Here is a 54,959-nt window from a genome sequence, read left to right as displayed (position 1 = left end):
CGAGGTGGCGAGCGTTTCAGCTCCCGCGCGAGCGAGCCAGGCTGGCATAGCGGGCGCCGTGCTGATCGACGATTGAGTGAATCAGCTCAATCTGATGATAGGCCCATTCCAGGCGAATGTCCGGCAGCCGCTTGCTGTCGAATCGCCTGGCGCGCCGCAGCAGGGTGACGTGGGGAACGAAGTGCGCGGGCCGCCCCTGCTGCCCGAGAGCTTCCAGATCATCCCACAGCCGCCGGTGCAGGGCCTGCAGCGGCGGATCCTTTGCCTCGCTCCCGACCCAGACGATTCCCGGTCGGCGGAAATGGCCCCAGGCATCGAGCCGCCAGCGCCCCGGGGGAGCGGCGAGGCCGCTAACCCAGTCGATCAGCTCGCCGGTCTTGGCCTCCTCCACCTCGCCGAGAAAGGCCAGGGTCAGGTGCAGGCTCTCGTCGGGCATGCGCCGCCCGCCGCAGCGGGCCTGGGCGACATCGGCCAGCTCCCCCAGCCGCTCGCGTAGCGCCGGCGGCGGCACCAGCGCCAGAAAGAGCCTCATCGTGACACCCCAGAATCCGCCTTCCTAGTCGCCGATGACCATGACAGCTTCCGCCTCGAACTGCGCCCCCTTGGGCAGCGCCTTCACGCCCACCGCGGCGCGGGCCGGGTAGGGCTTGGCGAAGAACTCCTCCATGACCTTGTTGACCACCGCGAAGTTGTCCAGGTCCACCAGGTAGAGGTTGAGCTTGACGATTTCGCCCAGCGAGCCGGCGGCCTCCTCGCAGACGGCCTGGAGGTTGGTGAACACCTGGCGGGCCTGGGCCTCGATGTCCTCGGAGACGAGCTCCATGGTGGTCGGATCCAGGGGGATCTGGCCCGAAAGGTAGACGGTGTTGCCGGCCTTGATGGCCTGGGAGTAGGGGCCGATGGCGGCGGGCGCCTTCTCGGTGTTGATCACGGCCTTGTTGCTCATGATGGCTCCTTGCGGCGTTAGCGCTACAGGGTCAATGAATACGCCCGCCCGCTGCCGGCGACAGCGGGCGGGCTCGAGGGGAATCAATTGCCGACGCGACTGATCTTGCCGACGTGGGACAGGTTGCGAATACGCTTGATGATGCGCGCCAGGTGCACGCGGTTGCGCACCGCTAGGGTCAGGTGGACGATAGCCAGGCGGGCGTCGCGCTCTTCGATGCCGATGCGCTCGATATTGGCATCGGCATCGGTGACCAGGCCGGCCAGCTCGGCCACCAGGCCGCGGCGACTCTCGATCTCGAGACGCAGCGCCACCGGGAAGTCCTCGCTATTGTCCTCGGACCACTCCAGCGGGAACAGCTTGTCCGGGTCGCTCTTCAGCTCGTCGAGGTTACGGCACTCGTCGCGGTGCACCACGATGCCTTTGCCCACCGAGAGGTGGCCGATGACCGGGTCGCCGGGCAGCGGATGGCAGCAGCGGGCGAACTTGATCACCATGCCCTCCGCGCCGCTGATCACGATGGGGCCCTGGGACCGGGCGGCCTGGCGAGTGGCCTCGTCTCCGCTGCCGTGCAGCAGGTCGATCAGGCGGCGGGCCACCACGTAGGCCACCCGGGTGCCGAGTCCGATGGACTCCAGCAGGGCATCCTCGTTCTTCAGCGACAGCTCCTTGAGCAGCCGTGGCAGCAGGCCGTCGGGCAGTTCCTCCAGGCTGGTCTCGAACTCGGCCAGTGCCTTGTTGAGCAGGCGGTGGCCTAGCTGCACCGCCTCGGTGTGCTGCTGGTGCTTCAGCGCATGACGAATCGCCGAACGCGCCTTGGCGGTCACCACGAAGTTGAGCCAGGCCAGGTTGGGGCGGGCTCCCGGGGCGGTGATGATCTCCAGGGTTTGACCGCTCTCCAGGCGGGTGGAGAGCGGGGCCAGGTGGCGGTCGATGCGACAGGCGATGCAGCTGTTGCCGATATCGGTGTGCACGCTGTAGGCGAAGTCGATCACCGTGGCGCCCTGGGGCAGTTCCATGATGTCGCCGCGGGGCGTGAAGACGTAGATATCGTCGGGGAAGAGATCGTTCTTGACGTGCTCGATGAACTCCAGCGAGTCCCCGGCATGGCGCTGCATCTCCAGCAGCCCCTTGACCCAGGCCCGGGCCCGGGCGTGGCTGCCCTCGGCGATGGGGTGATCGGTCTGGCCCGCCTTGTAGAGCCAGTGGGCGGCGATGCCGTTGTTGGCCATGGCCTCCATCTCGCGGGTACGGATCTGCACCTCGATGGGCATGCCGCCGGCGCCGAACAGGGTGGTGTGCAGGCTCTGGTAGCCGTTGGCCTTGGGAATGGCGATATAGTCCTTGAAGCGTCCCGGCACCGGCTTGTAGAGGTTATGCACCACGCCGAGGATCCGGTAGCAGCTGTCGACGTCCTCGGTGACGATACGAAAGCCGAACACGTCCATGATCTCGGCGAACGGCTTGCGCTGGTCGCGCATCTTCTTGTAGATCGACAGCAGGTGCTTCTGGCGCCCCACCACGGTGCCGGCGAGTCCCTCGTCGTCGAGGCTCTGCTGCAGGGTGCTCTGCACCTGCCGGATCGCCGAGCGGCGATGGCCACGGGCGCTGGAGACCGCGCGCTTGATGCGTTCGGCGCGCATCGGATGCAGGGCTTGGAAGGAGAGATCTTCGAGTTCGACACGAATGGTGTTGATGCCCAGCCGGCTGGCGATACGGGCGTAGATCTCCAGAGTCTCGCGGGCGATGCGGCGCTTCTTCTCCGGGCGCAGCGCGCCCAGGGTGCGCATGTTGTGCAGCCGGTCGGCGAGCTTGACGATAATCACCCGGATGTCCCGGGACATCGCCAGCACCATCTTCTGGAAGTTTTCGGCCTGGGCGACCGCCTTGTCCTCGAAGGTGATCTGGGTCAGCTTGGAGACCCCGTCGACCAGTTCCGCCACCGGCTTGCCGAACTGCTCGCCGAGCGCCTCCTTGGAGACGCCGGTATCCTCGATCACGTCGTGCAGCATGGCGGCCATCAGGCTCTGATGGTCCATGTGCATGTTGGCCAGGATATTGGCCACGGCAAGGGGGTGGGTGACGTAGGGCTCGCCGGAGCGTCGCCGCTGGCCATCGTGGGCCTGCTCGGCGTAGTAGAAGGCGCGCTTGACCTGCTGGATCTCGTCCGGGGGAAGATAGCCGCCGAGTCGGTCGGCCAGGTCGTCGATGGTGAACATTAGCGCGCCTCGAATGCTGACTTACTCCTCGAGGGCGATACCCGGCTCGCCTTCGTGGCGAATCCTGACCGGCGCTTCGATGGGCTCATCCAGTACGCTGTCGTCGACCAGGCCGGCGGCGATCTCGCGCAGGGCCATCACGGTGGGCTTGTCGTTCTCCCACGGCAGCTGGGCATCGCGGGAGCCGCGCGCCAGCTGGCGGGCGCGCTGGGTGGAGATCATCACCAGCTGGAAACGATTTTCGACGTTTTCGAGACAATCTTCGACGGTGACTCGCGCCATGTGGGTCTTCCTGAAAGCTGAGGGCGTCGCCAGCTGCGGCCGACGACGCCGAGAATAGTGCGGGATAGTCTAGGTTACTCGACGCCCGGCGGCTGTGACAAGCACGGGTAGGCCCTTGCGTCGCTCGCCGCAGAGCTGTCGGCCTGCTTGCGCTCGGGTCAGGATAGCAGCGCCGCCAGCAGCGGGGCGTGGCCCTCTTTGACGCGGGCCAGCGTCAGGCGGCGGCTGATGACCAGCGACTGCAGCTCGCGCAGGGCGGTGGTGAAGTCGTCGTTGATCACCAGGTAGTCGTATTCGTCGTGATGCGACATCTCGCTGACCGCATCGCGCATGCGCCGGGCAATGGTGGCGTGTTCGTCGGTGCCGCGGCTGGCCAGGCGGCGTTCCAGCTCCTCGCGGGAGGGCGGCAGGATGAAAATCGAGACGGCATCGGGCATCTGCTGACGCACCTGGCGTGCCCCCTGCCAGTCGATCTCCAGGATCACGTCCTGGCCGGCGGCCAGCATCTTCTCCACCGCCGGTCGCGAGGTACCGTAGTAGTTGTCGAACACCCGGGCATGCTCGAAGAACTCGCCGCGTTCGATCATCGCCTCGAAGGTTGCCACGTCGACGAAGTGGTAGTTGACGCCATCTACCTCGCCTTGGCGGCGAGCGCGGGTAGTGTGCGACACCGAGACCTGAATCCCGTCGAGGCTTTCGACCAGCTCACGCACCAGGGAGGTCTTGCCGGCGCCGGAGGGAGCGGAAATGATGAAAAGCGTACCTTCAGACATGAGCATGCGTCCCTGATGTGGCGACGAGTGTTGGAGCGACTGCAGGAAAAGGCGGAGTATCGCACGAATTCACCGCCCGCTGCAGGGTGTTTGCGCCCTTCGTCGGGCCCCTGCCGTCATCCGTCGCGGCTCATCCGCTCGCCCGGGCCACTTTCTGTCCATGCCAGGCCGCGGCAAGCCACAGCGGCAGGCTGAGCCCGCCATACAGCAGCGCCAGCCATGGCCGTTCGATGGTGATCAGATACAGAATCTCGAGGCTGAACAGCGAGAAGGTGGTGAAACCGCCGCAGAAGCCGGCCACGAGAAAGGGCTGCCAGCGCGCCACGCGGCCCTGGGTATGGCGGCTCCCGAGGGTGGCCAGCCAGGCGATCAGCCAGGAGCCGACGACGTTGACGATCAGCGTGCCCCAGGGGAACAGCGGGCCGAAGGCCGACAGCGAGCCCACCGACACCAGGTAGCGCAATACGCTGCCAAGGGCGCTGCCCAGGCCGATGGCCAGATAGGGGTACCAGCGGGTCATAGGCTGCTTCCTCCCAGCCACCAGCCCAGGCTCGCCATCGCCAGGCCCGCCAGGCAGGTCGCCAGGACGTTGCCCAGGGAGCGGCGTGGATGGCCGCCCTGCCACAGGCCGAGGGTCTGCAGGCTGAAAGAGGAGACGGTGGTGTAGCCGCCGAGCAGGCCCACCACCAGCGCCAGCCAGGCGGAGGAGAACTCGATGGTGGTGGGGATGCCCAGTCGCGCGGCGAGCCAGCCCGCCAGCAGGGCCCCGGTCAGGTTGACCGCCAGGGTGCCCCAGGGAAAGCGCACGCCGAGCCAGTGGGCGAACAGTTGGGTCACGGCCAATCGCCCCATCCCGCCCAGCGCCCCTCCCACGGCCACCAGCAGCAGGCTGGATGCTTCGACTCCCATGGCGTGCTCCCCTTTTCTTGTTTGTCGGCCGGCTACACGATGCGCTGGAGGTTAAACCAGGGGGGCGTCACGCTCAATGCAGCATCAGGGGGAGTTGATGTTGCCTATAGAAGATAGAAGAACCTGTGGGCAGGGCTCAGGTTGCGGGTCTCCCGGGGAGCGTGAAATACTCGTTTCCACTGCCCCGACAAGACCGCTCCCCCCATGCGTCGACTCTCCTGTCACTGCCTGATCTACCTGTTGATGGCCCTGGTGCTGGCCTTGGCGCCGCCCGTGGTCGCGGGTGGAAACCATGGGGATAGCGGCTGCCTCGAGACCCGAGCGGCCTTCGCGGAGGCGGCTCCCTGGGGCATGACCGATGCAGGGGATGTGGAGGAGCCGGATGCTTCGCTGGCCTCTCCCTGCTGCCTACCCTGTGCCCAGTGCGGCACCACCGCGGCATTGCCGGCCGGCGATGCGGTGGCGGCGTCTCTTCCCTTGAGCGGGCCCGACCTGGGTGACCCCGCGGGCCCTCCCGATCCCTTCGAGCGACCTCCTCGCCGCTGAACCTCTGCTTCCCCTGATGACGTCGCGGGTGACCGATCCGCGGCGAGAGTGTTCATGTCACGAGGACAATGCAATGAAACGTCGCGAATTCCTGGGCTACTCGGCGCTGGGTGCCCTGGTGCTGTCAACGGCGGGCACCATGGGCTATGCCCTGTCGCGTCAACATCCCAGTTCCTCTCCGCCCGCGGCGCTGGCAGCCCGGCCGCCGGGGGGGCTGCCGCTTCAGCCGCTGCCGCGTATCGCCAACCTGAGCGAAGCGGCGGGTCGCTTTCGCAGTGCCTTGACTCCCGCCCCTCATGGGGTGCCGCTTAGCGATGAGCTCGAGGCCAGGCTGTGGCTCTACAACGGCAAGGTGGCGCCGCTGATCGAGGTGCGCGAGGGCGACGAGCTGGACATCACCCTGATCAACGAGTTGGAGCAGGAGACCACCCTGCACTGGCACGGCGTGCCGGTGCCCCAGGCCCAGGATGGTGCCCCCTGGGACGCCGTGGCGCCGGGCGAGTCGCGCCAGTACCGCTACACCTTCCCCGATGGCAGCGCCGGCCTGCACTGGTTCCATCCGCATCCCCACGAGGGCACCGCCCGACAGGTGGCTCACGGCCTGGCCGGAGCCCTGCTGGTGCGCCCGCCCCAGGATGTGCTGCCCGTCGAGGTGGAGGTGCACCTGCTGGTGGTCAGCGACCTGCGCCTGAGGGCGAACGGTGAGGTGGCGCCGCATACCGCCGAGGACTGGATGAATGGCCGGGAGGGCGAGCTGCTGCTGGTCAACGGCCAGCGTGAGCCGCGTCTGGACGTGGCGCCGGGGGCCACGCTGCGCCTGCGCCTGATCAATGCCTGTGCCGGGCGCTACCTGCGTCTTCGCCTGGACGAGCACGAACTGACCCTGATCGGTACCGACGGCGGCCTGATCGAGCGTCCGCAGCCCTTGGAGGAGCTGCTGCTCACCCCGGGGGAGCGTGCCGACCTGCTGGTGCGCGTCAGCGAGCAGGCCGAAGGGCGCTTCCTGCTGGCCAGCCACCCCTACGAGCGGGGCTGGATGGGCGCCAGGCCGCCCCATCTGGACCAGGTCGCCCCTCTGCTGGCGATCCATACCCGCAACGCCGGTCGGCAGCCCGCCGTCAGCCTGCCGGAGCGTCTGGGTCGCATCGAGCCCCTGGGCGAACCGGATGTGCGACGTCGGGTGGAGTTCACCGAGGTGATGGATCATGACGATCACGAGGCCGAGCACGGTGATCCCCATGCCGCTCACGGCGGCGGCAACGGCAGTCATCACGGTACCCATGGGCAGGGTGCCGGCCATGCGGGCCATGGGGCCGATCATCACGGGGACGCCGAGGCGGCCCGCCCGGAGGTGGATTTCCTGATCAACGGCCGCGCCTTCGCCATGGACGAGATCCTCTTCGAGGGCAGGACCGGCGAGGTGGAGGAGTGGGAGGTCTTCAACAACTCTCATATGGATCACCCCTTCCATGTCCACGGCACCCACTTCCAGGTGATCGCCATCCGGGACGCCGACGATGCGTGGCGCGATGCCCCATGGCTGGCCTGGAAGGACACCATCAATCTGGCGCCCTACCAGCGCCTGAGACTCCGCATGGTGTTCCGCGAGCCCGGCGACTGGCTGTTCCACTGCCACATCATCGAGCATGAGGAGTTGGGCATGATGGCAACCATCCGCGTGAGTTGAGGTCGCCCGCGACCCCTCCGATGCCGGGGCCGCCGGATGGCCCTGGCCTTGTTCAATATCAAGAGAGAGTGATGTGATGCGCTATTTCCCAAGCATCCTACTGCCGCTCACCGCGGTGGCGACCCTGCTGCTGGCGGGCTGCTCCGGCGAGCCGGAGGGTGTCAGCCCGGAGCAGCTGCGCCAGCAGACCCATATTCACGGACTGGCCTTCGACCGTGCCGACAGCGAGCGGATATTGCTGGCCACCCACCACGGCTTCTACGCCCTTGGTGCCGATGGGCTGGCGCGCCGAATCTCGGAGGAGCGCCATGACTTCATGGGGTTCACGCCGCACCCTGCCGATGCCGAAATCTTCTTCGCCAGCGGTCATCCGGCACGGGGCGGCAATCTCGGCGTGAAGGTCTCCACCGATGGCGGCAAGCGCTGGGAGCAGCGGTCGCCCGGCGTCGATGGCCCGGTGGATTTCCATCAGTTGACCGTCAGCGAAGCCGACCCCGACGTGCTCTACGGCGCCTTCGCCGGCCAGCTTCAGGCGAGTTGGGACGGGGGCCATCGCTGGGAGATCCAGGGGCGGGCCCCGGACGGCCTGATCGCCCTGGCGGCCTCGAGCCGAGATGCCGAGTATCTCTATGCCGCCACCCAGGACGGACTGTTGCTGAGCCCGGATGGGGGACAGCGCTGGCGGCCGGTTCACTCCGAGCGCCGGCCCGTCAGCCTGGTGGTGGCCCAGGATGGACGGCTTCACGCCTTCATGCTGGGAGTGGGATTGATGACGGCCGAGGAGGCCAGTCGCGACTGGGAGGCCGTGAGTCGGGACTGGGGCGAGCGCTATCTGCTGCACCTGGCGGTGGATCCCGCCGATCCCGAACGCCTGGTGGCGGCGGACGACGAGGGTCGGCTGCTACTCAGCGACAACGGCGGGCGCGACTGGTCGACGCTGTAAGACGGCTCGCGCGGGGAGGGGGGGATACCCCTCGCCCTGCGCCGCCTACGCATGCCCTCTACGGCGAAGGAAACGAGATGATGCAGTACCCCAATATCGATCCGGTGGCCATCAGCCTCGGGCCGTTCGCGATTCACTGGTACGGCCTGATGTACGTGGTCGATCGTCGCCGCCTGGTGGCTGGGGCGTCTGCGCGCGCATCGCCTGGGTCTGAGCCACGACGACATCGGCGACCTGATCTTCTACGGCGCCGTCGGCGTGGTGCTCGGCGGCCGACTGGGCTATGCGCTCTTCTATGGCAGCGAGCAGTGGCTCGCCGACCCGCTCTGGCTGCTGCGGCTCTGGGAAGGGGGCATGAGCTTCCATGGCGGCCTGGTCGGGGTGCTGGTCGCGGCCCTGCTGTTCGCGCGCAGGAAGCGGCTCGGCTTCTTCCAACTGACCGATTTCATCGCCCCGCTGGTGCCGATCGGCATCGGCGCCGGACGCATCGGCAACTTCATCAATCACGAGCTGCCGGGTCGGGTCAGCGAGCTGCCCTGGGCGATGCCCTTCCCGCACATGGGGCCGGAGCCGCGCCACCCCACGGCGCTCTACGAGTTCGCCCTGGAGGGGGTGGTGCTCTTCGCGGTGCTCTGGTGGCTGTCGCGTGGGCCGCGCCGCACCGGGTTGATCTCGGGGCTCTTCCTGCTGCTCTACGGGGTCTTCCGCTTCGCCGTGGAGTTCGTGCGCCTGCCCGACCCCCATATCGGCTTCATCGCCTTCGGCTGGGTGACCATGGGCATGGCGCTGACCCTGCCGATGCTGCTGGCGGGCGTGGCGCTGGCCTCCAGTCTTTTGCCGCCATCCCCTCCTGCTGTTTACCTCGCGACGGCGCGACTGCGTATCTGACACCGTCCGCTCCAGGACGATCTTCCCAGGTGACGAGCAATCCGCTAGTACGCCCCGCTCTCGGGAAGAGTTATCAATCGGCTGATGCCGAACCTATCAGCATTTTCCTTACAGCCGGCATGAAAGGGTGGATGCATTATGAGTAACAGTGAACACCGTCTCGGCGTATCCGAGACCAATCTGGTCAACCGTAAGCTGAAGCTGGAGCCCACTGAGCAGGAGACGATTCAGACTGCCATAGCAGAGATTGATCAACTCTATGGGCTGGACAGCGTAGCGTTTGATGAAAAAAGTCGAAGGTTGGGATTTTCTTATGATGCATCACGAATTTGTATCGATTGCATCGAGGAGATTCTGGAGAAGCATGGCATCGAAGTCAGTCATGGCTGGTGGACACGCTTCAAGGAGAGTCATTACCGCTTTGTCGACCAGAACGTGAAGGACAATGCCAAGCAGGAGCCATGGAGCTGTCATCAGTCGCCGAAAGGAGGAGGAAGGAAGAAGTAGACGTGGTGCTTCACCCTTTGAATGGAGAGACGATCATGAGTCATCTGAAAAAATCATTGCTGTTGGTGGCCCTGCTGGTGTCATGGGCCGTCGGGCCGCTGCTTGCCGAGGAGGAGGGTCACTCCCGCTCGGTGGATGGCATGAACATCTATATCGGAATCCTGCCGGCGGAGATGATCCAGGAGCAACGGATCATTCATCAGGGACGCGAGGGTGTCATGACCCGTGAGCAGCATCTTGTCGTCACCGTGGTCGATCAGGAGACCGGCCAGCGGATCGAGGATGCCGAGGTGGCTGCGCGAATACGGCATGAGGGGCATGCCGGGGCCTACCGGTCTCTCGAGCCGATGCAGATCGCCGATACGATCACCTACGGCAACTTCTTCAGCTTCCCGGAGGAGGGTGGCTACCGCATTCAACTGCGGATCAACCGCGCCGGTGAATCCGCCAGCGAGCTCGAGTTTCATCACCGCCATGCGATGGAGTGATTAGCGCTGCCAAGATCCCGGCGCCCAGCCCTGTCGCCTGCCATGGCAGGCGATAGTTGGTACCCCTCACCGATCGCGCTCGATCCCCTCGGACATGGGCGGGGGCGCCAGGATGCGCGCTATCCAGCAGGTTTCGTGGAAATGGCCACAGATGGTGATCAGGGCGATCGTCAGGGGGACGCCGATAAAGGCGCCAGGGATGCCCCAGACGATGCCCCAGAAGAAGATGGAAAAGATAACGGCGAAGGGCGATATGGCCAGGGCCCGTCCCTCGAGCCTTGGGTCGAGAAAATTGCCGATGGAGAACTGGATCAGCGCCATACCGGCGAGCACCACTAGCGGCGATTGCCATGACTGGAACTGAACAATGGCAAAGAGCGCCGGCGGAAACACGGCCAGGATGGAGCCGACGAAGGGGATGTAGTTCAGCGCGAATGCCAGCAAGCCCCAGACAACGGCGAGGTCCAGCCCGACGAAGAGGGCAAACAGCCATGTCAGCAAGCCCGTGAGCACGCTCACGACCGACCTGACGAGCATATAGCGACGGAACTTCCCCCCGAGTTCCGAAAATGCCGTCAATAGCCGCTCGGCGGCCTCCTCCCCCAGCGCATGGGGAAGTCGCCGCTGGAAAACGCTGGCTTCCAACAGGCCCATGATCAGAAAGATCAGGGTCAGCGCCAGGAAACCGATAATGGCATTGAGGCGGGTAGCGGTCTCATGGAAGAGGTGAAGTAGCCTACCGGGGCTGAGCTGTTCCGCCATGGCGGGCTCAAGGGCAATGTTTCTCGCCTCGAACCACAGGCCGATGGAGCGGTAGGTCTCCTGCATTCGTACACCGTAGAGCGATAGGCCATCCGCCACGACGCGGGCCCCGTAGCCGATCAGGGCGAGCAGGACGGCTGTAGCCAACAGCACCAGCAGCACGGAAGCGGCAAGCGCCAAGCCGCGCAGGGCCCTTCCCTTGAACACCCGGTGTCGGTACAGGGGCCACACCAGCGCCATCAAAAACAGCGCAAAGGCCAAGGGCACGGCGAGAATCCGCAACCAGTACAGCGCGGCGACGGTGAGGATGATCGCGATCACCCAGAGCGGGGTGAGGCGAGGCGTTAGATGGTGATCGTGCATGGGGCTCACCCTGGGCTTGGTCGGTTGCGGCTGCAAGGTGGCGCTGAATGCCGCTCGGCGATGCGCGAGTCGCCGCCGCTGTCGAGAGGGTGGGAGTAGCGTCCATTTAGAGATCCCGGGCGCGGTTGGTCTGATGGGTCAGGCGCATCGCCTCATGCTGCTCCAGCTTCAGCAGCTCGCCGATCAGCGCGCGCGTCTCGGGAATCTCGGTGCGCCCCTCGAGATAGCGATAGAAATCGATGACCTGAGTGTGGAGGTCGAAGATTTCCTGGCAGATCTCGTCGAAGCTCATCTTCGCATAGGGTGCGCTGCACGACTGGTGCGGCTTGATCGGCTTGTAGGCAATGTAGTCGTAGAGCCAGGTATTCAGCGCCTTGGGGTCGGCCTGCTTCTCGAATCCGGACACGACCTTTTCCAGTGCCGCCTCGTGATCCGCCAGATACGCCAGCAGCCACTTGGCGCGCGCTTCTTCCTGCTGCGTTGAGCAGTGCTTCAGGCACCGTGCCAGGTGTTCATGGAGGGCGCGCGTCCACTCAATCACGTCATGAAAGGTTGCAACGTACATGAGTCATTCTCGCTCTATTGAATAATCTCGGAATCTGGCCTTCCACAACGGCCAGGCTAAGTTCGAGAAGCAGGCGAATTGGCCTCGCGTCAGATGTCAGCTCACGGGTAGTACATCCGCTGACACCTGAACGGGACGCAATGCCGCTCTCGCGTGGCGCTCAGAGGCGCAGGCGCTGGGTGAGCAGATAGACGGGAAGGTCGGGCAGGGCCGGCCGATGTCGCGGTGTCCAGGCGATGGGCACCAGGAGGGGGGTAGTCACCGGCTCGGCGGTGAGCGTCAGGAAGTCGTCGCACTCGGCTTCCTGGCGATCGACACGCGGCACTCCCTGCGGCAGCGCGAATTCGCCATGCCCATGGCGGCAAGACGGTCCTGGTTCGTGCCACGCCTCGGCGGCCACAGCGGCGGAAGCGGCCTCCAGCGCCACGAAGCGTCCGGGATCAGCGGCCCAGGCGCCAGGCTCATCGGCATGGGCCAGCGCCAACCGGCCGATCAGCAAGGTCGCCAGTGCCAGCAGCACGACCAGCCGAGTCCCTGCCCGCCTCGTGGGGGTACGGGATGCATCGCGATTGAACACGCTGTATGGGTGCATGGCGTATGGTTGCCTGACGCCGAGGGGGTCTACTCACCATAGCTCACTGACACCGGATGTCGCTTGATCAGCATCAAGAGATTCCTGCTGCCCAACTTGGGTGCAGGGCACCGGTTGCCTGGCTGCGCGCGGCGTGGAACACTGGCGCCTGTCGTTGCCCAGTGCATCGACTCCCTCTCTGTTCTGGAGCTTTCACCATGGCGGGAGCGCGAGCCGGATGCGGCAAGTCGAACCGGCTGCTGGCCACCCCGGAGTTCAACGTGGCGCTCTTTGCGTTTCTGCTGAACTATCCGTGGGAGTTCCTCCAAGTACCGTTCTTCGCCGAGATGCCGGAAATGGGGCACTGGGACGCTGTTCTCTTCTGCACCCGGGCGACCCTGGGGGATGTCCTTATCGCGCTAGTGGCCTACTGGGCCGTGGCGGCGCTGCGTCGACGGCGCGATTGGCTGCTCCGTCCCGATATCAAGGCGATAGCCGGCTTTGTCGTCGTCGGCGTGGTGATCACGATCGGACTGGAGTGGCACGCCACCGTGCTGCAGGATCGCTGGCAATACGCTGAGTGGATGCCCACCCTGCCGCTGCTGGGGACGGGGCTGGCGCCGCTGCTGCAGTGGCTCGTCTTGCCACCGCTGATCGTGTGGCTGGCGCGTCGCCAACTGCTCGGCGAAGCCTGTCTACGCAGGCGTGACGACGGTGCTTCTGGCTCTGGTGGCTCGGCAACGAGAGCCAAAGAGGAAAGCCGTGAGCACTCCCCTTGATGGGCCGCACTGGCAATGCCGAGCGAAGTGAGGAACTAGACGTGTCACCGTCACCGAACGCGCCTGCCAGGCGTCGCTGGCCCTGGCGCCGGCTCTTGCTGGTGATGGGCGTCGCCCATCTGGTGGGCCTGGCTTCTTCGCTGGACGCCATGATGTCGAGTCGCACCTCCCAGGGGGCCGTGGCCTGGATCGTCTCCCTGAATACGGTGCCCTATGTCGCGGTGCCCACCTACTGGGTGTTCGGGCGTGCGAGGTTCCAGGGCTATGTCTCGGCCCGGCGCGACGAGGACTCGGCACTGGGCCGGGCGCTGGCCGACAAGCTGGCCGAGCTGCGCGCCCACGGGGTGTCGGGCGCATACCGAGACAAGCACCTGGTGGGCGTCGAACAGCTGGCCAAGCTGCCGTTTCTCGGTGGCAACCGGGTGGAGCTGCTGATCGACGGCGAGCAGACCTTCGAGAGCCTGTTCGCCGGCATCGAGGCCGCCGAGCGCTATCTGCTGGTGCAGTTCTATATCGTACGCGCCGATGAGGTGGGCCTGGCGCTGCAGGCTCGCTTGATCGAGAAGGCCCGGCAGGGCGTCGAGGTCTACTTCCTGTATGACGAGATCGGCAGCTACGCCCTGCCGGGGAGCTATCTCCGGGCGCTGGAGGAGGCCGGGGTCAGGGTGCACCGCTTCCACTCCACCCGGGGCCCGGGCAATCGCTTCCAGCTCAACTTTCGCAACCATCGCAAGATCGTGGTGGCCGACGGTGCCCGAGCCTGGGTCGGTGGCTTCAACGTCGGCGAGGAGTACCTGCACGGTCGTCCACGCATCGGCCCCTGGCGGGACACCCACCTGAAGATCGAGGGGCCGGCGGCCCTGGCGCTGCAGCTGGTGTTTCTCGAGGACTGGCACTGGGCCACCGAGACGTTGCCCGAGCTGCCCTGGGAGCCGGTGGTGCCCACCCACCATGCGTCGCCGGTGCTGATCCTGCCCACCGGACCCGCGGATCGTTTCGAGACCGCCAGCCTGATGATCCAGCAGGCGATCCATGCCGCCCATGAGCGGATCTGGATCTCCAGCCCCTATTTCGTCCCCGACGAGGGGGTGCTCGCGATGCTCAAGCTGGCCGCCCTGAGCGGCGTGGACGTACGGGTGCTGATTCCGGAGCGGCCGGACAATCCGCTGACCTATTTCGCCGCCTATGCCTTTCTCGACTCGCTGCTCGAGGCGGGGGTCGAAATCTATCGCTACGAGGAGGGCTTCCTGCACGGCAAGGCCTTCCTGGTGGACGACGTCGGCGCCGCGGTGGGTACCGTGAACCTGGACAACCGCTCCTTCCGCCTGAACTTCGAGGTGACGGCGCTGGTGATGGACCCGGCATTCGCCGCCGAGGTCGAGGCGATGTTCGAGGCGGATTTTTCCCGCGCGCGGCGGATGCGCCCCGGCGAGGTGGAGGCACAGCCGCTCTGGCATCGGGTGGCGGCGCGCGCCTCCTACCTGCTGGCGCCGGTGCTCTGAGGCCGGGACGACAGGCAGGAGGCGAGGGGAGCAGTGTAAGGTGCGGGTACCAGATGTGACCAATAGCAAACAGTGTGCGTATCCAGGCGGTCGTGCTTCTGGATAAGATAGGCGCCGAGTCATCCCCCCTTGGTAAGGGGTAGAGGTCGTGAAAGAGGCTCGAAAGATGAGAATGGAGAGCCACATGAGGCATGGAGCGTCGCAGCGGACGACTTGGCTGAGGCGATCTCTGGGGATGCTGTGGGTGGCCGGCAGCCTGCTGCTTGCGACGGCGACGCTGGCCGGGGACGAAGAGAAACAGGAGTGGCCAAGGGGTAATGCCAGTCAGTTAAGCCTATTCTCATTAGGCTGATCATGAGGGCTCCCGTGTCAGGCACACTGACACGGGGTGCACTGCTGGTGAAGGTACGCCAGCCGGCGACAGAAGCCGCTACCCTTCCGGAGCCATCCAGGCCCTGACGCCGTACGGCCCCTGCCTCCTTGCGGGGCTACGGGGGTCGATCTTCTCTACCGCTCGCAGCCACCCGGTGGCTGCGAGCTTGTCGTCAGGCGCTGTCGGAAAGCGGGCTGCTCCCGCCGACGCTTCGGGCAGAGTCAGGCGAGGCTTACAGGGGGTCGGCGGCTGGCAGGCAGAGGGTAAAAGCGGTGATGCCATTCTTCGACGTGACGGTGATCTCGCCGCCATGGGCCTTGATGATCGATCGGGTGATGGCCAGGCCGAGGCCGGCGCCTTCGCCATGGTGGCGACGGATGTTGTCGGCGCGGTGGAATCGCTCGAAGAGTCGCGGCAGCTGGTCGGCGGGCAGAGTCTCGCCGGGATTGCTGACGCTGAGTCGTACTACCTGGTCGCCCGGGGTGATCGCGATCCCGATGGTGCCACCACGGGGGGTGTGGCGCACGGCGTTGGAGATCAGGTTAGAGAGGGCGCGACGCAGCATCAGCTGGTCGCCGGTGACCCTGGCATGCCCGGTCAGCTGCAGGCCAACGCCCTTCTCCTCGGCGAGTGCCTCATAGAACTCCAGCAGCGCCTCGGCTTCGGATTCCAGTGCCACGGTCTGGGCCGGGTGCGGCAGCAGACCGTGGTCGGCCTTGGCCAGCAGCAGCATATCGGCGATCATCCTGGCCAGCCGCTCGAATTCCTCCAGGTTGGAGTGCAGCACCTCGCGGTAGTCGTCGGCGGAGCGCGGCCGTGACAGTGCGACCTGGGTCTCGGTCAGCAGGTTCGAGACCGGGGTACGAAGCTCATGGGCGATATCGGCGGAGAAATCGCTGAGGCTCTGAAAGTCGGCCTCCAGGCGGTCGAGCATGCCGTTGAAGGCGCCGACCAGGGCCAGCATCTCGGCCGGCGCATCGCGCTCGGAGAGCCGCTCGCCGAGGTGCTCGGCGGAGAGCTGTCCGGCGGTGCGGGTGATTCGCCGTAGCGGTGCCAGGCCGTTGCGCGCGGCCAGCCAGCCAAGCAGCGCCGCGATGAGCGCCGCGAGGGCGATGCCGGTCCACAGGTGACGGCGGATATTGCTGAGGAAGTGCGCGTGGTGACTAATGTCCAGGCCGATCAGCACCTGCACGGGAAGCGGCTCGGGTAGGGGAAGCGTCTTCTCCGCCTTGCGGCCGATGAAGATGCGTCCGTTATGCTGCCAGCGGGGTTGGGAAGCGGCTACATCGCCCCGCTCGATCGGTGCAAGACGCTCGGGTTGGAAGGCATACAGCACCTGACCGTCTTCATCACGGATCGAGAGAGCCAGGGTGTCATGACTGACCAGGATATCGTCGAGCTGATGCAGCAGTTCCTCGAGCGCCGCCGATGAGGGGACCCGTCCCAGCAGGTTGTCGATCATGACCAGCTTCGTACTCAGCTCCTGGCTGTCGATCTCGTCGAAGTGGCTGCCTACCAGGCGCTCCAGCGCCAGGCCCAGCACCAGCAGCAGGCCCGCCGTCAGCAGGGCGAACAGCAGTGCCAAGCGCACCGTGAGCGAGTGCAGGTATCGCTTCATGGGGCTTCCCTCGCCTCCAGCACATAGCCCATGCCGCGTACGGTGTGAATCAGCTTGGGCTCGAAGGGGTCGTCGACCTTGGCGCGCAGCCGGCGTACCGCCACGTCGATCACGTTGGTATCGCTGTCGAAGTTCATGTCCCACACCTGGGAGGCGATCAGCGAGCGGGGCAGCACTTCGCCCTGGCGGCGAATCAATAGCTCGAGCAGCGCGAACTCCTTGGCGGTAAGGTCGAGGCGTTCGCCGGCGCGAGTGACCCGCCGGCGCAGCAGGTCGAGCTTCAGGTCGGCGGCCCGGAACACCTCGGGCTCACGCGCCTTGCCACGCCGCAGCAGCGAGTGGATCCGCGCCAGTAGCTCGGAGAAGGCGAACGGCTTGACCAGGTAATCATCGGCACCCAGCTGCAGGCCTCGTACCCGATCGTCGACCTCGTCCCGCGCCGTCAGGAAGAGCACGGGAACGTCCTGCCCCGCCCGTCGCACCATCTGTAGGATGCTCCAGCCGTCCATTCCCGGCAGCATCACGTCCAACACCATCAGGTCGTAGGCTTCCTGCTGGGCCAGATGCAGGCCATCGAGACCATCCCTCGCCAGGTCGACCACGAAACCGGCCTCGCTCAGGCCCTGGCGCAGATAGTCGCCGGTCTTTGGCTCATCCTCAACGATCAGTATCTTCATAGCGCCACCTCAAACCCGCTCCGATGGAAAATGACAGAATTGTCATTTTGAAGTCAGCTTTCTGTTCGCTAGTGCACCGTACTATGCCCACATGAACAATCAACAAGGGGGGTAGACTGAGTGATTACTCTATCACGCCCGCAATTGGAATTGACAGTCCTGACGCTTGCAAGGTGACTCCATAAAGTTTTCATTGAAAGAGAGGTGTATCATGATCAAGAAGATTGCTCTTGCCGCTGCCATTGCCAGCATGTTCTCTGTACCTGCATTTGCCAATTTTGGTACCGTGGCATCAAGTGGAAATGTTCTGCAGGAAGGCAGCACTCCAAGCAAAATGATTCATGCTGGGCAGCCACATACTTACCAGCTGAATCTGGACCAGGCCGCAACGGTCAAGGTCGCTAGCAGTCACATCCCGGGAGTGTACGCCCCACTGCCTATGAATGCCGAGTTGATTGACTCTCAAGGTAACACCCTGAAGAAGGTGAGGTCTTCAGGTGGCGACTTTGAGATTCGGAAGGCGTTGCAGGCTGGCCAGTATAGCTTGGTAGTGTCAGGGAGTTCAGCTCCCGGTGGGGATGGTTGGGATGTTCATCGCTATAGCTTGCATGTCGCCTTTCAATAATCTGACTCTAAGTGTTTAAAGAGTCGTGACTGGCCGGCAAAAGCCGGCCAGTTCAATGATTGACGCCGAGTTTTTTGATGTTCGGTCAGAGCATGTGTTGCGGGCTCTATTCAAGTCAAAAGCACTCTGGTGAGTTACGGAGGGTGGCTTATGAACTATCGATTACCCAGGATGTTAGCTGTGGCGTTAAGCACGGCTTTTATGTTGCCTTTTCCGGTATTGTCGTCGTCGCTACTCTCGCTTAGTGAAGCCGAGCGCCTCGCTCGTATCGACGACCCTGCCACGCTGCGCTATCAGGAGCTGGCTGAGGCTCGACGTGAAGCCGCCATCTCGGCCAGACAGCTTCCCGACCCTCTGCTGATCATGGAGGTCATGGACGTCGCACGGGATGGTCTTTCCATCGACGATGATTCCATGACCCAACTACGCGTGGGAGTGCGCCAGTCCTTCCCGAGAGGCGAGAGTCGTCGATTGGCAAGCGAGCGGGAAAGTGCATTGGCTATGGCTGATGCGGCTCGTGGCAGCAACGCAGAAATCACTGCCGTTCGCGCCGTACGGCGTGCCTACCTGTCGCTCGTTCAGCAGCGCGGCATCCGGGAAGTGCTGGAGAAGAGCCAGCCTTTATTCGAGGACTTGCGTGAAATCACCGAACGCGAATTTGCTTCCGGTTTTGCCGACCAGCAGGACCTGCTGCGCGCCGAGCTGGAGCTGAGCCGCTTGCACGACCGGCTGCTGGACGTCCAGGCACAGGAAGCGGCAGCGCAGGCCCAGCTTGCACGCTGGGTGGGCCAGGAAGCCGTCTCGCGCCCCCTGTCCCACGACCTTCCCGAACTGGCCGAGCCGACGGGTGCGCTGCTGGCGCATCCGCTGTTGGCCGCGGAGCAAGCCGTCGTTGATGCCGGCGCTCACGGTGTCGAGCTGGCGCGTCAAGGCTACAAGCCTCAGTGGTCGGTTGAGCTGACCTACGGCACGCCGACAGAGCGGGGCATGGGCATGCCGGATCGCATGTCGGCAATGGTCATGGTCGACCTCCCGCTCTTTACGCGCCAGCGCCAGGATAGGGATCTTTCGGCCAGCGTCCATAGGCGTGAAGCGGCACAGCATGCCTGGGACGAACAAGTCCGGGAGATGCAGCGCCAACTGGGAGAGACCCAAGCTCGGTGGCAGCAGCTGAGTGAGCGCGAGCGTCGTTATACGCAGCGACTTCTTCCTCAGGCCAGGGATAACGCCGAAGCCGCCGAGCATGGATACCGCAATCGAACGACGGGTTTCAACTCTTTCGTACGTGCGCGCCTCAGCGAACTGGAAACGCGTATCGAGGCCGTGCGGGTCGGCACTCAGCGTCGTCTTGAGCAGGTGGATCTGCTCTATCTGTTGGGAGAAAGCGCATGAAGGCACTATCTGTCATCGTCCTGCTTAGTGCGGGGGCCGCGGCAGGGGCTGCAGCCGTGACCTATTGGCCAGATTCACATGTGCATATTGCCGAAGCAAGTACGGCTAACGGTGAAAGAGAAATCCTCTACTACCGCCATCCGCATAATCCCTCCGTGACTTCTCCTGAGCCGCGCAAGGACGAGATGGGCATGGATTTCATCCCGATATACTCGGATGGCGGCGATGCGTCACCTGGAACGGTGAGCATCAGCCCCGTCGTGCAGCAGAACATGAACGTACGTATTGGCTCGGTGGTTCGTGGCGATCTGGCGCGCCCGGTCGAAACGGTCGGCTTCGTGGACTACGACGAAGCGAGACTCAGCCATATCCACCTGCGTACTCAAGGGTGGATTGAGGATCTCAGTGTGAGAACAACTGGCGAGCGTGTGGAGGAGGGACAGCTGCTTTTCCGCCTCTATTCGCCGGAACTGGTCAACGCTCAGGAGGAACTGCTGCATGTCGTGCGTCGTGGCGGCAGTCCTGCTTCGGCCCGTGAGCGCCTCAGGGCGCTAGGGGTTAGTGCTGCCGAGATTGCCGAGGTCGAGCGGGCCGGTCAGCCGCGACGACTTATTTCGGTGCGTGCGGGGCAAGACGGTGTAGTGGAGTCGCTCAACGTGCGAGAAGGGATGTATGTCACGCCGGGTACCGAGGTGATGACCATCGCCGACCTCTCGAGGGTCTGGGTGATTGCCGACTTGTTCGAGCATCAGTTGGATGCGGTGTCGCCTGGTGACGTGGCGCATGTGAAGTTGCCTTTCCGTCCCGGTGAGCGCCTTGAAGGCAAGATCGACTACATCTATCCGAGCCTGAACAGCGCAACCCGAACTGCCCAGGTTCGCCTGGCTTTTGACAACCCCGGCGAGCGGCTCAAGCCGGGCATGTATGCGGATGTTCACTTAACCACTCGCCCGCTACAGGGCGTGCTTCACCTGCCGGCGGAGGCCGTGATCCGCACCGGCAGGCAGGATCGCGTCATCCTGGCACTGGGTGAGGGGCGCTTCCAGGCGCGAGAAGTGCAGGTGGGGAGTCGTGCCAACGGCGACCTGGAGATCATTGAAGGTCTCAAGGAAGGCGAGCGCGTCGTCCTCTCCGGCCACTTCCTGCTTGACTCCGAGGCATCGGCCAGCGCCGAGCTGGGGCGCATGACCGAAGCCGAGCAGGAGAGTGCCGGTGACGAAGTCTGGGCCGAAGGGCGCCTGCTTGCCATCGATCACGAGGCCCGAATGCTAAACGTCGACCATGAGCCGATCCCACTTTTGGGCTGGCCGGCGATGGTCATGGACTTCGGTGTGGCCGATGAACTTGAGCTCGATGGACTGCACGACGATATGCCGATGCGCTTCCGCATGCGTGAGCGTGAGGAGTTCGTCTACGAAATCACCGCCATCGAGCCGCTGGCTCACGACCACTGAGGAGACGTTTCATGATTGAACGGATCATCACGTGGTCACTGCACAATCGTCTCCTGGTGCTGCTGTTGACTGCCGTGTTCGTCGTCTGGGGGATATTTTCCGGTCGCCAGATGCCGCTTGACGCCATCCCGGACCTCTCGGATGTTCAGGTGATCGTGCACACCAGCTATCCCGGCCAAGCGCCTCAAGTGGTGGAAGATCAGGTCACCTATCCGCTGTCGACGGCCATGCTGGCCGTGCCTCAGGCGCGGGACGTGCGCGGTTTCTCCATGTTTGGTGACTCCTATGTCTATGTCCTGTTCGAGGATGGCACCGACCCCTACTGGGCGCGCTCCCGCGTGCTGGAGTACTTGAGCCAGGTGGCACCCCGCCTGCCAGACGGTGCCACGCCTGCGCTGGGGCCGGATGCCACCGGCGTGGGCTGGGTCTATCAGTACGCCCTGGTGGATCGCAGCGGTGAGCTCGACCTGGCGGACCTGCGCTCGCTGCAGGACTGGTTCTTGAAGTTCGAGTTGCAGTCCGTGTCGGGTGTTTCCGAGGTCGCCACGCTGGGTGGAATGGTCAAGCAGTATCAGGTCGTGCTCGACCCGAATCGGGCACGCGCCTATGGCCTGACCCTTTCGGGCATCCGTTCGGCCATTTCGGATGCCAACCGCGAAGCGGGCGGTTCCGTGGTGGAGATGGGCGAGGCGGAATACATGGTGCGCTCGCGTGGCTACCTGACCGGTATCGAGGAGCTTCGCCTGGCGCCCGTTGGCCTGGGTGAAGATGGCACACCTGTACTGCTCGAGGACGTGGCCGAGATCCGCATTGGCCCCGCCGCCCGTCGCGGCATCGCCGAGCTAGATGGTGAAGGCGAGACGGTGGGCGCCCTGGTAGTGATGCGTCACGGCGAAAATGCGCTTGCCACCATCGAGCGGGTTCAGGCTCGCCTCGATGAGTTGCGTCCAAGCCTGCCTGAGGGCGTGGAGATCGTGGAAACCTACGATCGCTCGGTGTTGATTCAGGAGTCGGTGGATAATCTCACGGTCAAGCTATTGCAGGAATTTCTCATCATTGCCCTGGTGTGCATCGTCTTCCTGCTGCATTTCCGTTCGGCACTGGTGGCAATCGTTGCGCTGCCGATCGGTATTCTGGCGGCGCTGATGATCATGCAGCAGCAGGGCATCAACGCCAATATCATGTCGCTGGGCGGCATCGCCGTGACCATTGGCGCCATGGTGGATGCCGCCATCGTCATGGTCGAGAACTTGCACAAGCGGCTCGAGAAGGCGCCGCCAGGCGAGGACCGCTGGTATACCGTGGCCGAGGCAGCCAAGGAAACGGGCCGGCCGATCTTCTTTGCGCTGCTGATCATCGTGGTCAGCTTCCTGCCGCTGTTTACGCTGCAGGGCCAGGAAGGACGCATGTTTCAGCCGTTGGCCTTCACCGGGACCTACGCCATGGCGGCGGCGGCTGGCCTGGGCATCACCCTGGTGCCGGTACTCATGGGCTATCTGGTACGGGGGCGTATCCGGCCGGAATCTGCGCATCCGCTCAGCCGAGCCCTGATTGCCATCTATCGACCCGGCCTGGATGGCCTGCTGCGCTTTCCCTGGACAACCGTTGCTGCGGCAGTGCTGATTGCTGCTAGCGTAGCTTATCCGGCCAGCAAGCTTGGCAGTGAGTTTATGCCGGAACTGGATGAAGGTGATCTGATGTACATGCCGTCGCTGGAGCCCGGTGTTTCTATTGGCAAGGTGCGTGAATTCATGCAGCAGACTAATCGTCTCATCCTGTCGGTGCCGGAAGTGGAGCGAGTCTTCGGCAAGGCGGGACGCGCTGATACTGCCACCGATCCGGCGCCTATCGGTATGCTTGAAACCGTCATTCGCTTCAAGCCACGCGACCAGTGGCGTGAGGGTATGACCAAGACTGATATCATTCGGGAGCTCGATGAGACGGTCAGCTTTCCTGGAGTAGCGAACGTCTGGGTTCCGCCGATCAAGACGCGCATCGATATGCTCTCAACCGGCATTCGCTCCCCCGTGGGCATCAAGGTGGCAGGCGCCGACCTGGGAGAAATCGAGCGGATTGGGCGCGAGATCGAGCATGTACTCCAGGATGTCCCTGGCACGGCTTCTGCCTATGCCGACCGCACCGCTGCCGGCCGCTATGTCGAAGTCGATATCGACCGCCGGGCAGCAGCTCGCCACGGCGTCAATGTCAGCGACTTGCAGGACATCATTCAGACCGCAGTGGGTGGGATGAATGTGAGTGAAACCGTCGAGGGGCTTGAGCGCTACCCTATCAACCTGCGCTATCCCCAGGACTGGCGTGACTCGCTCGAGAGCCTGAGAGACCTGCCGGTCATCACATCGTCTGGCTCTTACCTTCCCCTTCAGGCATTGGCTCAGGTGGATATCGTCGATGGTCCGGCCATGATCCGTACCGAGAATGCACGCCTTAACGGCTGGGTTGTGGTCGACATTCGGGGGCGTGATATCGGCTCTTACGTGGCTGAGGCGCGTCAACACGTCATGGAGCAGGTCGCGTTGCCAGCGGGTTACTCGGTCACATGGTCGGGCCAGTACGAGTACATGGAGCGGGCCAAGGAGCGCCTGCAGTGGGTCGTCCCGGTGACCATCGTGCTGATATTCCTGCTGCTCTATCTCTGCTTCCGCAATACTGCTGAGACTTTCATGCTGATGGGTTCACTCCCGTTCGCTGCTGTCGGAGGCGTCTGGCTGCTCCATTGGCTCGCTTATGATGTCTCGGTCGCCGTGGCGGCGGGGTTCATCCTGCTGATCGGGCTGTCGGCGGAGTTCGCTGTGGTCATGCTGATGTATGTCAAGGGAGCGGTCGAGCAACGCCAGCCCCGCAGCCGTGGCGAGTTACGTGAGGCAATTATCGAGGGGGCTGTGATGCGGGTTAGGCCCAAGGCGATGACCTCGCTGACGGTGGTGCTGGGGCTAAGCCCGCTGTTGCTGGATTCCGGTCCCGGGTCCGAGGCCATGCAGCGCATAGCCACCCCCATGGTTGGCGGCATGATCTCTGCTCCCCTTGTTTCACTGCTGCTTATCCCGGTGCTCTACTGGCTCTGGCAGCGTCGCAAGTTCCCTGAAACCGCCTCTCGCGAGGCACCGCAAATCGTTCCTAGTCATTGAGGAGAACCCCATGAAATCCCATCACACCCTCGTTTCGCTGGCCGCAGCGGCGGCTCTGAGCCTCGCTGGCGCGGCCATGGCGGGCAGCGACCCTGATCATGCGGGGCATGACGGCCACGGCAAGCACGACGAGGCGAACAGCGAGACGGTGGAGCGCACTGCTGAAGGCGTCGGTGTCATCCAGGCGATTGCCGAAGACGGCAGCAGCGTGCTGCTGGCGCACCAGCCCATCCCCGAGCTGCGCTGGCCGGCCATGACCATGGAGCTGGCACTGGCCGATCCGGCGTTGGCCGCAGGACTGGAGGTGGATGCCGAGGTAGACTTCGTGCTGCATCAGGTCGGCGCCACCGACTACGAGATCGGTGCCATCTCGCCGACGGGCGCGCCCTGAGGTCCGTGGCCCCCGTGGCAGTCCGGGGGCCCAGCCGATGATGCCAGCGAAAGCCGTGCCGGTTCGGGCGCGGCTTTCGCGTCTCTCGGGAAGTGTTGCCAGTCGCTTATCATGCAGTGCATCGCTCGGCGGGCAGGCAGCGACGTCCGTCGGTGCCTGTTCGATACGCTGCGGGTTCGCGTTCTTCTCGTGCATCTCCACCAGTTGACCCTCAGCCAGGGCGCTGGCCTCGGCGCAGTGAGTGCCATCTCCAATTGCAACAGTTCGGCGATCTCTTTCAGGCTGCATCCCAGCTGCAGGGAAGTCTTCACGGTGCCCTCCGTTCGTCAGCATCGCTCGAAAGTTAACAAAATTGTCATGTTGGGGTCAGCTTCTTGTCTGCTTTTCGGCGTTAATCTAGGCGCAGAAAGAATGAGAAAAGACGGGGAGGAACAGTGTAAGTCAACCCTGTCATCTCCCTGAACACCATTCACTCACTCCTGGCGATGAGTCGATGGTTAAAACTGGAAGTCGATGTATTTCATGTCAACGATGAGGTGTAACATGATCAAGAAAGTCGCTCTCACTGCCGCTGTGGTTAGCCTGTTCTCGGTGCCCGCCTTTGCCGGATTTGGCAATACGTCAACGCAGGATATTCTGCTTCAGGAGGGCAGCAATCCCAGCAAGCTGATTTCCAGCGGTCAGCCACACACGTATCAACTGAACCTGGAGCAAGATGCTTCCATCAGGATTGGAACCGATCACTTCCCGGGCATGAATCATTCCATGCTGCGCATGGAAGCCACGCTGGTCGATGCGTCGGGAAACGTCGTGGCGGAAGTGGGGTCGAGCTATGGGGATTTTGAAATCCAGGAGACACTATCCTCTGGAAGCTACCGGCTGATGGTATCAGGCAATGACGCTCCAGGAGGCGATAGCTGGCACGAACATCGCTACAGCCTTCACGTCGATATCCAGTAATATCCAGTAAAAGGGCCGCGTAATCACACCGCACCGTATGATCTGGGTACATTGGCCGGCGTTGCGCCGGCCTTTCCTGTATGGGAAACGGCGCTAGGCTTTTCAGGACGTAAGCGGGGAGAGTGAGATTGAGCGGGCGTTCTGGCCCTGGGCTGGTTTGCGATGCCGGATCAGGGCAGAATCCTGACCCTGAAAGACATTTCCTTGCCTGCGAGCGTCTATGCCCCCCGCCAACGAAACGCCCCACCAGGTTCCCTTCCGCGAGGCCGTGATGGTCTGGCTGCGCGTGGCCATGCTGAGCTTCGGCGGCCCGGCCGGCCAGATCGCGGTGATGCATCGCATCCTCGTCGAGGAGAAGCAGTGGATCGGCGAGCGGCGTTTCCTGCACGCCCTCAACTACTGCATGATGCTGCCGGGGCCGGAGGCCCAGCAGCTGGCGATCTACATCGGCTGGCTGATGCACCGCACCCGGGGCGGCCTGGTGGCCGGCAGCCTCTTCGTGCTGCCCGGCTTCATCGCCATCCTGGCGCTGAGCTACCTCTATGCGGCGCTTGGCAACGTGGGCCTGGTGGAGGGGCTCTTCTTCGGCCTCAAGGCGGCGGTGCTCGCGGTGGTGCTCAACGCCGTGGTGCGGATCGGCAAGCGGGCGCTGCGCAACCGGGTGATGATCGGCCTCGCGGCGGCGGCCTTCGTGGCGATCTTCTTCCTCGAGATCGCCTTCCCCCTGATCATCCTGGGGGCGGCGCTGATCGGCTTCTGGGGCGGCAGGCGTGGCCTGGCGGCCTTCGAGGCGGGGGGCGGCGGCCACGGGGAGGACGGCGGCCAGGGGCTCAGCGACCGCGACTCGCTGCTCGGCGAGGGGCTGCCGGCCCATGCGCGCCCCAACCGTGGCTGGTCCCTGCGGGTCTCGGCGATCTTCCTGCTGCTGTGGCTGACACCGGTGGCGCTGCTGCTGATCACGCTGGGGGGGGACAACGTCTTCAGCCAGATCGCCACCTTCTTCAGCAAGATGGCGGTGGTCACCTTCGGCGGCGCCTATGCGGTGCTGGGCTACGTGACCCAGGAGGCGGTGCAGCACTACGGCTGGCTGGCCCCCGGGGAGATGCTCGACGGCCTGGGCATGGCCGAGACCACCCCGGGCCCGCTGATCCAGGTGGTGCAGTTCGTCGGCTTCATGGGCGCCTATCGCGAGGCCGTCGGGCTCGACCCCATGCTGGCGGCGACGCTCGCGGCGGTGCTCACCACCTGGGTCACCTTCGTGCCCTGCTTCCTGTGGATCTTCCTCGGCGCCCCCTATGTGGAGCGGCTGCGCGACAACCGGGCCCTCAGCGCGGCGCTGTCGGCCATCACCGCCGCGGTGGTGGGGGTGATCCTCAACCTGGCGATCTGGTTCGGTCTCCACGTGATCTTCGCCGAGGTGGCCGAGCGGCACCTGCTCGGGGTGCGCCTGCTGATTCCGCAGCTCGGCACCCTGGACCCCCTGGCCCTGCTGCTGGCCGCCGGGGCCATGGTCGCCACCTTTCGCTTTCGGGTCGGCATGCTCAAGGTGCTGGGTGGCTGCGCGCTGCTCGGCATTCTCCTTTCCCTGGCGCTTTGATGTGCTGAGTCTGGTGACACGGTTCAGGGAGTGCACCCAAGAACCAAAAAAGAAGAGGCATGGTATGCCGGTGCCACCCCGCAGGGCAGCACCGGCGCTATGGCATGAACAGGTTCTGGACCCTGACAAACTTCCTCACGCCGCCATGACCATGGCCATGCGGCGCTCCAGTTCCTCGTAGAACGACTCGACGCGCTCGGCGATGGTTTGAATCAGCGCCTCGTCCCGGTAGACGCGTTTCACGAACAGCGGCATCCCCGGCCAGTAGCTGACGAAGTCGATCCACTCCCGCTCGCTGACCCACAGCCCGCCCTGGCACTGGGCCACGTGCTCCTGGGGTAGCTCGCCCTCGAGCAGCAGCTCGACCTGGTACTTGGGCAGCTTGGTCTTGATCTCCACCAGGCCGTTACCGTCCACCAGGCAGTCGGGGGAGTAGCCCATCCCGTGGTTGAGGATGATGCCGACCTGCCTCAGACGGGGCAGGCCGGTGGCCTAGTGATAGAGCTACCGGGCCATGGGCTCCAGTTCATGGCCGCGCTGGGTGTGGCTGTTGCCCTGGAAGGCATCCGAGGGCTCGCCGGTGATGCGCTCACCGATCAGCTGATGCATGTAGCTCAGCGCCCCAGCGCCGAAGCCTCCCGGCCCCTTGCCCTTGACCAGCAGGGTCTTCAGCTCGGACATGGTAACAATGCCGAGACGGGCGGCATGCCACTCGGGTGTGCCCTGTTCCAGTGTCAGGATCTGCATGACGCTCTCCTTGTGAATGGGAATTCCCTGCATAGGGAAATCGGCATAGGAAGCGAGGGACGCCCCTCGCCAGCCAGTCAGTGACGTTGATGGGTGGGCAGCGCCCGTTTGGTGAGGGAAGCACGCAGCTTGTCGAAGTCGCAGCGTGGCACCTGCTCGGCCTCGCCGTACTTGCCGACGAACCATTCCTGGGTGGTGGGCGGACAGGCCGCGATCAGCTGCTTGAGCTGTCCCGCCTGGAAGGGCGTGACGGGCTTTATCGGTGCCGCGGCATGGCCGTTGTCGTCCTGACCGCGGGTGGTGATATTGAGCAGTGCGCACAACACATAGCGCTTGCCGTAGCTGGTAGAAGAGCCGAAGGCCTGCACGGCGTTCTTGCTGCCGCTGGTATCGGCCGGCAGCAGCATGCTGGCCTCCTCACGATGACCGTCCTTGTGCATCAGCACGCCGGTCACCTGGATGCCCCGCTCCTGGGTCTGGATACGGAAGCTCACCGCGAAGCCGTGTTTCTTCATGATCGGCCGCACCGTGTCGACGATGTCCTCCAGAGTGGCGTAGTAGCCGGTGTTGGTCTTGCCACGCTCGGCGATGCTGGGCAGCTCCGTCTGCATGGCCGCCTTGGTGGCGCTGTAGGCCATCAGCGCCTGGCGATCGAGGACGCGCTCCTGCATCTGCAGCAGGCGCTCCATCTTGTCGATATCGACCTGAGGGTTGAGGGCCGCCCGCTCGATCACCTGGATGATCGCGGTGCTCTCCTGAAGCGGCGCCGAGGGAACCGGCTCCGGCTCGGCAGGGCACGCCAGGGAGTGGCGGGTGACCTGGTTGTTGGGCTTGCCATGCGGGGGATGGATAGGGGTTGCCATGGGATGCTCCTTGGTGATTCAGCGGTACTGGTTGATGACGTCCTGGAGCTGATCGGCGGGGACCGGCTCCAGCGACACGACCACGCGGAATACCCGGCCATGGGCCAGCACGTGGGTCTGGGCTTGCGTCTCACCGGCGCCAAGCAGCTGGCGGGCCAGCCGGGTCAGCGCCTGGCAGGTGTCGAACGAGATACGGGGTTGCATGGGGTCCTCGAGACACAGAAACGCCCGGCCTTGGAGGGGCCGGGCGCTATGCCGTTATGGCGTAGGTAGGGATAGGTGAAAGGCATCATTGAGTTGAAGGAAATGACGCGAGAGTGGGCGCTCACATCGGCCAGCCGTCAGGCCACTAGCGCCATGGCGGACTCGAGTGCCTTGTCCTTGAGACTGGCGCCCTGACCGAACCAGGCCGAGTCCATGCGGTAGTCGTTGCTGCGGGCACGCTTCTCATGGTCGACGTGCTCGGTGATGGCGTTGAGCAGGCCCCAGGCGGTGCCCTGGGCCGTGCACAGCCGTGAGCCCCGCCCCTCGCCGTGGTAGAGCTTCTGGACGCGGTTGAGGGCCCTCACGTTGGGCAGCTTGGAGGGATCGTCCAGCGGTTCCTCGGCGTTGCAGATCACCGACTGGAAGTAAGCCTTCACTTCCGCCTGGCTGACCTTGCGCTCGGCCAGGGTCTTCATGTGGTACATGAAGTCGTCCCACTGCACGACCGAGATGCCCAGCTGCTGCTTGACCCGCTGCGGGTTGAACTCGGTGCTGTGGGGCACCTTCACCCCCTGCCCTGGCTCATGCCATCCACCGCGATGGTCAGGGTGTTGTTGCAGACCACCCGTACCGAGGTCGGTGTGGCCACCGTGGCAAGGGACCCGTCACAGGAGGTCGCCAGCAACAGGTAGGCGTTGACCTGGTCCTGGCCCTTCAACGCCGTGCCCAGGCCGCTACGGCCCAGCGCCCAGAACTTGCGGCCGCCCTTGAGCACCCCCGCGGTCTCCAGCTCATAGCCGGCGTACTCGGTCAAGTCGCGGTAGAACTCCAGCACCTCCTCCGGCTGGACCACCTTGTAGCGCTGGGAGACCACCGACAGCGGTGCCCGGGTATCCGAGCGGTAGAGCACCTTCTGCTCCGGGAAGGAGTGGATGCTGCCCAGATGCCCGGCACCATCGGCGATGAAGCGCACCGGGGAGGATTCGATGTGCCAGTCCATGCCGGCTTGCTGCCGCCAGACCTCGAGTAGTTCAAGCCCGGGGAGGGCTCAGCTCACAGGAGTGATATAGGTTTATAAATCGTTGGAATTTGCCGGTACCAACGCTTTCGGTCATAGAGGCGGAAAAGGTTTGATAGGTGATTCTTTACTGGCTCATTCCCTGTTTCTTAGCCGTTTCGCCGCAATCTTCGGGTGCCGGACCATCAAGTTGTTCCGGCGAATCAGGTCGATAAACTGCCCAGAAATTGCGAGTCATGAGGGAGGTGCAGTCCGGATGACTGGCTGCCCACAACAAGGCAGAATGTGGAAAAGCCCCATGCCACCTGGAGCCGGAGCATGAAGTTCAAACGGATGACCCTCACCAACTTCCGGCATCTTGTGCATTTCGACACCACGCTGGATGAGCGCCTGACGGTGCTGGTCGCTCGCAACGGCCAGGGCAAGACCACCCTGCTCGATGCGCTGGCCATTCTACTGGGCTCTTTCGTGGGGACTTTCGACATGGGCAAGGGGCGCCACATCGAGCGCTCCGATGCCCGCTACCAGCGAGAAGGCGAGGAGGCCGAGCAGGAGCAGCAGTACCCGGTGCGAATTGCCGCGGTGCTGTCTGACCTTGAAGAGGGTGAGGTTTCCGTTGCGCGTGAGCTGACGGGGCCGAAGAATCGCACCACCGTCAAGGACGCCGCGCCGCTGGTCCAGTACGGCAAGGCCCTGATGCTGCAGGTACGGGGCCTTCAGCCTGTCACGCTGCCACTAGTGAGCTACTACGGCACGGGGCGCCTGTGGAAGACCCACAAGAATCTCAAGCGCAAGGCGGTGCTCAGCGAGAGCCGCACGCTAGGCTATGAAGACTGCCTGACATCGGCCTCCAACTACCTGCAGCTTCAGGAGTGGATGGGTAAGGCCACGATGGCTGTCCTCCAGCAGCAGGAGCGCAAGGAAAATGGGACCGGGCGCCTGGTGGGGCAGCTCAATGCGGTGCTGCGAGCTGTCGACAAGGTGCTCGAGCCCGAGGGCTGGTCGGATATTCACTACAGTCTGACCCATGAAGAGCTGGCCATGCAGCAAGAAGGCCAGGGCGTTCTGCCGGTCAGCCTGCTCAGTGACGGTGTTCGTACCATGGTCTCGATGGTAGCCGACATGGCCTGGCGGTGTGCCAAGCTAAATCCCCACCTAGGTGCCGAGGCAGCCAGCCGGACCCCCGGCGTGGTGATGATCGATGAGATCGACCTGCACCTGCATCCAGCCTGGCAGCAGCGAGTGGTGCAGAGCCTGCAGGCGACCTTTCCCGAGATCCAGTTCATCGTCACCACACACAGTCCGCAGGTGCTGACCACGGTCCCCAGGGAGTGCATCCGCTTGTTGGAGACACAGTGGGATGAGAACGCCCATGTCTGGTCACTGACCTCCATCGAGCCGGACTACCAGACGCTGGGCGTGGCCAGCGCCGAGACGCTGTCGCGCATCATGGGTATCGACCCCGTGCCCGAGGTGGTGGAGGCTCGCATGCTCCATGACTACCGGAGAGCCATTGAGCTCGGTGACGACCAGTCCCCGGATGCTCGCACCCTTCGCGAACGGCTTATAGCGCATTTCGGGGAGCAGCATCCCGAGATGCTGGAGTGTGAGCGGCTGCGTCGGTTCCAGGCGATGAAGCGGAGGATCAAGGGCAGGGAGTCGTCATCGGATGCATAAGCTGGAGCGACCGGAGGCCCCGGGATGCCTTGCCGAGTATCAGCGTGGCGCGAAGGATTGGCAGCGCATCAGCTCGGCGGAGAAGCGAGAGATCTGGGTGCAGCTGGACGCCATGCAGGGTCAGCGGTGCGCCTACTGTGAGGATCTGCTCCACCCAGGGCGTCGCCATATCGAGCACTTTCGGCAGCGGTCGCGCTTCCCGGAGGGCACCTTCCAGTGGGACAACCTGTTTGGCTCCTGCAACAAGTCTGGCAGCTGCGGGAAGCGAAAGGACCGCAGCGAGTACCGGGCAGGCGACATTCTCAAGCCCGATGTCGACGATCCTGACGACTACCTGCGTTTTCTCTCCGATGGAGGGATAGCGCTACACCACGATCTGACAGCCGACCGGCGCCATCGGGCCGAGGAGACGCTGCGAGTGTTCAATCTCGACCATGAGCGCGGGGCGCTGCGCCAGATGCGGCGCTCGGCGCTCCAGGGGTATCTGAGCCGGGCCGAGGAGCTGCAGGAGTGGTTCGAGCTCGACGAGGCGCTCTTCCTCGAGTTTCTCGAGGAAGAGCTGCAAGCCATTGCCGGCCTACCGTTTGAAACCGCTATCCGGCATCTGCTGACAGCGGTGTAAAACCGCTTCACTCGATATTCTGGATCTGCTCGCGCATCTGCTCGATCAGCACCTTGAGCTCCACCGCGCAGCGGGTGGTGTTGGCCACCACCGACTTCGAGGAGAGGGTGTTGGCCTCGCGGTTGAGCTCCTGCATCAAGAAGTCCAGGCGCCGGCCCATGGGGCCTTTCTGGCCCAGCTGGCGCTCGACCTCGGCGACGTGGGTCTCCAGCCGGTCGAGCTCCTCGTCGACGTCGGCCTTCTGGGCCAGCAGCACCAGCTCGGCCTCCAGGCGCTGGGGGTCTAGCTCGGCCCTGACCGTTTCCAGGCGCTCGAGCAGCTGACTGCGCTGGCGCTCCAGGATCAGCGGCATTAGCCGGCGCACCTCGGCGACCTGCTCGCGAATGCCGGCCAGGCGGTCGCGGATCAGCGCGGCGAGCTTGTCGCCCTCCCGCGCCCGGGCGTCGATCAGCTCGCCCAGGGTGGCCCGGAAGAGAGCGACGGCCTCGGCCTTGACGGCGTCCAGGTCGAGGGCCTCCCCCTCCAGCACGCCGGGGTGGTCGAGCAGCGTCAGGGCGTCGGGCAGCGGCGCCTGGGGAAGGGTCTGGCGGATTTCGCCCAGGGCGGTGGCCAGGGCGGTGAGGCGTTCGCGGTTGATCGTGAGCGTCTCGCCGCCGCTGGCCGGCTCGAAGCGCAGGCTGCACTCCACCTTGCCGCGGGCGAGGCGCGAGCGCAGCATCTCGCGGAAGGCCGGCTCCAGGTCGCGCAGCGTCTCGGGCAGGCGAAAGTGCGGCTCGAGATAGCGCTGGTTCACCGAGCGCAGCTCCAGCTGCAGGCTGCCCCACTCGGCCTCGCGGGTCTGGCGGGCGAAGGCGGTCATGCTGTGTACTCGGGTGCTCTGCTCAGCCATGGCGGCTCCCCTTGCGTGTCGAATGGCGGCTCTTTGGAGGGTCTGGGGCGCAGTGTAACCGATTCGGCCGCTGCGCCGTGTAGAATGGCCGCCATCGCCATGCCGGCGGCTGGAGTGGCCTGCGCGTTCGGCCCGGCAGCTGGCGACATCGATTTTCACGACACAGAGAGGATACATGGCTTCCGACCTCAAGCGCCCCAGCGGCCGCCGGCCCGACCAGCCCCGCGAGATCCGCCTGACCCGCGACTACACCCGCCATGCCGAGGGCTCGGTGCTGGTGGAGTTCGGCGACACCCGGGTGCTGTGCAATGCCAGCGTGGAAGCCGGGGTGCCGCGCTGGCTGCGCGGCAAGAAGCAGGGCTGGGTCACCGCCGAGTACGGCATGCTGCCCCGCGCCACCCACACCCGTGGCGGCCGCGAGGCGAGCCGCGGCAAGCAGGGCGGGCGCACCCTAGAGATCCAGCGGCTGATCGGCCGCTCGCTGCGTGCGGCGGTGAATCTCAAGAAGCTGGGCGAATTCACCATCACCGTGGACTGCGATGTCATCCAGGCCGACGGGGGCACCCGCACCGCCGCCATCACCGGTGGCTGCGTGGCGCTGATCGACGCCATCCGCTACCTGCAGCGCGAGAAGCTGATCAAGGGCGACCCCTTCGTGCAGCTGATCAGCTCGGTGTCGGTGGGCATCTTGAAGGGCGTGCCGGTGGTCGATCTGGACTACCCCGAGGACAGCGGTGCCCACACCGACATGAACGTGGTGATGGCCGAGCCGGGCGGGCTGATCGAGGTGCAGGGCACCGCCGAGGCGGGCACCTTCTCGCGCGGCGAGCTCGACGCCATGCTCGACCTGGCGGAAAAGGCCGGGGCCGAGCTGTTCGACCATCAGCGCGAAGCGCTGGGCATTCGCCGCTAAACAGAAACGCATTGCGCCGGCCTATCAAGGCCGGCGCAATGCCTTCCGGCCGGGGCCGGAGCGGCGACGAAGGGAGCGGGCTCAGAGCGTCAGGTCATACTCGACGATCAGCGGCGCGAACTCCGAGAAGGTGGCGTCGTAGTCGATCCAGGCGTCGACCACGTGGCGGCGGAAGTTGGGGCCGACGATCTGGTAGTCGATGCGCCAGCCGTCCTGGCGCGACCGCGGCACGTCCTGATCCAGTTCGGGCCACCAGGTGTACTCGCCGGCGTCGCGGTTGATCTCGCGGAAGGTATCGATAAAGCCGGTAGGGCCGAACACCTGATCCATCCAGGCGCGCTCCTCGGGCTTGAAGCCGGGTGTGGTCTGGTTATCGGCCCAGTTGGCCAGGTCGATGGTCTTGTGGGCGATGTGCCAGGTGCCGCAGATGATGTACTCGCGCCGCTTGCGGGCCATCTTGGTCAGGTATTCCTGATACTGCGCCATGAAGGTCTGCTTGGCGGCGTAGTCGCTGCCGTCGGGCATCAGGAAGCTGACGATGCTGAAGCGGTCGTAGTCGGCCTGAAGGAAGCGCGCCTCATGGTCGCACTGGGGAAAGCCCAGGCCGTACATGATGGCCTTGGGGATCTTGCGGCAGTAGAGCCCCACCCCGGAGAAGCCGTCCTGCTCGGCGTCGAGGAAGTAGCCCTCGTAGCCCTCCGGATAGAGGATGCTGTCGTCGAGCTCGAAGCTCTTGGCCTTGAGGTTCTGGACGCAGACCACGTCGGCGTCCTGGTTGGCCAGCCAGTCGAGAAAGCCGCGGCCGACAGCCTCGCGGATTCCATTGACATTGATGGTAGCGATTTTCATACATGGTCCCTTTAACGTCGCGCGTGTATGATACCCGACGTTTCGACGTTTGGGTAAATGGCCCGTTTCGATAAACGTGATAGGGCCATTGCACTGGCGGTATCAGGGGTAGCAAAAGCGAGGGGAAACGCCGTGGCGGTCAGTATGCAAGCCTACCAGCGAGAGTTCATCGAATTTGCCATCGAGCAGGGCGTGCTGAGCTTCGGCGAGTTCACCCTCAAGTCAGGGCGTGTGAGCCCCTACTTCTTCAACGCCGGCCTGTTCCGCACCGGCGGCGCTCTGGCTCGGCTGGGCCGCTTCTATGCCAGCGCCATCGTCGACAGCGGCCTGGAGGTCGACGTGCTGTTCGGCCCGGCCTACAAGGGCATTCCCCTGGCCTCCACCGCGGCCGTGGCGCTCGCCGATCATCACCATCGCGACCTGCCTTTTGCCTTCAACCGCAAGGAGGCCAAGGACCACGGCGAGGGCGGCAATATCGTCGGCGCCGAGCTGGCGGGACGCATCCTGATCATCGACGACGTGATCACCGCCGGCACCGCCATTCGCGAGGTGATGACGCTGATCGATGCCGCCGGTGCCGAGGCGGCCGGGGTGGTGATCGCCCTGGATCGTCAGGAGCGGGGCGCGGGCGAAGCGGACGCGAATGGCCAGAGTGCCATCCAGGAAGTGGAGTCCCGCTATGGCATGCCGGTGGTCAGCATCGTCACCCTGGACATGGTGCTCGCCTACCTCGAAGAGGCCGGCGACGAGCGGCTGGCCGGGCACGCCCCGGCCATTCGCGCCTACCGCGACCGCTACGGGGTCGCGGCGGGCTAACGGAGCGGGCAAGGAGAATGGCGCAGTCCCTGCGTATCATAAGGAGCCTTTGATGAACGTTTTGACACGATCCCTTGGCACGGTGACCCTGGCCGGCGTGGCACTGCTCAGCGCCGGCGCCGCCCAGGCCGTCGGCAGCCTGGAGCTCAACCTGGGGCCCCACGCGGTGCAGTTCGAGGCCCAGGGCGAAGTGACCCAGGGCATCACCCTGGGCGGCGGGGTGCTACACAGCGAATATCGGCGCGATGCCACCGTTTTTCATGCCCAACTGATGGGCGTGCAGCACAGCCGCGAGCGCGACATCGGCATCGGCGCGCGCTGGACCCAGTATGACACCGACTATGGCAAGGGCGGCGGCCTGGGCCTGGGCGGCTACGGCTATGTCTACCTGCCGCAGATGCCGGAGGTCTCGCTGGGCGGCTACGGTTTCTACACCCCTGGCGTGGCCGCCAGCCGCGACCTGGACGACGGCTACGAGGTCGGCGTGCGTGCCCGCTACGCTTTCGCCCCCAACGTCGACGGCTATGTCGGTCTGCGCCAGCTGGGCGCCGACTTCGATCGCGACCGCGGCACCCGCACCCTGGATCGCGGCGCTCAGGTCGGCGTGCGCCTGCGTTTCTGAGCCGCTTCGGCGTCACCTGTCGCCGAGGATCGCGGGCCCCGTCACGGGGCCCGCCTGCGTTTCACCGGGCCTTCTATCGGAACCGCCATGCTTGATGTCGTTCTCTACCAGCCCGAGATTCCCCCCAACACCGGCAACCTGATCCGGCTGTGTGCCAATACCGGCTTTCGCCTGCACCTGATCGAGCCGCTGGGCTTCGTGCTGGACGACAAGCGGCTGCGCCGCGCCGGGCTCGACTACCACGAGTGGTCGGCGCTGCGCGTGCACCGCGACTGGCCGGCCTTCCTCGAGGCGGTGAAGCCCGGGCGCGTCTTCGCCGTGTCCACCCGCGGGCGCACCGGGTATCATGAGCCGGCCTATCGCGAGGGCGACGTGCTGCTGTTCGGTCCCGAGACCCGCGGGCTGCCCCAGGCGCTGCTCGATGCCCTGCCCGAAGGACAGCGCCTGCGCATCCCCATGCTGGCCGAGAGCCGCAGTCTCAATCTTTCCAATGCCTGTGCGGTGATCGTCTTCGAGGCCTGGCGGCAGCTGGGCTATGCCGGCGCCGCACAGGTGGATCTGCCGAGGAAGCCCCGATGACCCCGACCATTGCCAGCCGCATCGCCCGGCTCAACCCCCGCCAGCAGGAGGCGGTGCGCTATATCGACGGCCCCTGCCTGGTGCTGGCCGGCGCGGGGTCGGGAAAGACCAGCGTGATCACCACCAAGATCGCCTACCTGGTGCAGGAGTGCGGGATGAGCGCCCGGCGCATCGCCGCGGTGACCTTTACCAACAAGGCGGCGCGGGAGATGAAGGAGCGGGTGGGGGAGATGCTCAAGGGCAAGCAGGGCCACGGGCTGACCGTCTCCACCTTCCACACCCTGGGGCTCAATATCATCCGCGGCGAGCTCAAGGCGCTCGGTTACAAGCCCGGCTTCTCGCTGTTCGACCCCGAGGACGCCAAGGCGCTGCTGCGCGACCTGATGAACAAGGACGCCCAGGTCGACGCCGAGCAGATCAACGCCGTCCAGCAGCAGATCTCGGCGTGGAAGAACGATCTGGTGCTGCCGGGCCAGGCACTGTCTCACGCCGGCAGCGATGACGAGCACTATGCCGCCCGGGTCTACGAGGCCTATGTGCGCCACCTCAAGGCCTACAATGCGGTGGACTTCGACGACCTGATCCTGCTGCCGGTGGTGCTGCTGCGCGACGACCCGGAGGCGCTGATGCGCTGGCGTCGCAAGATCCACTACATGCTGGTGGACGAGTATCAGGACACCAACGTCTCCCAGTACCTGCTGGTCAAGCTGCTGATGGGCGAGCGTGCCACCTTCACCGTGGTGGGCGACGACGACCAGTCGATCTACGCCTGGCGCGGCGCGCGTCCCGAGAACCTGGTCACCCTGGGCGAGGATTTTCCGCGGCTCAGGGTCATCAAGCTGGAGCAGAACTACCGCTCCACCGGCACCATCCTGCGCGCTGCCAATACCTTGATTGCCAACAACCCCCACGTCTACGAGAAGACCCTGTGGTCGGAGATGGGCCAGGGGGCGCCGATCCGCGTGGTAGTCAACCGCCATGAGGAGGCCGAGGCCGAACGGGTGGCCAGCGAGATCCTGACGCGGCGGATCAAGGAGCGGGCCGAGTGGCGCGACTTCGCGGTACTTTACCGCGGCAACTTCCAGGCCCGGCTGCTGGAGCTGAAACTCCAGCACTACCAGATCCCCTACAAGCTCTCCGGCGGCACTTCCTTCTTCTCGCGCAACGAGATCAAGGACGCCATGGCCTACCTGCGCCTGCTGATCAATCCCGCCGACGACAACGCCTTCTTGCGCATCGTCAACGTGCCGCGCCGGGAGATCGGCCCCGGTACCCTGGAGAAGCTCGCCAACTATGCCAACGGCCAGACCACCGGTCGCGGCATCTCGCTGTTCGCCGCCTGCCACGAGCTGGGCCTGGCCGAGCAGCTGCCGACCCGGGCCGTGGAGCGGCTGGGCCGCTTTACCCACTTTATCGACGGAGTGCGGCGGCGCATGGACGGCGGTGACGCCATCGCCGCCATTCGCGACATGCTGCGCGAGATGGACTACGAGGCCTGGCTCTACCAGAACGCCAGCGCGCCGACCATCGCCGAGCGGCGCATGGCCAACGTCTGGACCCTGATCGATCAGCTGGAGAAGTCCATGAACCGTGAGCCCGAGGACGATGCGGCCGCCGAGGCGGGCGAGACCGACGACGTGGAAGCGGCGATCTCCCGGCTGGTATTACGCGACATCCTCGAGCAGCAGGCCGAGGAGGACGACACCGACAAGGTGCAGCTGTTGACCATGCATGCCTCCAAGGGGCTGGAGTTTCCCCATGTCTACCTGATGGGCCTGGAAGAGGAGCTGTTGCCCCACCGCAACGCCATCGAGGTCGGCACCGTGGAGGAGGAGCGCCGCCTGGCCTATGTGGGCATCACCCGCGCGCGGCGCACCCTGACCCTGACTCTGGCCCGCCAGCGCAAGGCCTTCGGTGAGCTGATGGACTGCGCGCCGAGCCGTTTTCTCGACGAGCTGCCGGGCGACGACCTGGAGTGGGAGGGGCGGCCGGACCGCGAGGACCCCGAGAAGAAGCAGGCCCGCGGCCAGGATGCCATCGCCGGGCTGCGCTCGCTGTTAGGCTGAGGGCTCTTTATTGGGCTGAGGGCGCTCCATGCAGCGCAGGGCCCTGTGAAGGCTCAAACGCAAGGCCGTTGCGACCCATGCAAAACGGGGCGCCCTTAGGCGCCCCGTTCGTCTTGCTGCGACTCTCGATTTAGCGAGTCGGCTCGACCAGATAGTCGGTGGCGGCACGCACCTCGTCATCGGAGAGGTTGGCGTGGCCGCCCTTGGGCGGCATGGCGCCGATGCCGGTGATGGAGTTCTCGTAGAGGGTCTCCATGCCCTTCTCCATGCGCTCGGCCCAGTGGTCGTCGTTGCCACGAATCGGGGCGCCGGCGGCACCGGTCATGTGACAGGCCATGCACGCTTGGTTGTAGATGGCCTCGCCGTCGATACCGGCCCATGCCGGCTCGTCATCGTCCACGGCGGCCTCTTCGGTCGCGGCCGCTTCCACGGCTTCGTCCTCGACCGCTTCATCGGCTGCCACGGCGGCGGCTTCGGCTTCCTCTTCCAGCGCGCCCTCTTCGGTCACCGCCTCTTCGTCAGCCGCGGGCGCCTCCTCGGCAGGGGCTTCCTCCGCCGGGGCCTCGTCCTCGGCGACATCCGGCACGTCCATCACCGGCTCGAGCAGGTAGGCGGTGGAGGCGGCGACTTCCTCGTCGGAGAGGTTGGGATTGCCGCCGCGGGCCGGCATGGCGCCGATCCCGTTGATGGAGTTGGCCAGCAGCTCGTCCCAACCCTTGTCGAGGCGGTCGGCCCATTGCCCCTCGTTGCCGCGCACCGGGGCACCGGCGGCGCCGGTCTCGTGGCAGGCCATGCACACCCGGTTGTAGATCTCGCCGCCGTCGATGCCGTTGGCGTCGGCGACGTCATTGCCATTGGCCGGAGCGGCGGCGGTGCCGCAGTCTTCGCCCTGCAGGCACAGTTGGCCGGCCGGCTTCAGGCGCTCGGCAATGGCATCGCGGTCCACATCGGCCAGCGCGGACGAGGCGCCCGTCGTCAGGCCCAGGGTGGCCAGGCACCCCATGATCAGCTTGCTGGATTTCACTCTCACCACCTCTTGACGGTCCTGTAATCGAATTCTGTTCGTGGCGACGTCATCGTCGGCATCGCGACAGCCGAGGGATGCCATGATGCGCACAGTGCGCCCCAGTATACCGACAACCCAAACCGCTGGAAAACGCCGCTGCCTACGCCTTTGGCATCGAAGCGATATTGTGGCACACCCGGGCGGCCGTTGGCGCGCCCGCTGGCAGGTGCTGTCGGCGGCGGGGTATCGTGAGTCGGACATAACCCCGGCATGACGCAACGACGAGGCGACTGGCGTGAACGATTTCCCCCTCCCCGATGCCCGACCCTGTCACGCCGCTGCCCTGTCTCGGCGTTGCGCTGGCGCAGATGATCGACGGCCCGGTGATGACGGGGCCGGTGATTCGCCGCGCCCGGCAGGCGGCTGAGGCCGGCCATGCCTCGGCTTCTTCCAGGCAGCCGGTGGGGCGGCGTGCGTCGGCATGGCCACCTGGGGCTTGCGGTATGCGCGCTGCTGGCCTGGTCGCTGCTGGGCCAGGACGCGGCCGGCCTGCTGTTCCTGCCGGTCTGGGGAGTTGCGGCCCTGCTGATCGCCACCGGCAGCCTCGAGGCGGCGCGGCTGAGGCGCCGGGCCTGGCTCGGCCAGTATCTGCGCGACGACTCTCCCTGGCATGGCTGGCTGCGCGGCGGGCTGCTGATGCTGATCCGCCATCAGCTGCTGGGGGCCGGGCTGGCGCTGCTGCTGGTGGTGAAACTCCGCCTGCTGCCACCGGTCTATTGGGCGCCGCTGCTGGCCGGTGCGTTGGGGATGGTGGCGCTACGACACCTGCTGTGCCGCCGCCTGGGGCGCCATGTCATCGCCGCTTACCTGCCGGCGGTGACGCGCCGGCTGGTGGTGTGGCCGACGGCGAGCCTGGTGACCCTGGCGCTGGTCGGCCAGGCGCTGTGGCGTCCGCAGCCCTACCTGGTCGGGCTGGGCTGGGAGCAGGCGCTGATTCGTCACGTGCCGAGCGGTGGTGACAGCCTGCTGGCACTCGGCGAGCGGCTTGCCGAGGCCGTGACCCTGACCCAGTACTGGGCCATGCAGAACGCCGCGGAGCACCCGGCGCTGGGCGAGGGGCTGGTGCTGCTGGGCTGGGTGCTGCTGCTGTTGACCCAGAGCGCCTTCGCCTGGGCCTATGTGCGCCTGCTGGTGGGCGCCGACCGGCTTGCCGCCGGGGCGGGGCCGGCGACCGGCCGGCCGCCGCCATAGCGGGGGAGGCGCGCCACGCGGAACGGAGGGGTTGCCATGCCATCGATCGTCAAGGGGGCCACGCCGGGCACCACCGCCGGCACGGGGCGCTGGCGCTTCGCCGGCTGGCGCCGCTGGGGGCTGTCGCTGCTGATGGTCGGCCTGCTGTTGCTGGCCCTCGATCAGGGGCGTCGGCTGCTGCCCTCGGAGAGCGAGGCGCCGCTGTTTCGGGTGGTGGTGGGCGGTGAATCCCTGATCCTGGATGCCGATGCCCACGCGGCCTTCAACCGCGACCTGGCCGGCTTCGCCGCCGAGTTCGATGCCAGCCTGCAGCAGGAGCTGGCGCCCTGGCTGGCGCCGCGGCTGACGGCGGCCTTCGCCCCCCTGGAGGAGGCCGTGCCCGCCTACTTCGACTGGTACTTCTCGCTGCGCGGCAGCTACCTGCGGCTGGGCATGGCGATCGCCGGCGATCTCGACGACTGGCTCGAGGCCCGGCTGCACCGCCACCTTGTCGAGCAGAGCGGGATCGAGGCGTCGCTGGTCGCGCTCCAGGCCGACTTCGCAACACGGCTGGCGCAGGCCCAGCGGGAGCAGGTCGCGGCGCTGGAGCAGCGCCTGCATGCCCGCTATGTCGGACGACAGGCCACCGCGTCCACCGCCGAGCCCGGCCCTGTCATCGACCTGGGGCTGGTTTTCGACGAGGCCCTGCACGATAGCCTGGATCGGCTGCGCTGGAGCACGGCAGGTACCGGCGGGGCGCTGGGCCTGGTGGCGGGTCGCGCCCTGGCCCAGCGGTTCGCCGCCGGGGCCGCCGCCCAGAGCGCCAGGGTCGCCCTGGGGCGGGTCGCCGCTCGCCTGGGTAGCCAGGCCTCACGCTCCCTGGTCACCGGTGCCACCGCCGGGGCGGCGGCCGCACCCACGGGGCCCGGAGCCCTGGTGGCGGGCACGGCCGCGGTGGCGGTCTCGCTGGCCAGCTTCGCCGGCACCGAGTACGCGCTGCTCAAGGCCGAGGAGACGCGCTATCGCCCGGCCATGGAGGCGGAGCTGCTGGACGAGGTCGCGCGGGCCCGGGAGGAGGTCGGCGAGGCCCTGGAGGCCCGGGTATCCGCCAGTGCCGCCACCCTGGTGGCCAGGCTGGAGCGGACGATGGGCCAGGCGGAAACCGACGCCGAGGTGCCCGACGCCTACCGGATCTTCGGCCGCGGCTCATGAGTGCCGCAACCGCCCGCGGCGGGGCTCGCCGAGTGCCAGGCTGGACAGCCGGGCCCTGGCCAGTTACGATATTGCCGCTTCACGCCAAGCGTGGGGCATGCGCCCGTAGCTCAGTTGGATAGAGTATCGGCCTCCGAAGCCGAGGGTCGCAGGTTCAAATCCTGCCGGGCGCGCCACGAATCCCAAAAGGGGCCTACGACACCGTCGTGGGCCCCTTTTTGACTTCTAGCTAAGAAGCTGCATCGTTCCAGTTCCTCCGCTAGAAGAGCAGCAGCGTATCGTCGACAAGGTCGACGAACTGATGGCCCTATGCGACCAGCTCAAGGCCCGCCTCGGCGAGGCCGGCGAGACCCGTACTCACTTGGCCGAGGCGGTGGTGGAGCAGGCGGTGTCGTAGGAGATGTCGACCACAGCAGGGAGGCCAAGCGTGCGATACAACAAACCATGGCTCAGCTACCGCGACCAGCTGGAAACCCTCAAGGCGCGTGGGCTGACCGTCAGCGACGATGAGAAGGCCCTCGACTACCTGCAGCGCATCGGCTACTACCGGCTGAGCGGCTACTGGTTTCCCTTTCGCCAGCGCAGTGAGCTCTGCTGTGTCTGGCCCCGCCGGAGAGCGGGAAAGAAGGCCAGGAATGGCCGCGTCGAACGTATCGCGCTGGATGACTTCACGCCTGGCGCCACCTTCAGAGATGCCGTCGCGCTCTATGTCTTCGACAAGCAGCTGCGACTGCTGGTGATGGACGCCCTGGAGAGAATCGAGGTGGCATTCCGGGTCGATATCTCCCATACCCTCGGGGAGTACGGCCCTTTCTCCTACCTGGAGCCTGACCAGCTCTTCGAAGCCTTCGCCGAAGAGGTCAATCAAAAGACCGGCATTACCGACCACCAGGCCTGGCTGAAGAAGCAGGCACTGATGATCAACCGCTCCAAGGAAGAGTTTATTCGTCATAACAAGGAGAAGTACGGGCTGCCTCTCCCCATCTGGATCGCCTGCGAAGTGTGGGACTTCGGCACGCTTTCCACGCTCTACGACGGGATGCGTCAGGACGACCAGGATCGGATTTCCGCCCGCTACGGCATCCGTGATGGTCGAGTGCTCGCCTCCTGGCTGCGCAGCCTCAACTACCTCCGCAACGTCTGCGCCCACCATAGCCGGCTGTGGAACCGCAACATGGTGGATCAGCCCAGAAAACCGGGCAGTGGGGACGTGCCTCTCTTCGAGAGCGCCTGGCAGCCTGGAAATGAGCACGTGCTGGCGCGCGTCTTCGTCCTGCTGTGCGTGATCCAGCATCTGCTGTCCACCATCAACCCCAGCTCAAGCTGGTGGCAACGTCTCAAACACTTGCTGCAAGCGTTTCCCGACCTCGCCCATGTCGGGCTCGATCTGCATGGCATGGGCGTCATCGAAGGGTGGGAGCAGTGGGAATGGCCAGAGCAGCCAACGAGCGGCCATTAAAAAACCCCTCAGCAGCTTCACCGCAGAGCGGATCCACCGATCGGGGCCGTGTTGGGGCACATTATAGAGAGCGCCGAGGGCTACCGCAAAAAGAGATATATAGCCCCTAAGCATAAGGAAACGTTTATGGCCATCGAACAGGGCATCTGAAAGCTGGCGGACAGCGCTGGCGAGCCACCGCGCAAGCTGCGCCCCGCAGGGCTTGCCGACGAGGGGCTGCTGGAAGAGCAGATCATGCAGGATGTCGCGATCCTCAATCGGGACTGGCTGCTGATCGGCCGCCAGGTGCGCACCCCTAAGCTACCGGCGCGAAGAGCAGAGCGAGGTCATCCTCATCGAACAGAGGACCTTCGGTCTTGTGCTCGGCTCCGCCTTCGAGAATCGATGACGCAAGGTCCGCCTTGCGTGCCTGCAGGCTCAGGATGCGCTCCTCCACGGTACCTGCACACACCAGTTTGTAGACGAATACCGGGTTCTGCTGGCCCATGCGGTGGGCGCGGCCGGTCGCTTGGGCCTCTACCGCCGGGTTCCACCAAGGGTCGTAGTGGATCACGGTATCCGCGGCGGTGAGGTTGAGCCCCGTGCCGCCGGCCTTGAGGCTGATCAGGAACACCGGAATCTCGCCCTGCTGGAATAGTGTGACCCGCTGGGTGCGGGTCTTGCCCGGTGTGTCGCCGGTCAGGGTCGTGAAGGGGATGCCGTCTTTCTCCAGAGTCTGACCGATCAGCCCTAGCATTTCGGTGAACTGGGAGAAGATCAGGATACGCCGCCCCTCCTCCACCAGGGGCGGCACCAGCTCGCTAAGCTGTTCCAGCTTGGCGGATCGTTTCACCTTGCGCACACTCTCCAGCTTGACCAGCCGTGGGTCGCAGCACACCTGACGTAGCTTGAGCAGCGCATCGAGCATGACGATGCCGGAGCCGGCCAGGCCGCGCTCGGCCACCGCCTGCTGGACCCGCTGGTGCTGGGCCAGGCGCAGGCTCTCATAGAGCTCGCGCTGGGCGCCGCTCAGGGTGACCTCACGGCTGACTTCGGTCTTCTCTGGCAGTTCCGTCAGCACCTGCTGCTTGGTGCGGCGAAGCATCAGCGGGGCGATGCGCCGGGAAAGGCGCTGGCGCAGCGCAAGGTCGCCCTCCTTCTCGATGGGGGTACGAAAGCGCTGGCCGAACCACTGCTGGCTACCCAGCGCCCCCGGGGCCACGGCGTCGAGTTGGGCCCACAGCTCACCCAAGTGGTTCTCCAAGGGCGTGCCAGTCATGGCGATGGCGCGCCCGATCTTGAGCTCGCGCACTGCGCGGGCGGTCTGGCTGGCAGCGTTCTTGATCGCCTGGGCCTCATCGAGCACCAGCAAGCCGAAGTCGTGCTCGCGTAGACGCTCCAGGTCGCGGATCAGCAGCGCATAGGTGGTCACCGCCAGGTCGGCAGTGGGCAGCATTTTCTCGAATTGACGCTCGCGCTGGGCCTTGCCGCCTTGCAGGGCCACCACCTCGAGTTCGGGGGCGAAGCGAGCTGCTTCGCTGCACCAGTTGCCTACCAGGCTGGTGGGGGCTACCACCAGGGTCGGTCGGTCCAGCACCCCGCGGGCACGCTCATCGAGCAGATGTGCCAGCACCTGTACTGTCTTGCCAAGGCCCATGTCGTCGGCCAGGATACCGCCAGTGCCCAGCTCCGAGAGAAAGCGCATCCAGGCGATGCCGCGGGCCTGATAGTCGCGCAACTCGCCGGTAAACCCGGGGGGCGACGGCAGGCTGGCAGGCAGTGTGCGTAGGCGCCGAGCCAGGTCAGTCACATCCTCACGCCCCGCCCAGCGCTCGTGCTCGGCTAGTGGTGCCACCTTCTCGGCTGCGGTCAGCGGCAGGCGCACGGCTGCCTCCGAGTCGCTCTCGTCATTGAGCCAGTCGAGGATGGGTGCCATCAGGGATCGCAGCCGTGCAAGCGGCATCACCAGGCGGCGGTTTTCGGGCAGGGTCAGCGTCCAGGTGGCGTTTTCTGCCTCATCGTCGGTGGGTTCTAGCGGGAACCGGGGATCCTTGAACAGGCGGCGCAGGATCGGCAGCAGGTTGAGCCGCTCGCCTTCCACCTCGATATCCAGCGCCAGGTCGAACCAGCCGTTGCCGGCCGGCTCCAGCTCGCCGTACCAGTCATCCGGCTCTACGTAGATCGGCTCCTCGGGGAACTCATCATCGAACTCGACCAGGCAACCGGCCTCGCGAAGCCGAGCGATCATCTCCCACCAGCCATCGGGGCCGGCCAGGTGGGTCGCCCACTCGGCGGCAGTGGTCGGTAGTGTGCCCTCGAGGGGCAGCAGCAGCGACCATTCAGGAAGATCGAGATGGGCGGGTACTGCCTCGATCTGCTGCAAATACTCCAAGGGCACCACACCGGACGGTAATGACCGCACCAGTGCTATTTCCGCCTCGGAGTCGCGCATCACGGTGAGGCGCTGCCCGTCCCGGAAGACCTGAGCGCTCTTGCCCTCTTCCGGTGGCACCTCGATGCCATCGTAGTCGAAGCCTACCACTGCCGCGCCCACCTCGACCCAGCGAGGCACCATGGCGCCGTCGCGGTAGCCCAGTTGCCCGGAACCTATCCGCATGGTGATCTTGAGTTGCGGGATCAGCCCTTCCAGAGTGCGTGCCTCTACCGCTTGGGGAGCTGGCAGCCGCTTGGCAAGGGCCGGCGCCTGATGCATGCGTTCGGTGAGCCAGTCGCTCATCTCCGGGGGCAGCGACGGCGCTCGTCGCAGGCGCATCAGAAGGTCGGCGTCTCCCTCCAGGCGCCCAAAGCGACCATTTTTGCTGTCGAGATAGCAAAGCTCGGTGCCGGCGCGCACGATAGCGGCCTCATGGGAGATCACCCCAGCCGGCTCAGCATCCGCCCGCAGGTGCTGATGGCCATCGGTATCCGGCTCCCAGGCGAGTGTCAGACGACAGGCCGGGCCCGGATCGAGCATGGCACCCGTCTGCTTGGGGTGGAAGAGTAGCGGCGGTGAATCACTCTCCAGCAGCGACCAGAGCGCTCGCGCCTGAAAGGTGTGGGTAACCAGGCTCCAATATTGCTCGTACCCCCCGGCGAGCTGACGGCGCTGCTCGCCGAGCATCAGCAGCTCCAGGGCTTCTTCCTGATCGGGTGCCAGCCCTTGCGGCGGCTTAGGCAAGAGACTGCCGCCGCGCCTCACCATAATGGGTCGAGGCTTGACCCAGCCGTTGCCGCGACTGCGCTGCTTGCTGGGCCGCATCCACACTGGTGACACCTTGAGCGTCGGCGAGCGGGGGTTCGGATCAATATCGAGGAACAACGCCAGGCGGTAATCCTCTTCCAGTTGTTCGGCCGCCATGCTGGCCCCGGATGGCGCCTCGAGCTCGGCCAGCCATGATTCCCAACGTTGCTTGAGCGAGGCCGTATCGTCCTGGGCCGCCATGCCTTTGGCCTCCATGTCGTCGAGAAAACTGCGGATCACCGCCGCTGCATGCTTGCACTGGCGCCCCACCGGGCAGCTGCAGTCGCTGACAACCCCCATGTCCGGGCTGTAGGGATCCACGGCAACGCTCGTGAGGTAGCGGCTGCGCCCGCTGCCATTCACCTGGGCCCGCAGCACCAGCAGTTCTCCCTGGCGCTCTAGGCGGGAGCCTTCGCACACCTTGCCCTGGCGTGCATAGGCCAGCCCACGCGACAGTGAACGTGCATCGAAACTTCGCTGCCAGTGGGTAGTATCCAGGGTGTGGTAGAGCGCTAGGGCAGTATCTGCGAGATGGACATCTGGCAAGCTGATTCCTCCAGGATTGAGGGCAAGGTTGGTATTGGAGCGAACCCCGACGCCCTCCGCAACCAGCCAGTGGCACGATACACGGTATCTCGCTCTGATTGCTGCCCAGCGATCAAGGGGATCTCTTTGATTTCGTGGGCCGATGTGGCGGAGCCAGGTGCGTCCCAAGTCCTCGGGCCTTCAGGGTGTATACTCCTGCGACCCTTTTTCGATACGGATGGCACCATGCTGATCGCCCTCGTGACCCTGGCGCTGGCGGGAATCATCAAGGGCGCGATCGGGTCGGGCGTGCCGGTGATCGTCGTGCCCGTCCTGACCATGCTCTACGACGTCCAGGTGGCGATTGCCGTGCTGCTGGCGCCCAATCTCATCAGTAACGCCTGGCAGGTGTGGCACTATCGCCGCCACTTGCTGCCCCGCGACTTTCTGCTGGCCTTCTCGCTCAGCGGTGGCCTGGGGGTGGCCGTGGGCACCTGGGCGCTGGTGGTGGTCGACAAGGAGACCCTGTCGGTGGTGGTGGCGGGCTGCATCCTGCTCTATCTGGCGATGCGCTGGCTCAACGGCGCTCGCGCGCTGCCCTACGCCATCGCCCGGCGCCTGGTGCTGCCCCTGGGCGGGCTTGGGGGGCTGCTGCAGGGGGCCGCAGGCATGTCGGCGCCGGTGTCGGTCTCCTTTCTCAACGCCATGCAGCTCGACCGCCGGGTCTATATCGGCTCGATCTCGACCTTCTTCGCTGCGATCACCGTGGTGCAGATTCCGGCGATGCTGACGGCTGGCCTGCTCACCTGGCCCCTGGCGGCGGTCAGCCTCCTGGCGCTGGGGGTGATCGCGGCGGCCATGCCTCTGGGCGCGCGTCTGGGGCGCCGGCTGTCGCGGCGCTGGTTCGACAGGGCGATCATGGCGCTGCTGTTCGTGATTGCCATGAAGATCCTGATCGAGGCCTTCGTGATCGGCTAGCGTTTCGTGCCGCCGTGTTTCCGATAAGAAATCCATTTCCCGTTTTCGGTGGCATTGTCCCTGGCCATGCCCTCTCTATATCGGAATGGTACCGTGTGGCGGCCTGGAAGCGGGGAAGGGGATTTCCGATGCGTTTCTGTTGTTTCTTATAGGAAACATGGGCTAGTCTGGGGCTCCGGGTCCGGCCCGGCGTCTTGACGCCGCCGCTTGGCCAACCACTGGCCCGTCCCCCGACATCCGCAAGCAGAGGCCGCCTCGATGAGCCAACTGAAACGCACCCCGCTGTTTGACCTTCATGTCGCCCAGGGCGCCAAGATGGTGCCCTTCGCCGGTTACGAGATGCCCGTCCAGTACCCGGCGGGCGTCAAGCAGGAGCACGAGCACACCCGTGCGGCCTGCGGTCTGTTCGATGTGTCGCACATGGGCCAGCTGCTGCTGCGCGGGCCCGCGCCGGCCGAGGCGCTGGAGCGCCTGGTGCCGGCCGACATCGTCGGCCTGCCGGAGGGCATGCAGCGCTATGCCCTGTTCACCAACGAGGATGGCGGGATTCTCGATGACCTGATGGTGGTCAACGCCGGCGACTGCCTCTATCTGGTGGTCAATGCCGCCTGCCAGGCGCAGGACATCGCCCACCTGCGCGCGCATCTTGCCGAGGGTCACGAGATCGAGGTGCTGGACCGTGGGCTGCTGGCCCTGCAGGGGCCCAAGGCCGCCGAGGTGATGGCACGGCTCTGCCCCGCGGCCTGCGAGCTGGTCTTCATGCAGCACGGTCGGTTCCACCTCGACGGCGCCGAGGTGTGGATCAGCCGCAGCGGCTATACCGGCGAGGATGGCTTCGAGATGTCGGTCGCCGCCGACCAAGCCGAGGCGCTGGCACGGCGCCTGCTGGCGGAGCCGGAAGTGGCGCCGATCGGCCTGGGGGCGCGCGACTCGCTGCGCCTGGAGGCCGGGCTCTGTCTCTATGGCCATGACCTGAATACCGGCACCACCCCCGTCGAGGGCGGCCTGATCTGGGCCATCGGCAAGCCGCGCCGGCACGCCGGCCCGCGTCCCGGCCGCTTCCCCGGCGCCGACCTGATCCTGCACCAGGTGGAGGTCAAGGATCACAGCCGCAAGCGGGTCGGCCTGCTGGGCGAAGGCCGTGCCCCGGTGCGGGAGGGTGCCGAGCTCTACGATGAGGCGGGCCATCTGATCGGCATGGTCACCTCCGGCGGCTTCGGGCCGACGCTCGGCAAGCCGGTCGCCATGGGCTATGTGCCGGTCGCCCACGCCGAGATCGGCACTCGGGTGTATGCCGAGGTCCGCGGCAAGCGCCTGCCGATGGTGGTCAGCAAGATGCCCTTCGTCACGCCGGGCTACTATCGGGGAAAATGACGCTGAGCCCCGGCTGACTCCGGTTGCGGGCTGGCCGCGGCATCCGGCAACAAACCGCAAGGCGGGCGCCAGAAGGCGCCCGCCTTGCTGCCATAATGGTTTGGAGAGCGTGGATCAGCGGGCCAGGTAGGCCAGCGCTCCTGCCGCCATGGCCTCGATGCCGGTGCGCAGGGTCACGTCGTTGCCGGGGAAATAGTAGGGCGAATGCGGCATCTCCAGCTGGCGCATCTTCTCGGCAACCCCCTGGCCGGGCGTATCGGCCCAGCGTTCGGCCGGCGTGGCGCCGATGAACCAGTACACGCAGGGGATGTCCTTGCCGCCGAAGCCCCCCGCCTCAGCGTTGCCGAAGTAGGGAAAGTCCTCGCTGCCGTTGAGCCGCGGCATTGCATAGAGGCTCGCCTCGCCGAAGTGCTCGGCGTGGGCGCGGCGCACCTGCGCCACCGCCACGGGGTCGTTGTGCAGGGCGATGGTCTCGTTGAGCACCCGGAACTCGGGGGGCCTGGGCGAGCGTCCCGCCTCGCATTCGGCGCGCACGATGCGCTCGATGCTCTCCACCACCTGGCGGTGCAGGGCGTTGTCGAAGCTGCGCACGTTGATCTCCAGCTCCGCCGAGTGGGGGATGATGTTGGCCTGGGTGCCGGCGGCAAGCTTGCCGACCGTGACCACCACGGTCTCCTCCGGCGGCACCTCCCGGGCGACGATGCTCTGCAGGCGGGTCACCACGTGGGCGGCGATCACCACCGGGTCCACCGCCTGGGCGGGCATGGAGCCGTGGCCCCCGGCGCCGTGGATGGTCACCGCCAGGTTGGTGCAGGCGGCCATGGCGCCGCCGGCGATATGCCCGACGCTGCCGGCCAGGGCCGGCATATTGTGCTGACCGAGGATCACGTCGGGGCGGGCGAAGCGCTCATAGAGGCCGTCCTCGAGCATCGCCCTGGCCCCGCCGAAGATCTCCTCGGCGGGCTGGCAGACCAGCATCAGGGTGCCTTGCCAGTTCTCCCTCAGTGCGACCATCGCCGCGGCGGCGCCCACCACGCAGCTGCTGTGCAGATCATGGCCGCAGGCGTGCATCAGCGGCACCTCGTGGCCATCCTCGGCGATGGCGGTCTCGCGGCTGGCGAAGTCGAGGCCGGTCGCCTCCTCGATCGGCAGGGCGTCCATGTCGCCGCGCAGCATCACCGTGGGGCCCTCGCCGTTGCGCAGCAGGGCCACCACGCCGGTGCCGCCGACGCCGCGGGTCACCTCATAGCCGTGCCCCTCCAGGGCCTTGGCGAGTCGTGCGCTGGTCCTGTGTTCCTGGAAGGGCAGCTCGGGAGTCTGGTGCAGCTGGCGGTAGAGCGCCTGGATCTCCTCGAGGGTCGCGTCTACCTGGGCGCCGATGGCGCCCTTGAGGTCCAGCGTCGGGGATGGGGTTGTCATCATGGTCTCCATGGCGCTTATTGGGTGCGTTGCGGGGTCGGAGCCGCCAGGGCGGGCTTGCCGAGCCACTGCCAGGCCGCCACCACGCCGACGTTGAGCAGCATGGCCCAGATGCCGGCGTGCCAGCCCAGCGGCGAGCTCCAGACGAACTCCATCAGCAGGTAGGCGAGGCTGCCCACCAGGGCGCCGGCCATGACGCTGGCGCGACGCAGCTGCGGCAGGAAGAGTGCGCCGAGCACCATCGGGAAGAGCTGGACGATCAGGCCGTAGGCGCCGAGCAGCAGCAGCACCAGCGAGGCGGGATTGGCCAGGGCGAAGAGGTAGGCGATCAGCGACAGACCGAGCACGCTCCAGCGGGTGGCGCTGACCACGGCCTTCTCGCTGGCCCCCTTCATCAGGGTGGGGCCGGCCACGTCGCGCACCAGCACGATGGCGGCGGTATGGGCCAGGTTGGCGCCGGTGGACATGGCCGCCGCCAGCGCCCCGGAGAGCATCAGGCCGACCACCCAGGGCGAGAAGTTGGCCACGTCCATGACCATGCGCAGCAGCACGGTATCGGCGCGCGCCAGCGGGTCATCGGCAAACACCAGGATACCGGCGAAGCCGATGAACAGCAGCGGCACCAGCAGGTAGGCGTAGAGCGGGTAGAAGACGCTGACCTTGCGCAGCGTCTTGCCGCTGTCGGCGGAGTAGAACTTCATGAACAGGTGCGGCCACATGGCGCCGCCGAAGGCGCTGACCAGTACCGCGGTGCTGAAGTAGCCCCAGTTCATGCCGGTGGCCCCGGGCAGGGTCAGGTATTCGGGCATGGTCAGCTGGATCTGGCTGAACATCTCGCCGACCCCGCCGTAGAGGCGCTCGGAGATCGACAGGCCCAGGAACCAGGCGATGGCGATCATCATGATGCCCTGGATCAGGTTGGTCCAGCCGATGCCGTTCAGGCCGCTGCAGAAGACGTAGGCGGCCACCACCACGAAGGCCAGCAGGGCGCCCAGCCAGAAGGGGATCAGGCCGTCGGTGGCCGCCTGGAACAGCAGCCCCGCCCCGGCGATCTGGATGGTCAGGTAGGGCACCAGGGCCAGCACCCCGATCACCCCGGCCAGGATTCCCAGCGGCTTGCTCTGGTAGTGGTCGGCGATCATGTCGCCCTGGGTCAGGTAGCCCTTCTGGCGGCCCAGCTCGGCGACCCGTGGGCCCATGGCCCAGATGGTGATCGGCACCAGCGACAGGTAGGCGAGGATGTAGAAGGCCGGCGCGCCGTGCTGGTAGCTCCAGCCGGGTGCACCCAAGAAGGCGAAGGCCGAGAAGATCTCGGCGCCGAGGATGAAGAACAGGATCACCACGCCCACGTGGCGTCCGCCGGCCACGTAGCCCTCGAGGCTCGAACTCTGCTGGCCGCGAGCGCGCAGACCCACCCAGAGCACGCCGAGGAGGTAGGTGAGGGTAATACCGACGACGATCAGCGAATCAGTCATGGCGGCCACCTCCGTGACGGATCACGTAGGCCACCCACATGCCGGCGAACAGCACCAGCATCCACAGGATGTACCAGAAGAACAGGAAAGGGAGGCCCAGCACGGTGGGCTCGATACGGTTGGCGATCAGGGCGCCGGGCCAGATCATGGCCAGGGTGCACAGCGCGAAGTGCAGCCCCGTCAGCAGGTGGTAGGTCTTGGTCATGGGGAGAGTCCAGCTCGCACAGGGCGAGACTTGTTATGGGTTGTCTCCTCACTATGGAACAGCGCAAAAGATAGCAAAAATATAGGTTTTGGATGGTTGCCATGCTGACATGGTATGGCTAGTGTCCGGAGGGAACCCGCATCTCCCAAGGGGGCGCCTGCATGGAGTTTCGCCAGCTCAGCTATTTCGTCGCGGTGGTGGAGACCGGTTCGATCTCCGCCGCTAGCCGCCGGGTGCATGTCGCCCAGCCGGCGCTGACTCGGCAGATTCGGCTGCTGGAGGAGGACCTGGGCACCCGGCTGCTGGATCGGCATGCTCGCGGCGTGCGCCTGACGGTCGCCGGCAAGGCCCTCTTCGAGGAAGCGGTGCCGCTGCTCGATGCCCGCACCCGGATCCGGGCGCGGCTCTCGGCGCTGGGCAGCGGCCTGACCGGCAAGCTCAGCCTGGGCATTACCGTGGCCCATCTGTGGGTGCCGGAGGTGGCAGACCTGCTGGGCCGCTATCGGGCCTGCTATCCCCAGGTCGGCTTCGAGGTCTTTCCGCTGCTCTCCGGCCCCCAGCTCGAGCGTCTGCGCGAGGATACCCTGGATGCCGGCATCCTCTACCTGGACAGCGGTGAGCAGCCGGGGCTGGAGACGCGTCTGCTGCAGCATGACCACCTGATGCTGGCGGTGCCGGCGTCATCGCCGTGGGCGAGATCGCCGCCCCGCCGCCTGGCTGACCTTGCCCAGGCGGAGTTCGTCTGGGGACACCGCAGCATCTCGCCGGTCTACTACGACCGGGTCGTAGCGCACCTGGCGCACCTGAACTTCGAGCCCCGCGTGGTGCAGTATGGCGCCGACAACATCACCATCCTCAGCATGGTGGCCGCCGGGCTGGGGGTGGCCATCGTCCCCGCCGCCAGCGGCCACCACCCCATGCCGGGCATTCGCTTCCTGCGCCTGGCGGAGCTCGACGCCTGCGACATGCCGCTGTGGATGGCCTGGCGGTCGGGCAACGACTCCCCGGCGCTGGCCAATCTGGTCGACCTGGTGGGCAGCTGTTTCGGCGGATAGTCGCAGGGGGCTGGGTGATGCGGTCCGGTTCAGCCGATGCTGCTGCGAATGAGGCGTGCCTTCTCCTGCAGCAGGGGCAGGTGCTCCTTCAGCAGCGTGTCCATGCCGACCCGGGCGGCATTGGTGCTGATGTTGATGGCGCCCAGCAGCTTGCTATGAGTGTCGAAGGCCGACACGGCAATGGAGCGCAGGCCGGAGTCGAGCTCCTGGTCGGCAACGGCGTATCCCTGCTGGCGCACTGCCATGATGCACCTGCGTAGCTCGGCTTTTTTGACGATGCTCTTGTCGGTATGCGGTTTCAGCTCCACCCGATCGAGCCAGGCATCCAGTTCGTCGTCGGTCAGCTGGGCCAGCAGCACCCGCCCCATGGAGGTGTAGGCGGCCGGCAGGCGGGTGCCCACCGAGAGAGTGATCGCCATCAGCCGGTGGCGAGAGGAGGAGCGGGCCACATAGATGACATCGTCGCCGTCCAGCACCCCGAGCGAAGAGGATTCGCCGCAGGTGTCGGTGATCTCTTCCAGCACCTGCTGGATCACGCTGCGGTAGTCGTTGGCGGAGAGGAACGCATAGCCGAGCTGCAGCACCCGCGGGGCCAGCTCGAAGACGCGCTGCTGCTTGCGCACATAGCCCAGGGCATGCAGGGTGAGCAGGAACCGACGCGCCTTGGCTCGGTTCATCCCGGTACGTTGAGCCACCTCGCTCAGGGTCATGCGTGGGTGGGCCTCATCGAAGGCCAGGATCACCTCCAGCCCGCTGGCCAGGGCGGTGACGAAGTCCCGATCGTCGGGGCTGAGTACGTCTTTCTCTTCGGTCATGTCCGATGCGTCGCTTGTAACTGGATGTGGTGACTCGGGCGCTTTCCCTCCATCCTAGCACAATGTTCGCATAGCGAATATGGGTGCGTATACCTGCGAGCGAAAAGCCGTAGTGCAGAGATCTTATCTTATACCTTGGTAGTGGCCATCGCCCATTC

Annotated in this window: 54 protein-coding genes, 1 tRNA gene and 1 pseudogene; 30 read left to right on the top strand and 26 right to left on the bottom strand. The window is 65.5% G+C overall.

The features are described 5' to 3' along the window. Positions 1-16: 16 nt before the first annotated feature. From thpR to ACZIYR_RS18875, 7 genes are all read right to left on the bottom strand, one after another. The gene (thpR, locus tag ACZIYR_RS18905) at positions 17-532 is read right to left on the bottom strand and encodes an RNA 2',3'-cyclic phosphodiesterase (protein WP_483527725.1); all 516 of its coding nucleotides are present in this window, start codon (positions 530-532) and stop codon (positions 17-19) included. A gap of 24 nt (positions 533-556) precedes the next feature. Next, positions 557-946, bottom strand: a complete 390-nt coding sequence (locus ACZIYR_RS18900; RefSeq protein WP_483527724.1) for a RidA family protein — start codon at positions 944-946, stop codon at positions 557-559. Positions 947-1,029: 83 nt separating this feature from the next. Then, positions 1,030-3,165 (bottom strand): RelA/SpoT family protein, encoded by a 2,136-nt coding sequence (locus tag ACZIYR_RS18895; RefSeq protein WP_483527723.1) that lies wholly within the window; start codon positions 3,163-3,165, stop codon positions 1,030-1,032. Positions 3,166-3,186: 21 nt separating this feature from the next. After that, positions 3,187-3,447, bottom strand: coding sequence for a DNA-directed RNA polymerase subunit omega (gene rpoZ / locus ACZIYR_RS18890; RefSeq protein WP_473031853.1), 261 nt, complete (start codon positions 3,445-3,447; stop codon positions 3,187-3,189). A gap of 158 nt (positions 3,448-3,605) precedes the next feature. Then, a complete protein-coding gene (gene gmk / locus ACZIYR_RS18885) occupies positions 3,606-4,220 on the bottom strand; it encodes a guanylate kinase (RefSeq protein ID WP_473031852.1) in 615 nt (204 codons plus the stop codon). A gap of 130 nt (positions 4,221-4,350) precedes the next feature. Further along, positions 4,351-4,740 carry a fluoride efflux transporter FluC gene (locus ACZIYR_RS18880; protein ID WP_473031851.1) on the bottom strand — a complete coding sequence of 130 codons (390 nt, stop codon included), beginning with the start codon at positions 4,738-4,740 and terminating at the stop codon, positions 4,351-4,353. Then, positions 4,737-5,129, bottom strand: a complete 393-nt coding sequence (locus ACZIYR_RS18875) for a fluoride efflux transporter FluC (protein ID WP_473031850.1) — start codon at positions 5,127-5,129, stop codon at positions 4,737-4,739. The genes ACZIYR_RS18880 and ACZIYR_RS18875 overlap by 4 nt, the downstream gene beginning before the upstream one ends. Positions 5,130-5,333: 204 nt before the next feature. Between ACZIYR_RS18875 and ACZIYR_RS18870 the strand changes: the two genes are divergently transcribed. From ACZIYR_RS18870 to ACZIYR_RS18845, 6 genes and pseudogenes are all read left to right on the top strand, one after another. Further along, positions 5,334-5,675 (top strand): hypothetical protein, encoded by a 342-nt coding sequence (locus ACZIYR_RS18870; protein WP_483527722.1) that lies wholly within the window; start codon positions 5,334-5,336, stop codon positions 5,673-5,675. A gap of 73 nt (positions 5,676-5,748) precedes the next feature. Continuing rightward, positions 5,749-7,362 (top strand): multicopper oxidase family protein, encoded by a 1,614-nt coding sequence (locus ACZIYR_RS18865; protein ID WP_483527721.1) that lies wholly within the window; start codon positions 5,749-5,751, stop codon positions 7,360-7,362. 73 nt (positions 7,363-7,435) lie between these two features. After that, positions 7,436-8,305, top strand: a complete 870-nt coding sequence (locus tag ACZIYR_RS18860; RefSeq protein ID WP_483527720.1) for a WD40/YVTN/BNR-like repeat-containing protein — start codon at positions 7,436-7,438, stop codon at positions 8,303-8,305. 77 nt (positions 8,306-8,382) lie between these two features. Beyond that, positions 8,383-9,193, top strand: a pseudogene (lgt, locus tag ACZIYR_RS18855) (prolipoprotein diacylglyceryl transferase). A 138-nt stretch (positions 9,194-9,331) separates the two neighbouring features. Continuing rightward, positions 9,332-9,700, top strand: coding sequence for a cation transporter (locus tag ACZIYR_RS18850; RefSeq protein WP_483527719.1), 369 nt, complete (start codon positions 9,332-9,334; stop codon positions 9,698-9,700). Between the two features lie 35 nt (positions 9,701-9,735). Beyond that, positions 9,736-10,188, top strand: coding sequence for a hypothetical protein (locus ACZIYR_RS18845; protein WP_483527718.1), 453 nt, complete (start codon positions 9,736-9,738; stop codon positions 10,186-10,188). A gap of 66 nt (positions 10,189-10,254) precedes the next feature. On the opposite strand, the gene ACZIYR_RS18840 is transcribed toward ACZIYR_RS18845, so the two are convergent. From ACZIYR_RS18840 to ACZIYR_RS18830, 3 genes are all read right to left on the bottom strand, one after another. Beyond that, positions 10,255-11,271, bottom strand: a complete 1,017-nt coding sequence (locus ACZIYR_RS18840; protein WP_483527717.1) for an AI-2E family transporter — start codon at positions 11,269-11,271, stop codon at positions 10,255-10,257. Between the two features lie 148 nt (positions 11,272-11,419). Next, on the bottom strand, positions 11,420-11,878 hold the full coding sequence (locus ACZIYR_RS18835; RefSeq protein ID WP_483527716.1) for an ATPase: 459 nt from the start codon (positions 11,876-11,878) through the stop codon (positions 11,420-11,422). 160 nt (positions 11,879-12,038) lie between these two features. Beyond that, positions 12,039-12,470: a hypothetical protein gene (locus ACZIYR_RS18830; RefSeq protein WP_483527715.1), complete on the bottom strand. Its 432-nt coding sequence runs from the start codon at positions 12,468-12,470 to the stop codon at positions 12,039-12,041. A 197-nt stretch (positions 12,471-12,667) separates the two neighbouring features. Here ACZIYR_RS18830 and ACZIYR_RS18825 point away from each other — a divergent pair, with 197 nt between their 5' ends. Beyond that, a complete protein-coding gene (locus tag ACZIYR_RS18825) occupies positions 12,668-13,228 on the top strand; it encodes a hypothetical protein (RefSeq protein ID WP_483527714.1) in 561 nt (186 codons plus the stop codon). Between the two features lie 104 nt (positions 13,229-13,332). Next, positions 13,333-14,730, top strand: coding sequence for a cardiolipin synthase (cls, locus tag ACZIYR_RS18820; protein ID WP_483529106.1), 1,398 nt, complete (start codon positions 13,333-13,335; stop codon positions 14,728-14,730). 605 nt (positions 14,731-15,335) lie between these two features. Here cls and ACZIYR_RS18815 read toward each other — a convergent pair. Then, positions 15,336-16,721 (bottom strand): heavy metal sensor histidine kinase, encoded by a 1,386-nt coding sequence (locus tag ACZIYR_RS18815; RefSeq protein WP_483527713.1) that lies wholly within the window; start codon positions 16,719-16,721, stop codon positions 15,336-15,338. Then, positions 16,718-17,398, bottom strand: a complete 681-nt coding sequence (locus tag ACZIYR_RS18810) for a heavy metal response regulator transcription factor (RefSeq protein WP_483527712.1) — start codon at positions 17,396-17,398, stop codon at positions 16,718-16,720. The genes ACZIYR_RS18815 and ACZIYR_RS18810 overlap by 4 nt, the downstream gene beginning before the upstream one ends. 211 nt (positions 17,399-17,609) lie before the next feature. On the opposite strand from ACZIYR_RS18810, the gene ACZIYR_RS18805 reads away from it, so the two are divergent. The 7 genes from ACZIYR_RS18805 to chrA all read left to right on the top strand — a co-directional run bounded on the left by ACZIYR_RS18805 (position 17,610) and on the right by chrA (position 26,963). Further along, positions 17,610-18,023: a hypothetical protein gene (locus tag ACZIYR_RS18805; protein ID WP_483527711.1), complete on the top strand. Its 414-nt coding sequence runs from the start codon at positions 17,610-17,612 to the stop codon at positions 18,021-18,023. Between the two features lie 150 nt (positions 18,024-18,173). Continuing rightward, complete coding sequence (locus ACZIYR_RS18800; RefSeq protein WP_483527710.1) at positions 18,174-19,415, top strand: TolC family protein; 1,242 nt, start codon at positions 18,174-18,176, stop codon at positions 19,413-19,415. Beyond that, a complete protein-coding gene (locus tag ACZIYR_RS18795) occupies positions 19,412-20,869 on the top strand; it encodes an efflux RND transporter periplasmic adaptor subunit (protein WP_483527709.1) in 1,458 nt (485 codons plus the stop codon). The genes ACZIYR_RS18800 and ACZIYR_RS18795 overlap by 4 nt, the downstream gene beginning before the upstream one ends. 11 nt (positions 20,870-20,880) lie before the next feature. Continuing rightward, positions 20,881-24,015 (top strand): efflux RND transporter permease subunit, encoded by a 3,135-nt coding sequence (locus ACZIYR_RS18790; RefSeq protein WP_483527708.1) that lies wholly within the window; start codon positions 20,881-20,883, stop codon positions 24,013-24,015. 10 nt (positions 24,016-24,025) lie between these two features. After that, positions 24,026-24,406, top strand: coding sequence for a copper-binding protein (locus ACZIYR_RS18785; protein WP_483527707.1), 381 nt, complete (start codon positions 24,026-24,028; stop codon positions 24,404-24,406). A gap of 543 nt (positions 24,407-24,949) precedes the next feature. Further along, entirely contained in the window at positions 24,950-25,366 is a 417-nt protein-coding gene (locus ACZIYR_RS18780; RefSeq protein WP_483527706.1) for a hypothetical protein, read from the top strand. 220 nt (positions 25,367-25,586) lie between these two features. Further along, a complete protein-coding gene (chrA, locus tag ACZIYR_RS18775; RefSeq protein ID WP_483527705.1) occupies positions 25,587-26,963 on the top strand; it encodes a chromate efflux transporter in 1,377 nt (458 codons plus the stop codon). Positions 26,964-27,098: 135 nt separating this feature from the next. On the opposite strand, the gene ACZIYR_RS18770 is transcribed toward chrA, so the two are convergent. From ACZIYR_RS18770 to ACZIYR_RS18745, 6 genes are all read right to left on the bottom strand, one after another. Beyond that, complete coding sequence (locus tag ACZIYR_RS18770) at positions 27,099-27,404, bottom strand: PDDEXK family nuclease (RefSeq protein ID WP_483527704.1); 306 nt, start codon at positions 27,402-27,404, stop codon at positions 27,099-27,101. Positions 27,405-27,467: 63 nt separating this feature from the next. Next, positions 27,468-27,710 (bottom strand): PDDEXK family nuclease, encoded by a 243-nt coding sequence (locus ACZIYR_RS18765; protein WP_483527703.1) that lies wholly within the window; start codon positions 27,708-27,710, stop codon positions 27,468-27,470. A 77-nt stretch (positions 27,711-27,787) separates the two neighbouring features. Then, positions 27,788-28,573 carry an ERF family protein gene (locus ACZIYR_RS18760; RefSeq protein WP_483527702.1) on the bottom strand — a complete coding sequence of 262 codons (786 nt, stop codon included), beginning with the start codon at positions 28,571-28,573 and terminating at the stop codon, positions 27,788-27,790. A gap of 18 nt (positions 28,574-28,591) precedes the next feature. Next, positions 28,592-28,777, bottom strand: a complete 186-nt coding sequence (locus ACZIYR_RS18755; RefSeq protein WP_483527701.1) for a hypothetical protein — start codon at positions 28,775-28,777, stop codon at positions 28,592-28,594. 137 nt (positions 28,778-28,914) lie between these two features. After that, positions 28,915-29,340, bottom strand: coding sequence for a DUF932 domain-containing protein (locus ACZIYR_RS18750; protein ID WP_483527700.1), 426 nt, complete (start codon positions 29,338-29,340; stop codon positions 28,915-28,917). Positions 29,341-29,342: 2 nt separating this feature from the next. Then, positions 29,343-29,777: a DUF932 domain-containing protein gene (locus tag ACZIYR_RS18745; protein WP_483527699.1), complete on the bottom strand. Its 435-nt coding sequence runs from the start codon at positions 29,775-29,777 to the stop codon at positions 29,343-29,345. Between the two features lie 336 nt (positions 29,778-30,113). Between ACZIYR_RS18745 and ACZIYR_RS18740 the strand changes: the two genes are divergently transcribed. Together ACZIYR_RS18740 and ptuB are read left to right on the top strand one after the other, a co-directional pair. Beyond that, positions 30,114-31,472: an AAA family ATPase gene (locus ACZIYR_RS18740; protein WP_483527698.1), complete on the top strand. Its 1,359-nt coding sequence runs from the start codon at positions 30,114-30,116 to the stop codon at positions 31,470-31,472. Further along, complete coding sequence (ptuB, locus tag ACZIYR_RS18735; RefSeq protein WP_483527697.1) at positions 31,465-32,094, top strand: retron Ec78 anti-phage system effector HNH endonuclease PtuB; 630 nt, start codon at positions 31,465-31,467, stop codon at positions 32,092-32,094. The genes ACZIYR_RS18740 and ptuB overlap by 8 nt, the downstream gene beginning before the upstream one ends. Before the next feature lie 7 nt (positions 32,095-32,101). Here ptuB and ACZIYR_RS18730 read toward each other — a convergent pair whose 3' ends face one another. Beyond that, complete coding sequence (locus ACZIYR_RS18730; RefSeq protein WP_483527696.1) at positions 32,102-32,983, bottom strand: YicC/YloC family endoribonuclease; 882 nt, start codon at positions 32,981-32,983, stop codon at positions 32,102-32,104. A 175-nt stretch (positions 32,984-33,158) separates the two neighbouring features. Between ACZIYR_RS18730 and rph the strand changes: the two genes are divergently transcribed. Next, entirely contained in the window at positions 33,159-33,896 is a 738-nt protein-coding gene (gene rph, locus ACZIYR_RS18725; protein ID WP_483527695.1) for a ribonuclease PH, read from the top strand. Between the two features lie 81 nt (positions 33,897-33,977). Here the strand turns inward: rph and ACZIYR_RS18720 are convergent, their stop codons facing one another. Next, the gene (locus ACZIYR_RS18720; RefSeq protein ID WP_483527694.1) at positions 33,978-34,745 is read right to left on the bottom strand and encodes an exodeoxyribonuclease III; all 768 of its coding nucleotides are present in this window, start codon (positions 34,743-34,745) and stop codon (positions 33,978-33,980) included. A gap of 144 nt (positions 34,746-34,889) precedes the next feature. Between ACZIYR_RS18720 and pyrE the strand changes: the two genes are divergently transcribed. The 4 genes from pyrE to rep all read left to right on the top strand — a co-directional run bounded on the left by pyrE (position 34,890) and on the right by rep (position 38,828). Continuing rightward, positions 34,890-35,561, top strand: coding sequence for an orotate phosphoribosyltransferase (pyrE, locus tag ACZIYR_RS18715; RefSeq protein ID WP_483527693.1), 672 nt, complete (start codon positions 34,890-34,892; stop codon positions 35,559-35,561). A 52-nt stretch (positions 35,562-35,613) separates the two neighbouring features. After that, positions 35,614-36,183: a YfaZ family outer membrane protein gene (locus ACZIYR_RS18710; RefSeq protein WP_473031847.1), complete on the top strand. Its 570-nt coding sequence runs from the start codon at positions 35,614-35,616 to the stop codon at positions 36,181-36,183. A gap of 87 nt (positions 36,184-36,270) precedes the next feature. Further along, positions 36,271-36,762 carry a tRNA (uridine(34)/cytosine(34)/5-carboxymethylaminomethyluridine(34)-2'-O)-methyltransferase TrmL gene (gene trmL / locus ACZIYR_RS18705; protein WP_483527692.1) on the top strand — a complete coding sequence of 164 codons (492 nt, stop codon included), beginning with the start codon at positions 36,271-36,273 and terminating at the stop codon, positions 36,760-36,762. Then, positions 36,759-38,828: a DNA helicase Rep gene (gene rep, locus ACZIYR_RS18700; RefSeq protein ID WP_483527691.1), complete on the top strand. Its 2,070-nt coding sequence runs from the start codon at positions 36,759-36,761 to the stop codon at positions 38,826-38,828. The genes trmL and rep overlap by 4 nt, the downstream gene beginning before the upstream one ends. A gap of 130 nt (positions 38,829-38,958) precedes the next feature. On the opposite strand, the gene ACZIYR_RS18695 is transcribed toward rep, so the two are convergent. Next, entirely contained in the window at positions 38,959-39,852 is an 894-nt protein-coding gene (locus tag ACZIYR_RS18695; protein ID WP_473031846.1) for a c-type cytochrome, read from the bottom strand. A 417-nt stretch (positions 39,853-40,269) separates the two neighbouring features. Between ACZIYR_RS18695 and ACZIYR_RS18690 the strand changes: the two genes are divergently transcribed. The 5 genes from ACZIYR_RS18690 (at position 40,270) to ACZIYR_RS18670 (ending at position 43,735) form a co-directional block, all read left to right on the top strand. After that, a complete protein-coding gene (locus tag ACZIYR_RS18690) occupies positions 40,270-41,085 on the top strand; it encodes a hypothetical protein (RefSeq protein ID WP_483527690.1) in 816 nt (271 codons plus the stop codon). A gap of 36 nt (positions 41,086-41,121) precedes the next feature. Beyond that, a complete protein-coding gene (locus ACZIYR_RS18685; protein WP_483527689.1) occupies positions 41,122-42,276 on the top strand; it encodes a hypothetical protein in 1,155 nt (384 codons plus the stop codon). A gap of 99 nt (positions 42,277-42,375) precedes the next feature. Further along, positions 42,376-42,452 (top strand) — tRNA-Arg (locus ACZIYR_RS18680). A 65-nt stretch (positions 42,453-42,517) separates the two neighbouring features. Continuing rightward, positions 42,518-42,673 carry a restriction endonuclease subunit S domain-containing protein gene (locus ACZIYR_RS18675; RefSeq protein ID WP_473034946.1) on the top strand — a complete coding sequence of 52 codons (156 nt, stop codon included), beginning with the start codon at positions 42,518-42,520 and terminating at the stop codon, positions 42,671-42,673. Positions 42,674-42,703: 30 nt separating this feature from the next. After that, positions 42,704-43,735, top strand: a complete 1,032-nt coding sequence (locus tag ACZIYR_RS18670; protein WP_483527688.1) for an Abi family protein — start codon at positions 42,704-42,706, stop codon at positions 43,733-43,735. 295 nt (positions 43,736-44,030) lie between these two features. Here ACZIYR_RS18670 and ACZIYR_RS18665 read toward each other — a convergent pair whose 3' ends face one another. Further along, positions 44,031-47,501, bottom strand: a complete 3,471-nt coding sequence (locus ACZIYR_RS18665; protein WP_483527687.1) for a DEAD/DEAH box helicase — start codon at positions 47,499-47,501, stop codon at positions 44,031-44,033. A 225-nt stretch (positions 47,502-47,726) separates the two neighbouring features. Between ACZIYR_RS18665 and ACZIYR_RS18660 the strand changes: the two genes are divergently transcribed. Further along, positions 47,727-48,458: a sulfite exporter TauE/SafE family protein gene (locus ACZIYR_RS18660; RefSeq protein WP_473031840.1), complete on the top strand. Its 732-nt coding sequence runs from the start codon at positions 47,727-47,729 to the stop codon at positions 48,456-48,458. A 258-nt stretch (positions 48,459-48,716) separates the two neighbouring features. After that, entirely contained in the window at positions 48,717-49,832 is a 1,116-nt protein-coding gene (gcvT, locus tag ACZIYR_RS18655) for a glycine cleavage system aminomethyltransferase GcvT (RefSeq protein ID WP_473031839.1), read from the top strand. 114 nt (positions 49,833-49,946) lie between these two features. Here the strand turns inward: gcvT and ACZIYR_RS18650 are convergent, their stop codons facing one another. Genes ACZIYR_RS18650 through ACZIYR_RS18640 form a run of 3 tightly spaced genes read right to left on the bottom strand, consistent with a single transcriptional unit; the run spans position 49,947 to position 52,931 of the window. Then, a complete protein-coding gene (locus tag ACZIYR_RS18650; protein WP_473031838.1) occupies positions 49,947-51,251 on the bottom strand; it encodes an amidohydrolase in 1,305 nt (434 codons plus the stop codon). A 17-nt stretch (positions 51,252-51,268) separates the two neighbouring features. Then, a complete protein-coding gene (locus ACZIYR_RS18645) occupies positions 51,269-52,726 on the bottom strand; it encodes a sodium:solute symporter family protein (RefSeq protein WP_483527686.1) in 1,458 nt (485 codons plus the stop codon). Next, entirely contained in the window at positions 52,719-52,931 is a 213-nt protein-coding gene (locus ACZIYR_RS18640) for a hypothetical protein (protein WP_473031836.1), read from the bottom strand. Before ACZIYR_RS18640 ends, ACZIYR_RS18645 begins: the two co-directional genes overlap by 8 nt. 161 nt (positions 52,932-53,092) lie before the next feature. Between ACZIYR_RS18640 and ACZIYR_RS18635 the strand changes: the two genes are divergently transcribed. Further along, entirely contained in the window at positions 53,093-53,986 is an 894-nt protein-coding gene (locus tag ACZIYR_RS18635; protein ID WP_473031835.1) for a LysR family transcriptional regulator, read from the top strand. Positions 53,987-54,015: 29 nt separating this feature from the next. Here the strand turns inward: ACZIYR_RS18635 and ACZIYR_RS18630 are convergent, their stop codons facing one another. Further along, complete coding sequence (locus ACZIYR_RS18630) at positions 54,016-54,801, bottom strand: IclR family transcriptional regulator domain-containing protein (protein ID WP_483527685.1); 786 nt, start codon at positions 54,799-54,801, stop codon at positions 54,016-54,018. Positions 54,802-54,959 lie beyond the last annotated feature (158 nt).

The organism is Billgrantia sp. NRB1, assembly GCF_056921725.1.
The sequence above is the reverse complement of the archived record's forward strand: the minus strand, read 5'-3'. Positions and strand labels throughout refer to the sequence as shown.

Coding starts and splice junctions, on each gene's coding strand:
- pyrE (WP_483527693.1), top strand. CDS start 34,890: ATGCAAGCCTACCAGCGAGAGTTCATCGAATTTGCCATCGAGCAGGGC.
- ACZIYR_RS18770 (WP_483527704.1), bottom strand. CDS start 27,404: ATGGGCTACTCCCCCGACTGCCTGGTGGACGGTAACGGCCTGGTGGAG.
- ACZIYR_RS18810 (WP_483527712.1), bottom strand. CDS start 17,398: ATGAAGATACTGATCGTTGAGGATGAGCCAAAGACCGGCGACTATCTG.
- ACZIYR_RS18640 (WP_473031836.1), bottom strand. CDS start 52,931: ATGACCAAGACCTACCACCTGCTGACGGGGCTGCACTTCGCGCTGTGC.
- ACZIYR_RS18835 (WP_483527716.1), bottom strand. CDS start 11,878: ATGTACGTTGCAACCTTTCATGACGTGATTGAGTGGACGCGCGCCCTC.
- ACZIYR_RS18630 (WP_483527685.1), bottom strand. CDS start 54,801: ATGACCGAAGAGAAAGACGTACTCAGCCCCGACGATCGGGACTTCGTC.
- ACZIYR_RS18650 (WP_473031838.1), bottom strand. CDS start 51,251: ATGACAACCCCATCCCCGACGCTGGACCTCAAGGGCGCCATCGGCGCC.
- ACZIYR_RS18815 (WP_483527713.1), bottom strand. CDS start 16,721: ATGAAGCGATACCTGCACTCGCTCACGGTGCGCTTGGCACTGCTGTTC.
- ACZIYR_RS18785 (WP_483527707.1), top strand. CDS start 24,026: ATGAAATCCCATCACACCCTCGTTTCGCTGGCCGCAGCGGCGGCTCTG.
- ptuB (WP_483527697.1), top strand. CDS start 31,465: ATGCATAAGCTGGAGCGACCGGAGGCCCCGGGATGCCTTGCCGAGTAT.
- ACZIYR_RS18870 (WP_483527722.1), top strand. CDS start 5,334: ATGCGTCGACTCTCCTGTCACTGCCTGATCTACCTGTTGATGGCCCTG.
- ACZIYR_RS18760 (WP_483527702.1), bottom strand. CDS start 28,573: ATGGCAACCCCTATCCATCCCCCGCATGGCAAGCCCAACAACCAGGTC.
- ACZIYR_RS18805 (WP_483527711.1), top strand. CDS start 17,610: ATGATCAAGAAGATTGCTCTTGCCGCTGCCATTGCCAGCATGTTCTCT.
- ACZIYR_RS18635 (WP_473031835.1), top strand. CDS start 53,093: ATGGAGTTTCGCCAGCTCAGCTATTTCGTCGCGGTGGTGGAGACCGGT.
- ACZIYR_RS18720 (WP_483527694.1), bottom strand. CDS start 34,745: ATGAAAATCGCTACCATCAATGTCAATGGAATCCGCGAGGCTGTCGGC.
- ACZIYR_RS18765 (WP_483527703.1), bottom strand. CDS start 27,710: ATGCAGATCCTGACACTGGAACAGGGCACACCCGAGTGGCATGCCGCC.
- ACZIYR_RS18875 (WP_473031850.1), bottom strand. CDS start 5,129: ATGGGAGTCGAAGCATCCAGCCTGCTGCTGGTGGCCGTGGGAGGGGCG.
- ACZIYR_RS18645 (WP_483527686.1), bottom strand. CDS start 52,726: ATGACTGATTCGCTGATCGTCGTCGGTATTACCCTCACCTACCTCCTC.
- ACZIYR_RS18740 (WP_483527698.1), top strand. CDS start 30,114: ATGAAGTTCAAACGGATGACCCTCACCAACTTCCGGCATCTTGTGCAT.
- ACZIYR_RS18755 (WP_483527701.1), bottom strand. CDS start 28,777: ATGCAACCCCGTATCTCGTTCGACACCTGCCAGGCGCTGACCCGGCTG.
- ACZIYR_RS18825 (WP_483527714.1), top strand. CDS start 12,668: ATGGCGGGAGCGCGAGCCGGATGCGGCAAGTCGAACCGGCTGCTGGCC.
- ACZIYR_RS18895 (WP_483527723.1), bottom strand. CDS start 3,165: ATGTTCACCATCGACGACCTGGCCGACCGACTCGGCGGCTATCTTCCC.
- chrA (WP_483527705.1), top strand. CDS start 25,587: ATGCCCCCCGCCAACGAAACGCCCCACCAGGTTCCCTTCCGCGAGGCC.
- rep (WP_483527691.1), top strand. CDS start 36,759: ATGACCCCGACCATTGCCAGCCGCATCGCCCGGCTCAACCCCCGCCAG.
- cls (WP_483529106.1), top strand. CDS start 13,333: ATGGGCGTCGCCCATCTGGTGGGCCTGGCTTCTTCGCTGGACGCCATG.
- gmk (WP_473031852.1), bottom strand. CDS start 4,220: ATGTCTGAAGGTACGCTTTTCATCATTTCCGCTCCCTCCGGCGCCGGC.
- ACZIYR_RS18795 (WP_483527709.1), top strand. CDS start 19,412: ATGAAGGCACTATCTGTCATCGTCCTGCTTAGTGCGGGGGCCGCGGCA.
- ACZIYR_RS18790 (WP_483527708.1), top strand. CDS start 20,881: ATGATTGAACGGATCATCACGTGGTCACTGCACAATCGTCTCCTGGTG.
- ACZIYR_RS18900 (WP_483527724.1), bottom strand. CDS start 946: ATGAGCAACAAGGCCGTGATCAACACCGAGAAGGCGCCCGCCGCCATC.
- ACZIYR_RS18660 (WP_473031840.1), top strand. CDS start 47,727: ATGCTGATCGCCCTCGTGACCCTGGCGCTGGCGGGAATCATCAAGGGC.
- rph (WP_483527695.1), top strand. CDS start 33,159: ATGGCTTCCGACCTCAAGCGCCCCAGCGGCCGCCGGCCCGACCAGCCC.
- ACZIYR_RS18685 (WP_483527689.1), top strand. CDS start 41,122: ATGCCATCGATCGTCAAGGGGGCCACGCCGGGCACCACCGCCGGCACG.
- ACZIYR_RS18730 (WP_483527696.1), bottom strand. CDS start 32,983: ATGGCTGAGCAGAGCACCCGAGTACACAGCATGACCGCCTTCGCCCGC.
- ACZIYR_RS18690 (WP_483527690.1), top strand. CDS start 40,270: ATGCCTCGGCTTCTTCCAGGCAGCCGGTGGGGCGGCGTGCGTCGGCAT.
- gcvT (WP_473031839.1), top strand. CDS start 48,717: ATGAGCCAACTGAAACGCACCCCGCTGTTTGACCTTCATGTCGCCCAG.
- rpoZ (WP_473031853.1), bottom strand. CDS start 3,447: ATGGCGCGAGTCACCGTCGAAGATTGTCTCGAAAACGTCGAAAATCGT.
- ACZIYR_RS18830 (WP_483527715.1), bottom strand. CDS start 12,470: ATGCACCCATACAGCGTGTTCAATCGCGATGCATCCCGTACCCCCACG.
- ACZIYR_RS18845 (WP_483527718.1), top strand. CDS start 9,736: ATGAGTCATCTGAAAAAATCATTGCTGTTGGTGGCCCTGCTGGTGTCA.
- ACZIYR_RS18745 (WP_483527699.1), bottom strand. CDS start 29,777: ATGGACTGGCACATCGAATCCTCCCCGGTGCGCTTCATCGCCGATGGT.
- ACZIYR_RS18780 (WP_483527706.1), top strand. CDS start 24,950: ATGATCAAGAAAGTCGCTCTCACTGCCGCTGTGGTTAGCCTGTTCTCG.
- ACZIYR_RS18850 (WP_483527719.1), top strand. CDS start 9,332: ATGAGTAACAGTGAACACCGTCTCGGCGTATCCGAGACCAATCTGGTC.
- trmL (WP_483527692.1), top strand. CDS start 36,271: ATGCTTGATGTCGTTCTCTACCAGCCCGAGATTCCCCCCAACACCGGC.
- ACZIYR_RS18710 (WP_473031847.1), top strand. CDS start 35,614: ATGAACGTTTTGACACGATCCCTTGGCACGGTGACCCTGGCCGGCGTG.
- ACZIYR_RS18800 (WP_483527710.1), top strand. CDS start 18,174: ATGAACTATCGATTACCCAGGATGTTAGCTGTGGCGTTAAGCACGGCT.
- thpR (WP_483527725.1), bottom strand. CDS start 532: ATGAGGCTCTTTCTGGCGCTGGTGCCGCCGCCGGCGCTACGCGAGCGG.
- ACZIYR_RS18865 (WP_483527721.1), top strand. CDS start 5,749: ATGAAACGTCGCGAATTCCTGGGCTACTCGGCGCTGGGTGCCCTGGTG.
- ACZIYR_RS18880 (WP_473031851.1), bottom strand. CDS start 4,740: ATGACCCGCTGGTACCCCTATCTGGCCATCGGCCTGGGCAGCGCCCTT.